The 57592-nt window shown below is 63.5% G+C and carries 53 protein-coding genes; 27 read left to right on the forward strand and 26 right to left on the reverse strand.

The features are described from left to right. Positions 1-3: 3 nt before the first annotated feature. The 3 genes from VIG32_06150 to VIG32_06160 are packed head-to-tail and all read right to left on the reverse strand — an operon-like array spanning position 4 to position 2929. A complete protein-coding gene (locus tag VIG32_06150) occupies positions 4-1377 on the reverse strand; it encodes a KamA family radical SAM protein (protein HEY8297587.1) in 1374 nt (457 codons plus the stop codon). A 20-nt stretch (positions 1378-1397) separates the two neighbouring features. Further along, a complete protein-coding gene (locus VIG32_06155) occupies positions 1398-2465 on the reverse strand; it encodes an L-erythro-3,5-diaminohexanoate dehydrogenase (GenBank protein HEY8297588.1) in 1068 nt (355 codons plus the stop codon). Then, positions 2462-2929, reverse strand: a complete 468-nt coding sequence (locus tag VIG32_06160) for an Lrp/AsnC family transcriptional regulator (protein HEY8297589.1) — start codon at positions 2927-2929, stop codon at positions 2462-2464. The genes VIG32_06155 and VIG32_06160 overlap by 4 nt, the downstream gene beginning before the upstream one ends. Before the next feature lie 121 nt (positions 2930-3050). Between VIG32_06160 and VIG32_06165 the strand changes: the two genes are divergently transcribed. Beyond that, positions 3051-4661: a peptide ABC transporter substrate-binding protein gene (locus tag VIG32_06165; GenBank protein HEY8297590.1), complete on the forward strand. Its 1611-nt coding sequence runs from the start codon at positions 3051-3053 to the stop codon at positions 4659-4661. A gap of 22 nt (positions 4662-4683) precedes the next feature. Continuing rightward, positions 4684-5154 carry a DUF6790 family protein gene (locus tag VIG32_06170; protein ID HEY8297591.1) on the forward strand — a complete coding sequence of 157 codons (471 nt, stop codon included), beginning with the start codon at positions 4684-4686 and terminating at the stop codon, positions 5152-5154. Positions 5155-5157: 3 nt separating this feature from the next. Here VIG32_06170 and VIG32_06175 read toward each other — a convergent pair whose 3' ends face one another. Genes VIG32_06175 through VIG32_06200 form a run of 6 tightly spaced genes read right to left on the reverse strand, consistent with a single transcriptional unit; the run spans position 5158 to position 9867 of the window. After that, positions 5158-6585, reverse strand: a complete 1428-nt coding sequence (locus tag VIG32_06175) for an NAD(P)(+) transhydrogenase (Re/Si-specific) subunit beta (protein HEY8297592.1) — start codon at positions 6583-6585, stop codon at positions 5158-5160. After that, a complete protein-coding gene (locus VIG32_06180; GenBank protein HEY8297593.1) occupies positions 6582-6890 on the reverse strand; it encodes an NAD(P) transhydrogenase subunit alpha in 309 nt (102 codons plus the stop codon). The genes VIG32_06175 and VIG32_06180 overlap by 4 nt, the downstream gene beginning before the upstream one ends. A 16-nt stretch (positions 6891-6906) precedes the next feature. Next, the gene (locus tag VIG32_06185; GenBank protein HEY8297594.1) at positions 6907-8040 is read right to left on the reverse strand and encodes a Re/Si-specific NAD(P)(+) transhydrogenase subunit alpha; all 1134 of its coding nucleotides are present in this window, start codon (positions 8038-8040) and stop codon (positions 6907-6909) included. A 38-nt stretch (positions 8041-8078) separates the two neighbouring features. Then, positions 8079-8459 (reverse strand): DUF4267 domain-containing protein, encoded by a 381-nt coding sequence (locus tag VIG32_06190; protein HEY8297595.1) that lies wholly within the window; start codon positions 8457-8459, stop codon positions 8079-8081. An 11-nt stretch (positions 8460-8470) separates the two neighbouring features. Then, the gene (locus tag VIG32_06195) at positions 8471-9313 is read right to left on the reverse strand and encodes a fumarylacetoacetate hydrolase family protein (protein ID HEY8297596.1); all 843 of its coding nucleotides are present in this window, start codon (positions 9311-9313) and stop codon (positions 8471-8473) included. A 5-nt stretch (positions 9314-9318) separates the two neighbouring features. Next, a complete protein-coding gene (locus VIG32_06200; protein ID HEY8297597.1) occupies positions 9319-9867 on the reverse strand; it encodes a hypothetical protein in 549 nt (182 codons plus the stop codon). Positions 9868-10261: 394 nt separating this feature from the next. On the opposite strand from VIG32_06200, the gene VIG32_06205 reads away from it, so the two are divergent. From VIG32_06205 to coaE, 7 genes are read left to right on the forward strand one after another with little or no spacing between them, the layout of a single operon-like run. Continuing rightward, positions 10262-12469: a hypothetical protein gene (locus VIG32_06205; protein HEY8297598.1), complete on the forward strand. Its 2208-nt coding sequence runs from the start codon at positions 10262-10264 to the stop codon at positions 12467-12469. Between the two features lie 4 nt (positions 12470-12473). After that, entirely contained in the window at positions 12474-15122 is a 2649-nt protein-coding gene (gene polA / locus VIG32_06210; GenBank protein HEY8297599.1) for a DNA polymerase I, read from the forward strand. Further along, positions 15115-15552 (forward strand): DUF192 domain-containing protein, encoded by a 438-nt coding sequence (locus tag VIG32_06215; protein HEY8297600.1) that lies wholly within the window; start codon positions 15115-15117, stop codon positions 15550-15552. Before polA ends, VIG32_06215 begins: the two co-directional genes overlap by 8 nt. Continuing rightward, a complete protein-coding gene (locus VIG32_06220) occupies positions 15549-15920 on the forward strand; it encodes a hypothetical protein (protein HEY8297601.1) in 372 nt (123 codons plus the stop codon). Before VIG32_06215 ends, VIG32_06220 begins: the two co-directional genes overlap by 4 nt. Continuing rightward, positions 15921-16733, forward strand: a complete 813-nt coding sequence (mutM, locus tag VIG32_06225) for a bifunctional DNA-formamidopyrimidine glycosylase/DNA-(apurinic or apyrimidinic site) lyase (GenBank protein HEY8297602.1) — start codon at positions 15921-15923, stop codon at positions 16731-16733. Continuing rightward, complete coding sequence (locus tag VIG32_06230) at positions 16699-18000, forward strand: S1 RNA-binding domain-containing protein (GenBank protein HEY8297603.1); 1302 nt, start codon at positions 16699-16701, stop codon at positions 17998-18000. The genes mutM and VIG32_06230 overlap by 35 nt, the downstream gene beginning before the upstream one ends. Before the next feature lie 13 nt (positions 18001-18013). Then, positions 18014-18589 (forward strand): dephospho-CoA kinase, encoded by a 576-nt coding sequence (gene coaE / locus VIG32_06235; GenBank protein ID HEY8297604.1) that lies wholly within the window; start codon positions 18014-18016, stop codon positions 18587-18589. Between the two features lie 7 nt (positions 18590-18596). Here the strand turns inward: coaE and VIG32_06240 are convergent, their stop codons facing one another. The 3 genes from VIG32_06240 to VIG32_06250 form a co-directional block, all read right to left on the reverse strand. Beyond that, a complete protein-coding gene (locus tag VIG32_06240; GenBank protein HEY8297605.1) occupies positions 18597-19052 on the reverse strand; it encodes a GNAT family N-acetyltransferase in 456 nt (151 codons plus the stop codon). A gap of 116 nt (positions 19053-19168) precedes the next feature. After that, complete coding sequence (locus VIG32_06245; protein HEY8297606.1) at positions 19169-19876, reverse strand: hypothetical protein; 708 nt, start codon at positions 19874-19876, stop codon at positions 19169-19171. Between the two features lie 95 nt (positions 19877-19971). Continuing rightward, positions 19972-21549, reverse strand: a complete 1578-nt coding sequence (locus VIG32_06250; GenBank protein HEY8297607.1) for a D-aminoacylase — start codon at positions 21547-21549, stop codon at positions 19972-19974. Positions 21550-21641: 92 nt separating this feature from the next. Here VIG32_06250 and VIG32_06255 point away from each other — a divergent pair, with 92 nt between their 5' ends. Beyond that, complete coding sequence (locus VIG32_06255) at positions 21642-21863, forward strand: hypothetical protein (GenBank protein HEY8297608.1); 222 nt, start codon at positions 21642-21644, stop codon at positions 21861-21863. A gap of 31 nt (positions 21864-21894) precedes the next feature. Continuing rightward, positions 21895-22224 carry a hypothetical protein gene (locus VIG32_06260; GenBank protein ID HEY8297609.1) on the forward strand — a complete coding sequence of 110 codons (330 nt, stop codon included), beginning with the start codon at positions 21895-21897 and terminating at the stop codon, positions 22222-22224. Positions 22225-22227: 3 nt separating this feature from the next. On the opposite strand, the gene VIG32_06265 is transcribed toward VIG32_06260, so the two are convergent. The 3 genes from VIG32_06265 to lnt are packed head-to-tail and all read right to left on the reverse strand — an operon-like array spanning position 22228 to position 24780. Continuing rightward, positions 22228-22719, reverse strand: a complete 492-nt coding sequence (locus tag VIG32_06265; protein ID HEY8297610.1) for a hypothetical protein — start codon at positions 22717-22719, stop codon at positions 22228-22230. A gap of 8 nt (positions 22720-22727) precedes the next feature. Further along, the gene (locus VIG32_06270; GenBank protein HEY8297611.1) at positions 22728-23285 is read right to left on the reverse strand and encodes a hypothetical protein; all 558 of its coding nucleotides are present in this window, start codon (positions 23283-23285) and stop codon (positions 22728-22730) included. Further along, complete coding sequence (lnt, locus tag VIG32_06275; protein ID HEY8297612.1) at positions 23278-24780, reverse strand: apolipoprotein N-acyltransferase; 1503 nt, start codon at positions 24778-24780, stop codon at positions 23278-23280. Before lnt ends, VIG32_06270 begins: the two co-directional genes overlap by 8 nt. On the opposite strand from lnt, the gene VIG32_06280 reads away from it, so the two are divergent. Both VIG32_06280 and VIG32_06285 read left to right on the forward strand, forming a co-directional pair. After that, positions 24770-25549, forward strand: coding sequence for a hypothetical protein (locus tag VIG32_06280; GenBank protein HEY8297613.1), 780 nt, complete (start codon positions 24770-24772; stop codon positions 25547-25549). The genes lnt and VIG32_06280 overlap by 11 nt on opposite strands. Positions 25550-25567: 18 nt before the next feature. Beyond that, positions 25568-25726, forward strand: a complete 159-nt coding sequence (locus VIG32_06285; protein HEY8297614.1) for a hypothetical protein — start codon at positions 25568-25570, stop codon at positions 25724-25726. Between the two features lie 364 nt (positions 25727-26090). Here the strand turns inward: VIG32_06285 and VIG32_06290 are convergent, their stop codons facing one another. The 11 genes from VIG32_06290 to VIG32_06340 form a co-directional block, all read right to left on the reverse strand. Further along, on the reverse strand, positions 26091-28586 hold the full coding sequence (locus tag VIG32_06290; GenBank protein HEY8297615.1) for a hypothetical protein: 2496 nt from the start codon (positions 28584-28586) through the stop codon (positions 26091-26093). A 4-nt stretch (positions 28587-28590) separates the two neighbouring features. Further along, positions 28591-29694, reverse strand: coding sequence for an LptF/LptG family permease (locus VIG32_06295; protein ID HEY8297616.1), 1104 nt, complete (start codon positions 29692-29694; stop codon positions 28591-28593). 65 nt (positions 29695-29759) lie between these two features. Then, the gene (locus VIG32_06300) at positions 29760-30233 is read right to left on the reverse strand and encodes a lytic transglycosylase domain-containing protein (GenBank protein HEY8297617.1); all 474 of its coding nucleotides are present in this window, start codon (positions 30231-30233) and stop codon (positions 29760-29762) included. Positions 30234-30329: 96 nt separating this feature from the next. After that, positions 30330-30635, reverse strand: a complete 306-nt coding sequence (locus VIG32_06305; GenBank protein ID HEY8297618.1) for an STAS domain-containing protein — start codon at positions 30633-30635, stop codon at positions 30330-30332. Between the two features lie 6 nt (positions 30636-30641). Beyond that, a complete protein-coding gene (locus VIG32_06310; protein ID HEY8297619.1) occupies positions 30642-31127 on the reverse strand; it encodes a hypothetical protein in 486 nt (161 codons plus the stop codon). Between the two features lie 13 nt (positions 31128-31140). Further along, a complete protein-coding gene (locus VIG32_06315) occupies positions 31141-32451 on the reverse strand; it encodes a transporter (protein HEY8297620.1) in 1311 nt (436 codons plus the stop codon). An 11-nt stretch (positions 32452-32462) separates the two neighbouring features. Continuing rightward, positions 32463-33311, reverse strand: coding sequence for a hypothetical protein (locus tag VIG32_06320; protein ID HEY8297621.1), 849 nt, complete (start codon positions 33309-33311; stop codon positions 32463-32465). 59 nt (positions 33312-33370) lie between these two features. After that, a complete protein-coding gene (locus tag VIG32_06325) occupies positions 33371-34075 on the reverse strand; it encodes a C39 family peptidase (GenBank protein HEY8297622.1) in 705 nt (234 codons plus the stop codon). 83 nt (positions 34076-34158) lie between these two features. Beyond that, positions 34159-36807: a hypothetical protein gene (locus VIG32_06330; protein HEY8297623.1), complete on the reverse strand. Its 2649-nt coding sequence runs from the start codon at positions 36805-36807 to the stop codon at positions 34159-34161. A 40-nt stretch (positions 36808-36847) separates the two neighbouring features. Beyond that, the gene (locus VIG32_06335; GenBank protein ID HEY8297624.1) at positions 36848-37447 is read right to left on the reverse strand and encodes a hypothetical protein; all 600 of its coding nucleotides are present in this window, start codon (positions 37445-37447) and stop codon (positions 36848-36850) included. 142 nt (positions 37448-37589) lie between these two features. After that, entirely contained in the window at positions 37590-41072 is a 3483-nt protein-coding gene (locus VIG32_06340; protein ID HEY8297625.1) for an AAA family ATPase, read from the reverse strand. Between the two features lie 391 nt (positions 41073-41463). Here VIG32_06340 and VIG32_06345 point away from each other — a divergent pair, with 391 nt between their 5' ends. The 14 genes from VIG32_06345 to VIG32_06410 form a co-directional block, all read left to right on the forward strand. Continuing rightward, positions 41464-42843, forward strand: coding sequence for an exopolysaccharide biosynthesis polyprenyl glycosylphosphotransferase (locus VIG32_06345; GenBank protein ID HEY8297626.1), 1380 nt, complete (start codon positions 41464-41466; stop codon positions 42841-42843). Further along, positions 42840-44003, forward strand: coding sequence for a glycosyltransferase family 4 protein (locus VIG32_06350; protein ID HEY8297627.1), 1164 nt, complete (start codon positions 42840-42842; stop codon positions 44001-44003). Before VIG32_06345 ends, VIG32_06350 begins: the two co-directional genes overlap by 4 nt. Continuing rightward, entirely contained in the window at positions 44000-45295 is a 1296-nt protein-coding gene (locus VIG32_06355) for a nucleotide sugar dehydrogenase (GenBank protein HEY8297628.1), read from the forward strand. Before VIG32_06350 ends, VIG32_06355 begins: the two co-directional genes overlap by 4 nt. Positions 45296-45310: 15 nt before the next feature. Beyond that, positions 45311-46822 (forward strand): hypothetical protein, encoded by a 1512-nt coding sequence (locus VIG32_06360; protein ID HEY8297629.1) that lies wholly within the window; start codon positions 45311-45313, stop codon positions 46820-46822. A gap of 7 nt (positions 46823-46829) precedes the next feature. Next, on the forward strand, positions 46830-48203 hold the full coding sequence (locus VIG32_06365; protein ID HEY8297630.1) for an O-antigen ligase family protein: 1374 nt from the start codon (positions 46830-46832) through the stop codon (positions 48201-48203). A 257-nt stretch (positions 48204-48460) separates the two neighbouring features. Then, complete coding sequence (locus tag VIG32_06370; protein ID HEY8297631.1) at positions 48461-49909, forward strand: hypothetical protein; 1449 nt, start codon at positions 48461-48463, stop codon at positions 49907-49909. Between the two features lie 89 nt (positions 49910-49998). Continuing rightward, entirely contained in the window at positions 49999-51060 is a 1062-nt protein-coding gene (locus VIG32_06375) for a GNAT family N-acetyltransferase (protein ID HEY8297632.1), read from the forward strand. Further along, complete coding sequence (locus VIG32_06380) at positions 51057-52274, forward strand: glycosyltransferase family 4 protein (GenBank protein ID HEY8297633.1); 1218 nt, start codon at positions 51057-51059, stop codon at positions 52272-52274. Before VIG32_06375 ends, VIG32_06380 begins: the two co-directional genes overlap by 4 nt. Continuing rightward, positions 52267-53322, forward strand: coding sequence for a glycosyltransferase family 4 protein (locus VIG32_06385; GenBank protein ID HEY8297634.1), 1056 nt, complete (start codon positions 52267-52269; stop codon positions 53320-53322). Before VIG32_06380 ends, VIG32_06385 begins: the two co-directional genes overlap by 8 nt. Before the next feature lie 22 nt (positions 53323-53344). Beyond that, entirely contained in the window at positions 53345-54466 is a 1122-nt protein-coding gene (locus tag VIG32_06390; protein ID HEY8297635.1) for a glycosyltransferase family 4 protein, read from the forward strand. Beyond that, on the forward strand, positions 54456-55463 hold the full coding sequence (locus tag VIG32_06395) for an ABC transporter ATP-binding protein (GenBank protein HEY8297636.1): 1008 nt from the start codon (positions 54456-54458) through the stop codon (positions 55461-55463). The genes VIG32_06390 and VIG32_06395 overlap by 11 nt, the downstream gene beginning before the upstream one ends. After that, the gene (locus tag VIG32_06400; protein HEY8297637.1) at positions 55453-56301 is read left to right on the forward strand and encodes an ABC transporter permease; all 849 of its coding nucleotides are present in this window, start codon (positions 55453-55455) and stop codon (positions 56299-56301) included. The genes VIG32_06395 and VIG32_06400 overlap by 11 nt, the downstream gene beginning before the upstream one ends. 137 nt (positions 56302-56438) lie before the next feature. Then, positions 56439-57131, forward strand: a complete 693-nt coding sequence (locus VIG32_06405) for a hypothetical protein (GenBank protein HEY8297638.1) — start codon at positions 56439-56441, stop codon at positions 57129-57131. 2 nt (positions 57132-57133) lie between these two features. Continuing rightward, the coding region (locus VIG32_06410; protein HEY8297639.1) for a polysaccharide biosynthesis/export family protein at positions 57134-57592 on the forward strand (459 nt) is incomplete at its 3' end.

The raw sequence follows: 57592 nt of genomic DNA on the forward strand, positions 1-57592 counted from the left end.
TCGCTATGCGATGACGAGTTGTTCGTCGCCGACGCCGGCGTTGCGGACGGCTTCGTGGATCATCGCTTCGGCGATCTCCGGTACGGCCCAACGCGCCTGTACGTCGGCGGGCAGCTTGTCGATGGGATCGAAGTAGAGAAACGCCTTGCCGGGTTTGACGCTCGGCGCGGCGTAGACGGCGATTCCGTTGTGGCGATCGTAGTACTCGAACGAATGGACGTCGCGCTTTCCGCCACCGCCGGGAGCGTCGCAGACGAAGGTCGGCGTGTTGAATCCGGCGGTGCTGCCGCGCACGAACTTCTCGATATCGATCGCGCTCTGAACCGTGGTGCGCAGCTCCTCGACGCCCTTCACCATGTCGTGCATGTAAACGTAGTACGGATGCACGTTGACGTAGCCGAGGCGCTTGACGAGCAGCGCCATGCGTTCTTTGGTATCGTTGACGCCGCGGATGAGCACGGACTGGTTGCGCGTGAAGATGCCGCGCGAAAAAAGTTCGTGCATGGCCTTCTGCGTGATCCACGTGATCTCGTTGGCGCTATTGAAATGCGTGTGCAGCACGACTTCTTTGCCGAGCTTGCGCCCGCGATCGACGACGGCGGTCAACGCGTCGAGCCATTCGGGATGGGTGAGGATCTTCATCGGCATTACCGCGGGCCCCTTAGTCGCGAAGCGCATGCGGCGCACGTGCGGAATGTCGAGCAGCGCGTTGCCGATCAACTCGACATTTTTTGGCGGCAGCTGATACGTGTCGCCGCCGGAGATCACGATATCTTCGAGTTCGGGACGCTCGGCGATGTATTGGAACGCCTGCTGCCATTGCGCCGGCGTCTTCGCGAGCGAGATCTTGCTCACGTCTTCGGTGTCCGGGCCGATGGCGTAGCTGCGCGTGCAGAAGCGGCAATACACCGGACAGACGTTGAGCGGCAGGAAGAGTGCCTTGTCGACGTAGCGGTGGACGAGCCCCGGAACCGGCGAGTCGTCTTGTTCGTGAAGCGAGTCGAGTACCAGCCGCGGGTGGTCGGGCAGCATGCGCGACTTGACCGGAATGAACTGCGTGCGGATCGGATCGTTGTACGGGTCCGTCCAATCGATCAGCGAGATTGCGTACGGTGAAACGCGCACGGCCATCGGCGCGTGTTTGAACCCGGCTTCGGCATCTTTGATAAACGCGGGGTCGGCCGCTCCCTCGATCGCGGCCAGCAGTTCTTCGGGCGTTTTCACCGAGTGTTTCTGTTGCCAGAGGTGATCGAGGAACGTTTTCTCGTCGACGTCTTTATACGCCGGCAGCGCGCGCCAGAACTCGCCTTGTTCGAGGTGCTTGTAGTCGAGCGACTCGGCGTCGACGGGCGGTTTGATGTGAACGATCTCGCTCATGGTGTCCTTATCCTCGGGCGTTATAAAAGTGTGGTCGCGTACTTCTTGTTGAAATACGCCAAGATGGCTGGGTGATCGCGCAGGGTTTGCAGCGCCGTATCGGCGTGGCCGCGCGCATAACCGTTGCCGACGATCATCGCCACGTCCTTACCGACGCCTTCGGCGCCGAGCGCCGCGGCCGTGAACGACGTCGACATCGAAAAGAAGTAGACGGTGCCGTCTTCTTTCGTACAGAGAATCGAACTCAACTCGGTTCCCGGCACGTTGACGCAGTTGACCACCAAGTCCGCGAGGCCGGGCGCGATCTGCGCGACGCGTTCGCTCAACGCGATGGCGTCGCGCGCGTCGATCTCGACGAACGCATCGACGAGATCCGATGCTTGAAGCATGCGGGCGGAGTCGGTCTGGGCGCTCGGCGCGACGCCGATGACTTTTCCGGTTTTTCCTACAATGCTCTTGGCCTGCGCGCAGGAGAGCATGCCCGATTTTCCGTCGGCGCCGATAATCACGACGGTCATTCCGGGCTTACACATGCGGCGAACTTGGGCGGGCGCGCCCGCAACGTCGAGCACGGCCAGGGCGACATCTTGGTCGATGTCGGCGGGCAGTTTCGCCCACAGACCGCTTTCGAAAAGAATCGCCTTGCCGCGAATCCAGATCCGGCCCGTCGCCGCATCGACGCGGCAAACCGATTCGATGTAGAGCGGCGTAAGCGTCAGCGAGACGAGCGACGCGATACGGTCGCCCGGCTTGAGATCGATTTTCGCGCGCAGACGTTCGCCGATCTTGAGCACGCGCCCGATAAACATGCCGCCGCTCCCGGTGACGGGATTGTGCTGCTTGCCGCGATCTTTGACGTTCGCCACGACGTGCGAGCCGATGCGATCGGGGTCTCCCGCGCAAACGTCGCTGATCTGTTTGAACGAGGCCGAGTCGATATTGAGCGTCTCGACGTCGCAGAGAATCTCGTTCTCGAACGCGATCGGCGTGTTATCGATCCGCCAAGCGTTCTGCGGCATCGCCCCTGCCGGCTCGATCACGCGATGGGTGCCTAGTGCGTGCACCTCTTTGCCGAATGCAACGCTCATTTAACGCTGACGCCTCCGCGCTCGAAGGGTGTGGAGAGCACGATCGTGGTTTTGGTGCGCGCCATCCCCGGCACGAGTTTGAGTTTCGAGAGCAGCAAATCCAAATGAGCGGTATCGCGGGTCGCCACTTTGAGCACGAAGGACTCCTCGCCGGCGACGCTGTGCACTTCGCAGACTTCGGGAAGGCCGCCGAGTGCGGCGACGAAGGCATCGTACGCGCAGTCCGGCGAGGTGTAACAACTCACGAGCGCCGTCAATTCGAGCCCGAGCAGCTTGTTGTCGAGTTGCGCGGCGTAACCGCGAACGAATCCGCGGCCCTCGAGGCGTTTGACGCGGTCGTGGACGGCCGGCGGTTTGAGCCCGACGACGGCGCCGAGTTCGGCAAAGGTGGAGCGCGCGTTGCGCTGCAGCGCATCGAGTAATTGGATGTCCAGCTCGTCGAGCTCGACGCTCGCTCCTACCATGTTCGGCTGCCTCGAGGATTTGCCGAACAAATCATCGGCATACTTAGTCTAACATGCCTAATTTATTCGGCGCAACCCCTCGAGACGAAGAACGCACCGGCTTGCGGGCGAAGCGGCCGGTATGAGACGTCTTGCGGCCCTGCTCGCTTCGCTCGCGCTCTTGGGCGGCTGCACGCACTCCGGGCAGAGCCTGGCTCCTCGGGCGCCCGGGTCGGTGCGTTTCGATCTGGCTGCGGACCCCTCGAACCTCAATCCGCTCTTCCTCCACCAGGATGCCAGCTCGGTCGAGCAGCAGGTCGCTCGCCTGTCGTTCGAACCCTTTATCGATCTCGACGCTCGCGGGAAACCCATTCCGGCGCTGCTGGCGGCGATCCCGACCGCGGCCAACGGCGGAATCTCGGCCGACGGCCGAACGATCACCTATCACCTGCGCTCGACGGTGCGCTGGAGCGACGGCGTTCCGGTCACCGCCGCCGACGTGCTTTTCACGCTGCACGCGATCCTCGATCCCCACAATCCGGTACGCTCGCACGAGGGGTACGATCTGATCGATCGAGCCTTCGCGAAGAACGCGCACACGGTCGTCTTCCATCTTAAACGCGCGTGGGCGCCGGCCGTGCAGACGTATTTTTCCTACGGCTTCTCGCCGCAATTCGTCCTGCCGTCGCACGTGTTAGCAAAGGAAGCCCCGCTCGCGCAAGCGCCGTTTAACGCGGCGCCGACCGTCGGCGACGGGCCCTTCGTTTTCGTGAGCTGGCATCGCGGCGAGTCGCTGCTCTACCGCGCGAATCCGGCGTATTGGCGCGGCGAGCCGCGCGTGAAACGGCTGGACATACGAATCATTCCCGATCCGCAGACCAATCTCGTCATGCTCGGGTCGGGAGCGCTGGATTGGAATCTGATCGCGCCCGTGCAGCGCGCGAACCTTGCGGGCAAACCCGGGCTCGCGTTTCGCACCGTGCCGACGGCCGTGGTGGCTGGGCTGGCGCTCAACACGACGCATCCGCCGCTAAACGACGTGCGCGTGCGCCGCGCGATTGCGATGTCGATCGATCGCGCCGGGATCAGCAAGAAGATCACGCTCGGCCGTTACCCGGTGACGAACATGTTAGCGCCGCAGTTCTCGTGGGCATACGATCCGAATGTCAAGGAGCCCGGTTACGACCCGCACGCCGCCGACGCGCTCTTCGATGCGGCCGGCTGGCGGCGCGGACCCGACGGCGTGCGGCAACGCAACGGCAAGCGTTTTGCGCTCGTTTACGTGCAGTTTCCCGAATCGACGACGGGCGTGCGCGTTGCCACGACCGTTCAGCAAGAGCTGCGCGAACGCGGCGTGGATGTCGCGATCAAATCGGTCAGTAACGCGCAACTCTTTCTGCCCGAAGCGCGCGGCGGGACGCTCGCGAGCGGAAATTTCGATCTCGCCTACGTTCCGTGGACGATGGGCGCCGATCCGGACGACTCGTCGATCTTGACGTGCCGCGCACCCTCGAACTACATGCACTATTGCAACGCGACGGTCGATCGGCTCGAATCCCGCGCGCTCGCATCGACGTCGCAGCGCGAGCGCAAGCGCCTCTACGCGCAGATCGGCGCGCTTGTGGCTCGCGACGTGCCGATCGTCTATCTATTTAACGCCGATTACATCTACGCATATCGAACGGCGCTCGGCGGGTTCTCGCCGAACGCGTTTCTCCCGACGTGGAATGCGGCCGCGTGGACGATTCACTAAACGCTAGCGTGGGGACTCGATCATGATTGCAACCGCCGGCGGCGCGATGCTGGGAAACTTGGGCCCGATACTGTTTGCAGTTGCGATCGTGGTCGCGCTGCTCAAATTGCGCCGCGCGCGCGTAGGGCGCCGGGTTGCGAGCTGGCCCTACGTGCTCTGGGGCGAGATCGTGTTTTACGCAGTCGGTCTGTATGACGTTTACGCCGGCATCTCGCACGCATTTCTCGGGATCCCGGTCGCGTTCGCGGAGCTCGGCATCGCGCTCGTGGCGCTGCTCTCGTTGTGGCGGGGGTTCGAGATGCGGCTCGCGGCGACGCTCGTCTTTGCGGTCTTCTCGCTCGGTACCGTGCTCGGCCATCCGAACCAGATCCACAATCACGCGGCCGGCGCTGCCGGTCCCGCTTGGTGGTTCGGCGACGTCGTCGTACCGCTGGTCGTGCTCGCGCTCGCGTTTCTCTCTCGCGACGCGTACGAACGCCGCGCGCCCTGGTAGCGCCTAGAGCGCTTTGACCGCGGCGACGAGCCCGTCGACCGAAGCTTTTGCATCGCCGAAGAGCATCGTGCAGTTGGGCGCTTCGTACAGCGGATTTTCGATTCCCGCGAAACCCGACCGCATCGAGCGTTTGAGCACGACGACGTTCGACGCCTTGTCGACATCGAGAATCGGCATGCCGTAGATCGGCGAACTCGCGACGCTGCGCGCGGCGGGGTTGGTCACGTCGTTGGCTCCGATAACGAGCGCTACGTCGCTGCGCGGAAACTCCGGGTTAATATCGTCCATATCGTAAAGTGCGTTGTACGGCACGTTCGCCTCGGCAAGCAGGACGTTCATATGTCCCGGCATGCGCCCCGCAACGGGGTGGATCGCGTACTTCACGGCGACGCCGCGTTTTTCCAATTGATCCGCAAGCTCGCGCACGCTATGCTGCGCCTGCGCAACGGCCATGCCGTATCCGGGCACGATCACGACTTGGTGCGCGTACGCGAGCATGACGGCGACGTCGTCGGTCGTGGTCGCGCGAACGTTCTGCACGGCTCCCGATGACGAGGCAACCTCCATGCCGCCGCCCGCTCCGAACGCGCCGAAGAGCACGTTGGTGAGCGGCCGATTCATCGCCTTGCCCATAAGCAGCGTGAGCAGCGTGCCGCTCGCGCCAACCAGCGCGCCCGCGATGATGAGCATGTTGTAGCCGAGTTCGAAGCCCGTAATCGCAACGGCGAGGCCGGTAAACGAATTGAGCAGCGAAATTACGACCGGCATGTCGGCGCCGCCGATGGGTAAGACAAAGAGCACGCCGAGTGCGAGCGCCGCGATCAACATGGCCACATAAGCGCCCGGCGGCAATAGGCCTTGCGTCGCGACGATCCAAATCCCGAGCGCGACGATCGCGAGTGCGACGAGAGCGTTGACGACTTGTTGCCCGACGTAGGTGATCGGCCGCCCCGTCATCAGCTCTTGCAGCTTGAGAAACGCGACGATCGATCCGGCCGCCGAGACCGCTCCGATAATCGCACTCAAGACGAGCGAGACGGAGATGACCGCACCCATCGCGACCGGAACGCCGTAGGCTTGGCCGCCGCTTTGAAAGACGAAGAACTCGATGGTCGAGATCAGCGCGGCCGCGCCGCCGCCCGCGCCGTTGAAGAGGGCGACCATCTGCGGCATGGCGGTCATCTTCACGCGCAGAGCCGCGAATCCGCCGATGACGCCGCCGACGACGATACCGATCGCGATCGCCCACCAGCCGAGCGTGCCGTTGGCGATGAAGACGGCGACGAGCGCCAGCAGCATGCCGACCGCGGCGATCCGATTGCCGAAACGTGCCGTCGCGGGCGAACTCAGATAGCGCAAACCGAGGATGAAGAGGACGATCGCCGCGAGTTCGGCGATGCGCTCGAGCGCGGTAGCTGCAGTCGCGCTCATTTCTTGGCCGGTTCCCGTTTGCGGAACATTTGCAGCATTCGTTCGGTCACCGCGAAGCCGCCGACGACGTTGATCGTGCCGAGTGCGACCGCAACGATTCCGAGCAGCGTGAGCGTCGCGCCGTTCAATCGGCCGGCGAAGACGTTCCCCATCGCGACGATCGCGCCCACGAGCACCACGCCGTGAATCGCATTAGTCGCCGACATCAGCGGCGTATGCAGCGTGGTCGGAACCTTCGATATCACTTCGAAGCCGACGAAAATTGCGAGTATGAAGACCGTCAGCAGGACGAATAACTCGTTCACTTCACATCCCTTATCGTTATGGCGCCGCGAGCGCTTCGAGAGTGGGTTGATGCACGATCGTTCCGTCGTGCACGATCGTGGTACCGCGAACGATCTCGTCGTTCATGTCGAGCGCGAGCGCGCCGTCTTTGACGAGCACGCCGAGTAGCGCGTTAACGTTGCGCGAGTAGAGCTGGCTCGCGTGATTGGGCATCGTGGCCGCGAGGTTCGTCTCGCCGATAATCGTCACTCCATTGGGCGTAACGACGGTTTGACCGGCTTGCGTGAGCGCGCAGTTTCCGCCCGCTTCGGCCGCGAGATCCACGATGACCGAGCCCGGACTCATTGCCGCTACCGCCTCTTGCGAGATCAGAACGGGCGCGCGCCGTCCGGGGACGAGCGCCGTCGTGATCGCTACGTCGCTCGCGCCGATCGCTTCGATCATGAAGCGCCGCTGCCGGTCTATCTGCTCGGGCGTTAGCTCTTTGGCATATCCGCCCGCACCTTCGGCGTCGGCGCCGAGATCGAACTCCAAAAACGTCGCGCCTAAACTCTGCACTTGCTCTTTGACCGCGGAGCGCACGTCGTAGCCGCTCACGACCGCGCCGAGCCGGCGCGCCGTGGCGATCGCCTGCAATCCGGCGACGCCCGCGCCGAGCACCAAAACCTTGGCGGGCCGAACGGTGCCGGCCGCCGTCGTGAGCATTGGAAAGAACTTGGGCAGGGTGGAGGCCGCGAGCAGCACGGCTTTGTACCCGGCGATGTTGCTCTGCGAGCTGAGTGCGTCCATCGCTTGCGCGCGCGTGATGCGCGGAATCGCGTCCATCGAGAGCGCGGTTACGCCGGCATCGGCGAGCTTCCGCACGTAGGGCGCGTCGCCGAGCGGGGCGAGCAAACCGAGAACGGTCGCGCCCTTGCGTAATGCGCCGAGCGCTCGATCCGACGGGCGGCCGACGGTTACGAGCAGATCGGCGTTTGAAAGCACCGCGGCCGGATCGTCTGCGATCGACGCTCCGGCTGCGGTGTAGAGGTTGTCGGGAAAGGCGGCTCGCGTGCCGGCGTCGCGTTCGAGCGCGACGGACACGCCCGATTGGACCAGTTTTGCGACGGTCTCCGGAACGAGCGCGACGCGCGCTTCATCGGCGGCCTCGCGAGCAACGACGACGTTCATGCGTCGAGCGTTCAGCGCGATTTGCGCGAACCCTGCGACTATCGTCTGAGCGTTGCGAGCAAGAGTGCGAGTATGACGGCGAACGCGATCGCACCGCCGATATGCGTGACGTGCGCTCGATGGATGCCGCCGCCGCCGACGAACGCGATGGTAAAATCGGCGAGCGAAAGCGCCAGTCCCGCCGCGATAACCACCGCGAGCGCGAGCGGGTCGTGAAGGTATGCGACGGCGATGAGGATCGCACCCAAGACCACATCGCGCGCGCCCGTCGCTCGCACGAAGTTCAAGCCGTTCGGCTCTTCGACCGGCAGCCCGTAGCTCTGTGCGAGCCCGTGCGGTCGCGCGAGCGCTCCGGCGCCGACTGCGAGCAACGCGATACCCGCAAGATAGGCGAGCAAGATCGGCAGCGAGCCCGTCAACACGTATGCGCCTAGACGATTCGTATCGCGTTGCGCAAGATGCCGATCTTCTCGATCTCGATTTCGACGACGTCGCCATCGTTGAAAAATTCGGGCGGCGTGCGGGCGAACCCGACGCCGTCGGGCGTGCCGGTCGCGATGACGTCGCCCGGTTCGAGCGTCATGCCGCGGCTCAATTCGGCGATCAAACGCGGAAGCTTGAAAATCATCTGATCGGTATTCGCAGACTGTTTTCGAACGCCGTTGATTCGCAGGGCGATATCGAGGTGCTGCGGATCGCCGAGCTCGTCGGGCGTGACGATCCACGGCCCGATCGGACAGCTCGAATCGATGCTTTTTCCCTTGAGCCACTGCACGTGTGCGCGCTGCAGATCGCGCGCCGAGATATCGTTAAGCGCGGTGTAACCGAAGACCGCATCGAGCGCGCGATCCTCGGTCGCGTCTTTGATGCGCGTTCCGATCACGACGGCGAGTTCCGCTTCCCAATCGAAGCTCGGCGAAACGCGCCGCGAGAATTCCAGCGTCGCCGCGGGATCGGCAATCGCCGTCGGCGCTTTGCTGAAGAACGTCGGGACGTCGGGAAGCTTCAGCTCGCGGCCCAGCGCGCGCGCGCCCTCCTTCGCGTGCTCCAGATAGTTGCGTCCCACGCAAAAAACGTTCTTGTGCGGACGTACGGGCGCCGCCAGCGCGATCTGCGCGAGATCGAAGGATTCGTCCGTATGCGTCCGCGTGCGTTGCTCCGGCGAGAGACCGATGTACTCGAACAACGACGAGCAGGCGATCGCTTTAACGCGATCGCCTTCAATAAACCCCGGCCGAACCTGCCCGTCGTGATGGAAGCTCAGATACCGCACGGCCGTTACGGTTTAGGCGTCGGTTTGACCACGGATTTTTTAACGATGGCCTTGATGTCCGGCAGATTCTTGACGGCGTCGTTCTGCTTTTTCGCCTGCGCCGCGGCCTCGGCCGCCGCTTTGGCGTTGCCGCGTTTCGCGATGTCGACCATGTTGTTGGCCGCGCCCTGTTCGTTGCCCCAATTGCCGCCGGCCTTGACCAGCGAGATGTGCCGTACGAGGTTGTGGTTCTTGGGATTGTAGTCGTACGTAACGTGATACATGCCGACGAGCGCCGTACCGTTGGGACGGCGGATCCACATCTGCAAGACGTTTCCGTAGGTCTTCGCGTTAAAGTTGAGATCTTTGCACGATTTACCGGATTTTACGCGCACGACCTGACCTTGCTTGTTCACTTCGACGTTGAAGTCGGTGTGCAGGGCTTGCGTGGGCATCCGCGGCGTGGGCAGCGCGCGGGGCGTTGCCGTTTTGGCGGCGTTCGCCGCGCCGGCGAAGGCCGGTGCGAGCGCAAAGAGAGCTGCGAGGGCAATCGCCCGCGTTGTGATCAGTTTCATTCCGTTCTTAATTCCGCGAGAGCGCTGCGAAGGCGTGGCCGCACGAGGCGCACGCGACCACCACCTGGTAGTGCGCGCCCGTTCGTTCGGCGAGCGAGTCGTCTTGTTGCTCGTCACTTCCACAATAACGGCAGTGAGTCGCGGCGAAGTTCCCCAGTCCCTGCCGGGACACGTCGCCGGCGATTCCAGGCATGTCGTCATCAGCGCGTCGAATGACGGGCTCTCCATGCCCCGCTGGTCTCGTCTTTTTGCTCTCGGGCTGCTCTTGCCGTTCGTCGCTAGCCTCGTGCCAGCGCGAGCCGCCCGCCCCATCGTCGATCTTCATAAGTTGGACGCGTACTTTGCCCTTTTCGCTCGGGACTCAAACGTTCCGTGGGAGCCGAGCACGGTTCGGTTGGACACGTACTCAAGCGCGCCCGTCGAGTTTGCGGCCTACGCGGTAGACCCGTCCGACGTCCTCGTTGCCGGTTCAAATACGCGTCCCCGGGCGATCGACACGCACGCTCGCAGGCCCGTCGCTCGCTGGGAGTTCCGGCCCCCGGGCGGCTATCAATTCCAATCCAGCGAGGTGAACGTCCCGCTGGGGAGTCGCGAGGGCTTTTTCGTGATCGAGGCGCGCCGCGGCAACGTGGGCGAACAAGTTTGGATCAATCGGACCCGAATCGGCCTGCTTACAAAGGAAACGCCCGCCGGTATTCTGCTCTACGGTGCGGACCTGGGTACGGGGCGGGCGGACGCGCGGATGGAGGTTTCGCTGTTGATAAACGGGCGCTTCGATCAACGGCGGACCGACGCGCGCGGATTACTGCGCTGGAGCGGCGGCTCGCGCCCGATCTTCGCACTCGCACGATCCGGTGCGAGCATCGCGTTCGTTTCCTTCTTACCGCAGGCGCCGCTGCCGTCGACGGTGGTCGGCCTGCGAGTGGGTTCGGCGGTCGTTCACGCCGGCGATGACTTGCGCGCGGTCGGATACGTACGGCGGCGAGCCGGGGCGATCTTGCGCGCGGCGCGCGGACGGGTTGCGATCGGCCTGCGCCTGCGCGGCGTTGCCGTTGCGACGACGGACGTCGAACTCGACGCCGCGGGCGCGTTTTCGGCGACGCTGCACGTGCCGCGCAACGCGCGCGCCGGAGAGTATGCCGTACTCGCGACCTCCGGCGCCGGGACCGCCGGCACGTCCGTGCACGTCGACGCCGACGCCGCGGGGCTCGCACTTTCACTCGCCGCGCAGTGCGACGGGCGCTGTTCGTCCGGCGCCGACGTGCCGATCGTCGTCCGGGCGGCGCGCGACGGAGTTCCCGCCGCCGGCGTGGCCGTGCACGTCGCCGTCGTGCGCTCGCCGCATGCCGGCAACGATGCCGCAAGCGCGGCGCCGTGGGGCATCACCACTTGGCTAAACGCGACCGCGTACACGGGCGCACAAGGCACGGCGCTCGTGCAGATTCCGCATCCCACCGACGGACTCGCCTCCACGTACGGCGTGCGCGCGGAAGCCGGCGGCGCGACCGCCGCAACGCGCGTCGTGGTACCGACGGCCCCCATCGTGTTGAGACTGCGGCTCGATCGCAACGAACAAAGCGTCGGATCGCCGGTGGCCTTCGATCTTTTTGCCACCGACGCGTCGACCGGCGAGCCGGTCGCCGGCGTACGCGCGAGCGTTCGGCTCGAGCACGGAGCGTCGGTGCAAGAACAAACGCTGGCGCTCGACGAGCGCGGTCACGCCCGCGGCAGTTTTTCATCGCCGGCCGTGGGATCGAATTTGGTGGTGGCGAGTGCCGAGGCGGGCGGCAGCGTCGCGATGGACGCGCAAGCGGTCGCGGTCGTGCCGCAAGCGCTCGACGAAGCGCAGCAGACCAACACCGGCGACGTTGCGATCCAACTGGATCGAGAGCGTTACGCGCTTGGCGAGACCGTGCGTGCGAACGCGCGGCTTGCCGGCGCGCGCGGCGACGCGCTTTTAACGTACGAAAGTGCGCTCGGAACGCAAGCGGCGGTCGTGCCCGCAGGTGAGGGCCGCGCGAGCGCGGCGTTCGGCGCGGCCGACGCGCCCGGCGGTTTGTCGCTCGGCGCGGCATTCGTTCGCGACGGATCGCTGCGGTGGAGCACGATCCCGCTCGCGCTCGATGCGCCGGGTCGTCCGGTACTGCCGGTGCTGCAGCTCGACAAATCCGCCTACGCGCCGGATGCGACGGCGACGGCCGATCTCAGTGCGATGCGCCCGGGCGAGGGTACGCTCGTCGTGCGTCTGACGGCCGGCGCGCCGAGCGGCTCCGCGCTCTTCGATACCGCGCCCGATCTGCTCGGCGTCACGACGACGACATCGCAGGATACGGCGCCGGCGGAGCCGGCCTATCACCCGTGGGTCGATTCGACCGGCAAGCACGCGCAGATCATCACCTTCGAACGCCGGGGGACGCCGCCGCAAGATCTTACCGTCGCCGATGCGGACGCGCGCGACGTCTACTGGAAGGTGGATCGCAGCGCGGGCGATCGCATCGTGATTCCCGTTCCCGCCGCGCGCGGGCGTTACACGCTTTCGATTTTGAAGATCGGCGACGACGGTCGCGTGAGCGCGGCATCGGCCGATTTGGTGGTACAGTAAAGCGATGAGCGAATCGACGCCCGCGACCACGACGGTCATGCTGCTCGACACCTACGGTTTGGTGTACCGCGCGTTCTTCGCGCTTCCGCCGTTGACGACCGTGCGGGGTATGCCGATCAACGCCGCCTACGGCTTCACGATGATGCTCAACAAACTGATCGCGGATGAGAAACCGACGCACGTTATCGCCGCGTTCGATAAGGGGCTGCCGGCGCAGCGCGTTGCGATGTATCGCGAATACAAAGCGCACCGCGAGAAAATGCCCGACGATCTGCGTCCGCAGTTCGCCCTCGTACGCAAGGTCCTCGACGTCTACGGCATTCCGATCGTCGAAGTCGAAGGCGAAGAGGCCGACGACGTTATCGCGACGCTCGCGCGACAGGCCGCCGCGATCGGCGAGCGGGCCGTCGTCATCACGGGCGACCTCGATCTGCTGCAGATCGTTACCGATACGACGACGGTGCTCACGACGCGGCGCGGCATCACGGACCTCGGCCGTTACGATCCAGCGGCCGTACGCGAACGGTTCGAACTCGATCCGTCGCAATTGCCCGATTACCGCGGCCTCAAAGGCGATCCATCCGACAACCTCCCGGGCGTTCCCGGCGTGGGTGAAAAGACGGCCATCAAACTCATCAAAGCGGCCGGCACGCTCGATGCGCTCGTCGCGGATCCGTCGCTCGCGGGTACGCCTAAGCTGTGCAAGCTCCTCGAGGAGTACGGCGCGGCGGCGCAGCTCTATCGCGACGTGTCGACGATCAAAAACGATCTCGATCTCACGCTCGACTGGGACGCCGCGCGCTACGCGCCGCCCGCGAACGAGCAACTCTATCGGCTCTACAGCGAACTCGAGTTCAAGACGCTGCTCAACAAACTCGACATGCCGGCCGAGATGCCGCTCTTCACCACCGAGCGTACGCTCGAAGGACGGTATCGCACCTACGTTGCGGCGACCGATCCGCCGGAGTTCGCCGACCTCGCACGCGAGATCGAGCGGCTCGCCGATAGCCCACGTTTGGCGATTGCCGTGCGCCCGGGCGGCGAGATCGGTCTCGCCGCCGAGCGCGCAACGGGTCTGGCCTTTTCGGCCGGCGCCCTCGCGCACGATGCGATTCGCCAAGCATTTTCGGCGCTGTGGCTTGGTTCGGCACGATTCGCCGCGTACGACGGCAAGAGCGTGTTCGCGCTGCTGCACGCGCACGGCTACGAACCGCGCGCGCTCGATGACGACGCGATGATCGCCGCGCATCTGCTCAATCCGTCGCGAACCTTCGCGCATGCGGGCGATGCGGCGCTCGAGTTGCTCGAGTCCAACGTCGCCGACGATGCGGCCGCGCACGCCGACGCCACCCTCCAAGTAGTCGAGGTCGCGCGCGCGGAATTGGCGGCGCGCGAGCAGCTCGCGCTCTACGAAGAGATCGAGGTCCCGCTGGCGGCGATTCTCGCGAAGATGGAATGGACGGGCATCGCGATCGACCCGACCGAGCTGCACGTGCTGGCCGGCGAGATCGACGCCTCGATCGCGCGCCTCCAGAAACAGATCTACGATTTTGCAGGCGAAGAATTCAACATCGGCTCGCCGCAGCAACTCGGCAACGTGCTCTTCGGCAAGCTGCAGATTCGCGGCGGCAAGAAGAATAAGACCGGCTGGGCGACCGGCGTCGAAGTGCTGCAGGGACTCGCCCGCGAGTATCCGATCTGCGGCTTGGTGCTGGAGTACCGCGAAGTCACCAAGCTCAAAAATACCTACGTCGACGTTATTCCGCAGTTGATGGACAAACGCGATCGGCGGTTGCGTACGGTCTTCAATCAAACGGCAACGGCCACCGGCCGTTTGAGTTCGACCAATCCGAATTTGCAGAACATCCCCGTGCGCGGCGATCTCGGCCGGCGAATCCGCAAGGCCTTCGTCGCACCGAGCGACGACTACGTGCTGCTCGCCGCCGATTACAGCCAGATCGAGCTACGGCTCATGGCTCACCTTTCGGGCGACGAGTCGATGCGCCAAGCGTTTCACGAGGGCCGCGACATTCACGATTTTACCGCCCGCCAAATCTTCGCGCTCGGATCCGAGGCGGTGGTGGACGGCAATCAGCGGCGCATGGCTAAATCCGTGAATTTCGGATTGCTGTACGGAATGTCCGATTTCGGGCTCGCGCAGCGTTTGGAAATCGGCCGCACCGAAGCGCGCGAGATCACGACGGCCTATTTTGCGCGCTTCCCGCGCGTTCGCGACTATATCGAGAGCGTCGTCGCGGCGGGCCGGCGCGACGGCTTCGTGACCACGCTGCTCGGGCGGCGGCGGTACATGCCCGCGCTCGCTTCGTCCAACTACATGCTCCGAGCGGCGGCGGAACGCGAAGCGACCAACGCACCGTTACAAGGAAGCGCGGCCGACCTTATGAAGCTCGCGATGGTCCGGATCGACAAGCGTTTGGGCAACGGTCACGCCGCCCGCATGCTCTTGCAGATTCACGACGAGCTGATCTTCGAAGTCGAACGCGCGCAGCTCAAGACCGTCGCGCGGCTCATTCGCGAGGAGATGGAAGGGGCGATCGAGTTGAGCGTCCCGCTCGAAGTGACCGTAAAAACGGCCGGCAATTGGTACGATGTAGAAGCGTACGGTGAGGATCGGATCGTCGAGAATGTTTAGTCTATTGGCCTTCGCGCTCGCGCTGCAGACCGCGACGCCCGCACCCGCTGCGCCGATCGTGCTGCGCGCTCCGGCAGCGGCGTTGCGTCTCGAGGTAGCCGATACGGAACCGGCGCGCGAACGCGGGTTGATGAATCGGACGTTCCTGGCCGCACACACCGGCATGCTCTTCGTGTTCGATCGGGATCGCCCGGTGGAGTTCTGGATGAAAAACACGCTCGTTCCGCTCGATATGGTTTTCGTTGGAAGCGACGGCGTCGTGCGATCGGTTGCGGCGCGGGTCCCGGCGACGAGCCTCTCGACGCCCGACGCTCGGATCCCCCGCCGCGACGGCAGCGGAAAGTACGTCATCGAGTTACCGGCCGGCGAAGCGATGCTCGATGGAATTCGTCCCGGCGCGATCATCCACGGCATAACGGCGATCGAATGAAGGTGTCGTCCAACGTGCGCGCCGCGCAGTTCGTCTTTATTGCTAACGTGGTGCTGCTCTTCGTCGCGAGCGAAATCTCGCTGCACGTGCAGCGAGCGCACGCGAGTTCGCTGGTGGTGTTTTTCGCGCTCATCGCCGCCGCCGCGGCTTTCGCCGGAAGCCTCTATATTCGCCGGATCGGGACGGGCGACGCGATCGCCTTACGCCGCTATTGGGTGCCTTTCGCGATCGTCGCGATCGCCTTTTTCGGGGCGCTGTCGCTCGCGCTGGCGGTCGTATTCGTATTCCTCGCCCACCGGCTGCTTGACGTACCGGCCGTGCGGGAGGCCTGCTGCGATAGCGCCCCCGTTCCCTGGCTCGGCTGGTAAATGCCCGAACTCCCCGAGGTTGAGACGATCGTCCGAGGTCTCGGACGCAAGATCGCCGGGATGACGATTTCGAGCGTGAAGGTCGCGATGCCAAAAATCGCGGTCGCTCCGCCTGGCGTGGATTTCGCCGCCGCCATCACCGGACAGCGCGTAACCGGGGTAACCCGACGAGGAAAATACGCCGTTATCGAGCTCGCCACGGGGTTTGCGCTCGTGACCAGCTTGCGAATGACCGGGCGCCTGGTGGTGGGGGACGCCGGCGATCCGCCCTACCCCTATAGCCACGTGACGATCGGTTTCGGCGGCGGCTCGCGTCTGAGCTTTGCCGACGTGCGTCAGTTCGGGCGAATGCGCCTGGTGGGACCCGGCGAGCCCTGGGCGCAAGCCCTCGGCGTCGAGCCGCTCTCCGGGGACTTTACTCTTGAGCGCTTTATCGGTATGCTGTCGGGGCGGATAACGCCGGTCAAGGCTTTCCTCCTTGATCAGCGGCGCATCGCGGGCATCGGCAACATCTACGCCTGCGAAGCGCTCTGGGAAGCCGGGATCCGTCCCGGCAAGCCCGCGAAGGCGCTGACCAAACCAGCGATTCGCCGACTGCACCACAGCATCGTGGACGTACTCGCACGCGCGATCGATATGCGCGGGACGAGCGTTGACGACTACGTGGATGCCGATGGACTACGGGGCGGGTTTCAAAACGTGCTCTCGGTCTACGGTAGAAAAGGCGAGTTGTGTTCGCGTTGCGGCCACTCAATCGTTCGAACGGTCTTAGGACAACGTGGAACGTGGTGGTGCCGCGGTTGCCAAAAATAAAAAATATAACGAAGGTAGGAAACTCAACATCTCTACGACTGAAATCGCGCCAGCTCATCACGAAGAAGAGGATCAACTCGCGCTCGAACAGCGCCTCTACGAAGAATCGCTAAAGGTTCTGGACGAAGGCCAAGTACTAACCGGCCTCATCGTTCAGAAAGACAAGGACGAACTGCTCGTCGACATCGGCGGCAAGTCCGAAGGCATTCTACCCTTCCGCGAGCTCTCGCTCGCGATCGAACCCAAGGATCTCAAAGTCGGCGATACCCTCGAGGTCATGATTCATCGAATCGACGACCAGGACGGTTCGCTGTTTCTTTCCGAGCGGCGCGCGCGCGCGCTCAAGACCTGGGAGAAGGTCATCGAGGCGCACGATCACGACGAAGTGATCGAAGCCACCGTCACGCAAGTCGTTAAAGGCGGCGTGCTCGTGGATCTCGGTATGCGCGGATTCGTTCCGGCGTCGCAGATTCGCCGTCAACCCGTCGGCAATCTCGACGAACTCGTCGGTAAGAAGCTGCGTCTCAAAGTGATCGATCTCGATCACAAACGTCATCGCGTGGTGCTCTCGCAGCGCCTCGTGCTCGAAGAAGAGCTTAACGCCAAGAAGCAAGAGCTTCTCGGCACGCTCGAAGTCGGGCAGATTCGCGAAGGCGTCGTCGTGCGTTTGGCGGAGTTCGGCGCGTTCGTCGACCTCGGCGGCATCGACGGTCTCATCCACAACAGCGAATTGAGCTACGCTCGCATCAAGCATCCGTCGGAAGTCGTAAAGATCGGCGACGTCGTCAACGTCGAGATCATGAAGTTCGATCCGGAAGCGAAGAAAGTCAGCCTCTCGCTCAAACACGCGTTGCCCGATCCGTGGGACGAACACGCGGACAAACTCTCAGAAGCCAACAAACTGACGGCGCAAGTCGTCAAGGTCACGCCGAACTATCTCTTGGTAGAGATCGTGCCGGGCGTGCTCGCGATGGTTCCGAAGGGCGAGTTCGACGCGAGCGTCCAGTACAGCCCGGGTCAGGAAGTTGAAGTGACGCTGCTCACGATCAACCACGCGACGCGCCGCATCACCGCATCGATCCAGCACGTGGCGGACGTTCCGCCCGAAGAGATCGAGAAACTCGCCATCGACGAGGAACCGCAAGGCCTCGGCACGATCGGCGACGCGCTCGGAGCCTCGGAGGCGCCGGCCGCTCCCGATGCACCCGGCGAAGCCGCGGTGACCGAGAACGTCGAAACCGCGCCGGAACTTCCGGTAGCGGAGTAAAACCACTACCCTAATGCGGGTAGGATTAACTGGCGGAATCGGATCGGGGAAGAGCGAGGTATCGCGCTTCCTCGATTCATTTGGCGCCTACGTTATCGATACGGATCTTCTGGCACGCGAGGCCGTGGCTCCCGAGAGCGACGGCCTGCGTGCTATCGGGCGGAAATGGCCGCAAGTCGTACGGCGCGGCGCGCTCGACCGCGCGGCGCTGGCCGAAATCGTCTTCACCGATCCGTCGGCGCGCGCGGCGCTCAACGCCATCGTGCACCCTCACGTTCGGCGGCTCGCAATCGAGCGCGAACGGTTTGCCAAACCGGGACAGGCGATCGTTCACATGGTCCCGCTGCTCTTCGAAACCACCTACGCCGATCGCATGGATCGTACGATCCTCGTGGTCGCCCCCGACGATCAGCGCATCGCACGCGTCGTCACCCGCGATCGCATCGGCGAAACACAGGTGCGCGCGCGCATGGCGGCCCAGATCGCGCCCGACGAGGCGCGCGCGCGCGCGACCTACGTTATCGAGAACGACGGCGACCTCTCACACTTGCGCGAGCGAACCCGCGCCGTCTTCGATCGTCTGGTGTAGAGAAGCTTTACGCCGTCGCGACCTTGAGACGATAGAGTTCGAAAATGTCGTCTTTCGCGAAACCGAACGAGCTATAGAATCGCTGGAGATGCGGTTCCGAGAATGGAAGCTCGACCATGACGCTGCTGGCTTCGGTTTCTTCGGCGTACTCGACGACGCGCCGTACGAGCGCGCGGCCGATCGAGCGTTTGCGGGCTTCTTCCGCAACGTACAGATCGCTCAGAAACCAGATGCGCCGCGCGTACCATGAGGAAAACAGCGGATAAAGCTGGATGAACCCGACCGCCTCGCCGTCTTCGAACGCAAGAAAGATGACGGAGTCGCCGACGGCCAGACGCGCGCCGATAAACGATTCCGAGACGGCCGTATCGTCCTTGTGCGTGAAGAATCGGCGGTACGCATCGAAGAGCGGCGTAACCGCATCGAGATGTTCGCTCGTCGCCCGATCGATCGTAATGCCCATACCGCGCTCTTCTTCAAACAAAAATGGCCGCCCCTTTCGGGACGGCCATTTCAATCACACCATGCGGCTTGGCCCCGCAGGGCCAAACGCCACAGATTCGGCGAAGCCGAATCCCGTTAGTGGAACGACGCGAGCTTCACGCTGGTGTCGCCGAGAGCTTGACCTAAGTCGTAGAACGCTTGATTCGAAATCTTGTGGTAATCGGCATCGGCTTTGGCACCGTACTTCTTATCGATGTCGTCCATCACTTGATTGTGAATCTTATTCGAGACCGCGTGATCGAGCAGCCAGCCGGTCCAGAACGTTCCGTCGGTCGTGGTGCCGGTCTTCACTAGTGCCGCCGCGAGAGCTTTCCCTTTGAGCGGCGCCGGTGCGGGGATCTTTACGCCGGCCGCAGTTGCAATTTTGAGCGAATCGCCCACGGCAAAGTCGAACGTCTTCAAAAATTGCGCGACTTCGGCTTTGCTATACTGCTTGTCGAGTTTGCCGACTTCTTTGGTGACGAGGGCGGAGCCGACCATCGACGTCAGCGCCGTCGCGGTCGAGAAGTTTGCCGCGCCGCCGCCCGCCTGCACGAGCGCTGCAGTAGCGGCTAGATTCGGAGCGCCTTTATACGATGGACCGCCGAAGCGATCGCCGCCGCTCATGCCGCCCTTCATCGAGCCGGCCATGCCGGCGGAGGTCGCCATAGCGCTTGGGCTCGACCCGTCGGTCGTGGTGGTCGATGAGGTCGATGAAGTGCTGCCGCCGCCGCAGGCCGCAAGCGAGGCAACGAGAGCCGCTGCAGCGCCGAGGGTCAAGAGCGTTCGGGTCGGATTGGTCATGCGTATACTCCTTGCGCAATAGGAAACAAAATGTACTTTAGCAACGGAGCTATACCCGACTCGGATGGGTTTCTCTCACGGCAACGGGCAAACGATCAACTGCTGCGTAAAATTCGTCCGGGTCGAGCGAGCGTTGGCTCGCCTGCGATCATCACGGCTTGGCCGTTGACGTAGACGCGCTCGATTCCGGCCGGCAGCCGGTACGGCCGCTCGTAGGTCGCGGTGTCGACGATTCGATTCGGATCGAAGAGGACGAGGTCGGCAAAGTTACCGGCGACGAGGCTGCCGCGCTCGGTGAGGCCGAAGATCCGGGCCGGCAGCGAGGTCATGCGGCGAACCGCGTCGATCAACTCGAGCGTACCGCGCTGACGTACGAAGCGCCCGAAGACGCGCGGAAACGTGCCGAACGTGCGCGGATGCGGTACGCCGCGTGCGGTTGGACCGCTCAAGGCGCGCACGGACGCATCGCTTCCGATGCAACAAAATTCCGCCGAGAGAACGCTCGCAACGTCGTCTTCATCCATGCGAAAAAAAATCGCGCCGACGTCGAGCCGCTCTTCGCTCAACAAACGGATCGCGGCGCGTGCCGGCGGGAGTTGCCACGCACGTGCGATTTCGTCGACGCGCATGCCGGCCAGCTCCGCGTTGCGTTCGGATGCGACCTCCGTGATCATGATCTCGTTCCAGCGATCGCCATGCGAGAGATTGAGGTTCAGCGCGAGCGCCGCAGCGGATCGCGGATCGGCCAATCGCGCGAGCGTTGCATCGCGGCCGCCGAAGCGGCTTTCGGCCGGCAAGATCGTTGCGAGTTCGGTCCAGCTCGCGGTATACGGGTAGACGTCGCAGTACGCATCGATACCGCGCCGGCGCGCGCGATCGATCGCGCCGAGCGTCGCATGCACCTTGCCCCAGTTGCGCCGGTCTTGCGCTTTGTGATGCGAACACTGCACCGCGACGCCGGCACCTTCGCCAACCGCGAGCGCTTCGTCGATCGCCGCAACCAGATCGTCGCTCTCGCTGCGAACGTGCGATGCGTAGCGGGGCGCGCCGGCCTCGCGGGCCGCGCTCGCCATGGCGGTGAGCTCGGCGAGATCCGCGTAGCGCGAGGGCGGATAGATCAAGCCGCTGCTCACGCCCAGCGCGCCCTGCTCGCAGGCCTCGCGCACGACGCGGGCCTGCGCGCGCAGTTCCGCGTCATCGAGGCGTCGCTCGGAATCGCCGGCGATCGTTTGGCGCGTCGTTCCCAAACCCACGAGCGTGGCGACGTTGAGCGCGACGCCGTTGTGCTCCACTAACGCGAAGAATTCGTCGAGCGATCGCCACTCGACCTCGAGTCCCACCGTCGCTGCGCTGCGTTCCACGCGTTCGAGCGCCGGACCGTGCAGCGGCGCGACCGACGTGCCGCAATTGCCGCCGATCTCGGTCGTAACGCCCTGCGCGATTTTACCGTCGCATCCCGGGAGTGCGAGCCACATTTCGTCGCTGTGCGAGTGCACGTCGATGAATCCCGGCGCAAGCACTTTGCCGGTGCAGTCGATGCGTTCGCGTGCGTGGCGCTCGCGCAGATCGCCGATGAGCGCGATGCGTTCGCCGACGACGCCCAAATCGGTCGTAAATGCGGGCCGCCCGGTACCATCGACGATGCGCGCGTTTTCAAAAACCGTCGAGATCACAAATTGATAGTCCTGTGGGCGATATCGTTTAGGGGGCGGTCGAGTGGGTATTTAGTGCGTGAGACATTTCTCATTCGAGGTACGAGACTATAATGGCAATTGAAGATCAGTCCGAGAACCCCAATGGCGGCGGCATGACTGTCCGTGAGGCAGGCAAGCGTGGCGGCGAGCGGGTTAAAGCCAAGTACGGCACGGAGTTCTACGAGGCGATCGGCCGTAAAGGTGGCGAGGCTACCAAAGAAAAGTACGGTCCGTCCTTCTACGAGGTAATCGGCCAAAAAGGCGGCCAGAAATTGAAACGCAAGACGTCCTAGTTCTCAACAGCTAGAGACCCGGGGACCACCAATGTCAAAACCCAAGGACGAGCCCAAGAAACCACCGGGGGGCGAAATGTCCGTCCGCGAGGCCGGGAAGAAGGGTGGCAACACGGTTCGCGATCGATACGGCTCGACGTTCTACGAAGAGATCGGCCGCAAGGGCGGCCAAGCGACCCGCGAACGGCATGGAGTTGAGTTCTACGAGGCGATCGGGCAAAAAGGCGGCCAGGTCGTAAAGGAAAAATATGGGGCCGATTTCTACGAGGAGATCGGTCACAAGGGCGGTCAGAAAGTCAAAAAGCTGATCGCCGAAGCCAAAAAAAAGTTGGCTGAGAGCGGCGAGGAGCCGCCCTCTTAACTACTAACGACACGCACCGCCTGCGATCAGGCGGCGTGCCTCCGTTGCTACGCGCTGCGGCGCGAGCTTCCCATCGGGTTGGAGCGTCATTACCACCGCTGCGCGCGTGGTCCACATCAGGCCACCGGCCATGAAGGGGACGGGCGAGCACGTAGTCCGGTTGAGGTCGGCGCCGCCGACTGCGATCGCGAAGCCTTGACGCGGCCATTGCGAAAGCAGCAACTCGGAACCGTTCGATACATACTCCATCGCGATGCCGCGATGATCGCGCGTGTCCTCACCGCCCAGCGGCGGGATAACGGCTACCGCAGCGAGCTGCGCCGCCGGAACAAACGGACGAAAAGCGATCTTGCGGACCGCGTCTTGTAACGGCATCGTCACGCCCCGGCTCTCGATGAGCAGCGGCGCGGCCGTCGCCGTTGCCGCGGGCCGTTGCTGCGCGCACGCGGCGAGCGATACGCTTGTGAGTAGGAGTGCGAGCCGGGCGATACGCATGCGGGGCATCAATTCGGTACGTGAACTCCACCGGAGATCTTGCCGAGACGAATCTGTCCCTTGGCAAAGTCCACCGCGATCGTTTGCACTTTGAGGGTTTGTTCGCCCGAGCGGACGATGCTCGGATGGGGCAACGTAAGCAGTTTGGTCACGTTCGTCCATTGCACGAGATCCGTGTCGAACGAGCGCCGGTCGCCGGCCGTCTGGCCGATCTGAACCACGTGCACGTCTCCCGTGGCCGTAAAGTCGAGGGTCGTCGTATTGATTTGAACGCGCTTGGCAGAGAGCCGCAGATACGGTTTCCCTTTCTTGAAAAGTACGCCGTCGGTGATGTTTTCGATGGTCGCGACCGAACCGTCGGGCGTCACTTCCGCGCGCGCGCACGTAAACCGCCACGATTCCGAGTTGAGATGATGGGCGATCTCCTGACAATTTTTCAAGACGATCGGCTGCGAGCCCGGCAACGGTATGTTTTCGCGCCCGGCCAACATCACTTGAACGGCAACGAAGATACCGAGCGCGAGTGCGGCTAGCCAGCCGATCGCTCTCCACGAAACCTTACGCATGGCGCGCTCTCCGGCGTAGCGCGAGCGCACCGGCGAGGAGCGCGAGATAGAGCGCGAACAGCGTCGCGACCACGGGCGTAGGTCCGATATGCGCGAAGAGCGATCCGCTCGGCACGCCGACCAATCCCATCACCACGGCCTCGCGATCGAGATCGCTGCGCTCGACGTATCGCCCGCTCGGCGAAATGATGCCGCTGATTCCGGTCGACGCGGCGCGAATCACCCACGTGCCGTTTTCGATCGCGCGCATCTGCGCGATCTGCGCGTGCTGATATGGGCCCGAGGTATCGCCGAACCACGCATCGTCGGTCGCGACGAGAAAGAGCTGCGCGCCGTTACGCACCTGCGCGTGTGCGAGGTCGGCGAAGGCCGACTCCCAGCAAATAAGCGGCGCGAAGGCGAGCGGGCCGCTGATGACCGCGTCTGCGTGCCCGTGCGACCAGCGGCCGATCAGCGATACGTCGGGCAGCCACGCGAGCAGACCGCGACCCGGAAACGATTCCGCAAACGGCACGAGCTGGCGCTTATCGTAGATGCCGGCGCGTTGCCCCTGCGGTCCGAAGACGTAGAGCGCGTTGTAAGCTTTCGCATCGTGCTCGTCCCACGCGCCGATGACGAGCGTCGCGTGGAGATCGCGCGCGAGAGCTGCGAAGCGCGCGCTCGAACCCGGATCCGCAATGAGAAATTCGTTGACCACCGTTTCGGGCCAGAGCACCAGACGCGGTGAGAAACCGCGCGCGCGGGCGGTCAGCGCGAGGTATCGCGCGATCGCCGTCTTCGTCGACCCCGGTTCCATCTTCAGCGACTGCGCGATGTTGCCTTGAATCGCCGCGACGCGCACGTTGGGCGGCGCCGCGTAACGCGCGGGCCAAGCGGCCCAAGCCGCGATCCAAGCCAGTACGATGGCGAGCACCGTCACCAACAGGGCGCGATTACGCCCCGTCGCGACGGCGCGAGCGAGATAGGCACCGAAAACACAGAGTACGAACGTGACGCCGAACGTGCCCGCGTAGGCCGCGAAGATCGCGAGCGGGCTATCGGCTTGCGAATATCCGAGCTGCTCGAACGGCACGCCGAGTTCGCCGACCGACCGTGCCCATTCGAAGACGACGAACGCGCACGCCGCTGCCAGCGGCGCGAACGACGGGTGAACGTAACGATACGCGAGCGCCGCGGCGGACCCGGCCAGTGCGAAAAAAATCCCCTCGACGAGCGCGACGATCGCGACGACCGCGAAGGAGAGGTTTCCCAGCGCGCTCCCGATGGTATAGACGATCCACGAAAACGTGATAGCCATAAAGATCGTGCCCGCGAACCATCCGGTCCAGAACGCACGTTTCAAGGAAACGCGTTGCCACACCCAGAACAGGCCCGCCGCTCCGAACGGCGCGAGCCACGCCTGACCGGCTTTGGGAAACGCCAACGCAAGCGCGATCGCGCTGATGGCCGCGACGCCGAACTCTAGACCGCGCGCTGAGGTTTTGATGATACGCAAACTACTCGTACTGCTCGGTGCTGCGGCGTTCGCGCTGGCTGCTTGCGGTCGTCAAGTTACTCCCGATCGGGCGGGCACCAACGGCTCGGGCTTGGCGCCGGGGTTCATGCAAATGAAGTTCAACACGCTGCAGCCGCTCGATTTTACGAACCATCGCTACATTATCGCCTTTAATACGAGCGGAAGCGGCGCGGAACCTTATCTCAAGTACGCCAACCAGCAAGCGAACTATCGCGATCTCTCGTTCGAGATCATCGTCGGAGGCACCGGTGGGGCCGCGCAGGCGAAGATTGCCGAGATCTATCGGCAGCAATCGCCCGGCGGCGTCCAGGTTGGAACGCAATACTTCTATCCGCCGGTCGATCCGTCGCTGCTGACATTTTCCACCAACGGCAACACTCAATTCGTTATCACCCTCAACCGGGCGCTTTTCTACGGTCTCGCCGGCGTGACGCCCGCGCCGTCGGTTGCGCCCAGCGTGGCGCCGAGCGCCTCGCCCGCGGCCTCGCCGTCGGCCTCGGCCTCACCGAACGCCCCGCCCACCACCGCGCCGCAGGCCACCTGGTTCATCAACTTCTGGACGACCGATCCCCTCGGCAATCCGCAGGATGCGCCGGGAATCGGCGGCGCCGGCGATACGACCTTCAGTTTCAGCGCGAACACGTCGGTTGCGAACGACCAGCAATTCACGGTCCCAACCGCCGGCGTAACCCAGGCAAGCGATCCGAGCGCCCAAATCACCGGCGGCGAGGTCTCGAACAACCCGTAAGACGGGTACAAGGCCCGCATGTTCGAAACAATCGCCTGCGCCCACGATCTCTGCAACTGCGTGGTAACCGAAAGCATCGAAGGTGTGGCCTACTGCAGCGACGCCTGCCGCGCCGCAGCCACCGCGATCGAGTCCGATACGTGCCCTTGCGGCCACCCACCCTGCGACACGCCCTAATCCAGCATTCGTCATGCTGAGCTCGTCGAAGCATGAGCCTGTCGCGAGGTCATGAGCTTGAGGGTGCGTGCGGTGTGTTGCCGTCGTTCAAGCTGCGTCCTTCGACAAGCTCAGGATGACAACCGGTCCTTTTTTCTTGTCATGCTGAGCTTGTCGAAGCATGAGCGTGTCGAAGTGCGAGCATGTCGGTGCGTGAGCTTGAGGATGCGTGCGGCTTGCGGAGTGTTGCCGTCGTTCAAGCTGCGTCCTTCGACAAGCTCAGGATGACAAAAAAAAGGGGTCGTCTCTCCCCTTGTCATGCTGAGCTTGTCGAAGCACGAGTTCGTCGAAGCGCGAGCCCGTCCAAGCGTGGGTGTGCTGCGAATTAGAAGCTGTTGAGGCCGTTTTGGAAGATGGGGCCGCCCTGGGTTGAGATGCCGAGGTTGGCGCTGTGCGACGGGAACGCGAGGATGTTTACCGTTAGGTTGATCTGTTTGAGCGATTGGTTGTAGCTGACGGCGAGTTCGTAGCAGTCGCCGATGATGCGGCTGTAGTAGAGCTGTTTGTTCTCGATGCGCGCGCGGTTCTTCCAGTCGACGTCGCCGAGGAATTGCAGCGTACCGCCGCGGCCGAACGGCGTGGCGATTTGGAAGTTCGTCGAGTAGAAGCCGTTGCCGGATCCGGGGACGAACGAGCCGGCGATCGAGGCGTAGGAGCGCGACGATGGCCGGGTTGTCAACTGGTAGGAGACCGGCTGCGCCATGCGATCGAAGTTGGTGCCGAAGCCCAGCGAGAGATTATAGTAGTCGCTATTGAAAAAGCGCATGACGTCCTGCGCGGTGTGGTAATTGTTCAACGGCTGCTGGTCGATGTTTTGGAACGGCACGAACGCGGGGCCGTTGTAGTTGGATTCGGTGTAGGTCAGCGAGTTGACGATATGCCGGCCGGCGACGGTCGAGAGTGAGGCTTGCTGCGTGATCTTTGCTTTGAGGTCGCCGGTGCCGTACGCATATTGGTCGACGTTCACCGTAGCGGAGAAGTCGCTGTTGTAAAAGTGATAGAGCGCGGGACCGAGGTTCAGGCTGAGATCCGCGCGCGAGGTAGCAAAAGAATTTTGCGGCTCGCTGTATTTTCCGATCGTGAAGAGCGCGCCCAGCGGGAAGGCGAAGTGTTGGAAGAAGCTGTTGGGCCGAATCTGCAGCTCGGGGAGCTTGTCCTCGATTCCGAACGGCGACTTGGCGAACGACTTATCGATGGTGAGCTGATAATCGGCGCCGCGCGAAGCCCAGTGAGCGAGATCCGTGAAGTGGCTCGACGAGTTGGAACTGAAGAATCCGCCGTACGACGATTGCGAGCTCGTCAGCGTGAAATTGACGCTGTTGCTCAGCGTCGGCGTGATCGTGTGGGTGTCGGTAAACCCGAACCCGTCACTCTTGGACTGCGAACCGATCTCGGAACGCGAAAACGAATACGTCTGCGAGTTGCGCGGCGCCGTGTGATACACGGTGCCGTTGATCCGCGTATTCGGCGGCACGTTGGTGAGCGGTCCGTAGTTGCTGTTGTAGGCAAGACCGAACTGACCGCGGAGCGTTTTCGAAAAGTTCTCGGTATCCAGCGTGTCGAGATTGTAGTTCGAGCTGCCCACGCGACGGTCGTGGATTCCATAGTAGTTAATGCTGGTCTGGCGCTTGCCGTCCTTGCGCTGCAGGAAGCCGACGTAGCCTAAACCGAGCCCGACCTTGCTGAAGAATTCGACCCGATAGTAGCCATAATAGTATTGGTCGTGCCCGAAACTCAAACGCGCCTTCACGTAATACCCTTGGTACGAATCGTAGCCGATCTCGGGAAAGAACTGCGGTTTCTGGCGCTCGTCGCTTACGCTGCGCAGCGGTATGACGACCTTCGGTAAGTAGAAGACGGCGGCGGCGCCCAGCCAAAGCACGGCCTTGGTGATCGTGATGCGGTCGCCGGGTTTGACGTCGACGGTACGGCCGGTGATGTGATAGCCCGACCGCGGGCGCGCGCAGGTCGTGACGTACGGGCGATCGCCGTGCGAAACGCCGTCGGCTTCGGTCTTGAGGTCCGGCGAACTAAAGTAGACCAGACCTTGTTCGACGCCTTGCGAGCTTTCGCCGCGGCCGTTGATGAGTTCGGCTTTCTGATCGATCGTATCGAAAGCGATCGTATCGGCGTAGTAGATCGAGTTCTGTTCGTTGTTGATGATATAGGGATTACCGGAGACGGTAATCGTGCGCACTCCGTCGTAATGCGCGCGCTCGCCGACGAGCACGGCATTCTGGTAAAAGATGTGCACGTTGCCGGTCGCGTCGCCGGGTTTCCCGGGTTTTCCGCTTCCGGCTACCTTGTCGGCGAGCACGGCGATGTAGCCGGGCCGCAGCGTCGGTACGCCGGTCGGCGTTGGGGAGGGCCCGGGGGTCGCGACGCCGGCCGGTGCGACGGTAGGCGGAGCGCTCGCGTTCGTGCGTTGAAGAAAAACGGGACCGTGCGTCGCGCTCGGGTTCGGGCTCGCCGTCGGAACCGGCGGCGGTCCCACGGGCGAACTCGTGGGAAACGGGGTCGCGTAGAGCGTCTGTTGGCCCGTCGGCGCCTGCGGCAGCGGCGGCAGGCTCGGCGTCGCGGAGGGTGCGGGCGAAGCGGGTGGCGTCGCCGAGGGCGCGATCGTCGGTCCCGATGTGGGCTGCGCGAGCGCGACGGCGCACGATTGATGGTTTAAAAGCGCGAGTGCGCGCTGCGACTGCAGATCGTCGAAGCTCGGCGTCGCGAACGCGGCAAACGCCTGTACGGGAACGATGCCGCATGCAAACGCAAGTAGGCATGCGATCGCAACGGTAGTGCGGCGATGGTGGAGATAGCGATGCACGTCGTCAGTGCTCTTCGAACCAGAGCATCCCAAGCCCCGCGAGTCCGAAAACCAGATTCGGAAACCACGAGGCGAGATAGGGGTTGACGCGCCCGGTCGTGCCGAGTACGGCGAACGCCTGATAGCAGAGATAGTAGACGAAGAACGCGAGAATTGCGACCGCGATTCCCATCGTTCGGCCCTTCTTGCCGAAGCGGATCGCCAGCGGCAATGCGATGATTACGCCGACGAAGGAAGCGAACGGAAACGCACTCTTGCTCGCAAGGCTCACTTCGAGATTTCCGAGCGCTTCGCCGCCAGCACCCTGCGCTTTTAGAGCGTTGACCTGACGGCGCAGCGCCTTACTGTTCATCGTGTACGCGTCGCTGTTGACGCTGCTCATGAATTGCTCGGCGCTCTCGGCGAGCGGCAGCCCGATCGAGAAATTCTTGATGCGATTCTGCGAGGTCATGTACCCGTCGTTCCCGTAGCGCGTCTCGATCACGTCGGTCATGACGAGCGTGGCGCCGTCGACGTGCGCCGTTTTGGCTTGAAACGTCTCGTTCCAATACCCGTCGCGCCCCGGTTTGAAGACTTGAACGCCCGCCATCGTCTTGCCGTCGGCGAGCACTTGGCTCACGAAAAACTCGTTGTTGGTATCGGGATCTTTGCGGAAAAATTGCGGCTCGATCGGCAGAGACGCGGTGTGATAGATGATCTGATAAAACGTTCGCGTCGAGAGATCGACCGACTTGGGGGCGATATACTCGTTTGCGAGGTAGGACAGCGCGAAGGCGGCGAGCCCGAAGAGCATCGGCGTCAGGCAGAGACGCCAGAGCGAGACGCCGGCCGTGCGGATGGCGTTGATCTCGTTGTCGGCGACCAGACGGCCCATGCCGAGCAGCGTTGCGAAGAGTGCGGCGAACGGAAAGGCGAGCGGAATCGACTGCGGGATTCGAAAGATGATGAACCGCATCACGAGGAAGAACGGCGCGTGATTCTCGATCAGATACTTCGCCGCCAAAAAGAAAATGTTGAACGCCCAGAACAGGAAGAACGCGCCGAACGCAAACACGAACGGCCCGATAAACTCGCGCAGAACGTACGAGTCGAGAATCGGGAGCCGCAAGGGTAAGCGGGAGAAGAACGAAGCGGAACGTGCTCCGGGAAGCGAAGCCATCCGAGTCTAGTTGCCTAGTAGTTGTGGTAGGCTGCCAGCACGCGCGCGACGTACGTGCGCGTCTCGGCGTACGGCGGAACGCCGTGGTACTGATCCACCGCTCCCGGGCCTGCATTGTAGGCGGCGACGGCGAGCTGCACGTTGTTGCCGTAGCGCGCGAGCAGTTCGCGCAGATAGCGCGTGCCGCACTCGACGTTTGCCTGCGGTTCGAACGGATTGCCGATGCCGCAGGCCTGTGCGGTGCCGGGCATCAGCTGCATGAGGCCTTGCGCTCCGACCGGGCTGATCGCATGCGGGTCGCCCGAGGACTCGGCCATGACGATCGCGTTGACGAGGCCTTCCGGCACGTTATTGCGCGCGGCCGCATCGGCAACGAGTTGATGAATCGCCTGAGGCGTAAGCGCGTCGGGGGCATAGGGTAAATAGCCCGCGCCGCCGCAGCCGTAAAGTAAGGTCAGGAGGGCGAGAGCCCCGAGCACCTTCTTCATCTAAGAGGCCCCTCTTCTGCGCGGCTTCCACCCGGCCTGCGAACTCCTCCCGCCTTTAACCCAAATCCGCCCTTCGAAGGACGGAAGGGCGGGCTGTTATTGAATATCGAAGGCGCGCGCCAACCCGCGCAGATGCAGCAACCGTCCGATAGCCGGATTGACGTTGACGATCTGCATGCGCGATCGCCCGCTGCGAAGCCGTTTTTGGTTGACTCGGATCAAGACGTCCACGTCCGTGGTTTCCATCGTCGTGAGTTCGGCGAGGTCGGCGATCGCCGGGTCGCCCGACTCGAGCGCTTCCATCTTGATGCGAAGTTCGTCAGCGTCGATCGAGTCGAACGTCCCGGCGAGGCGCACGACGACGGCTTTATCCAAATCGTCGTCGTGTCGAAGTTTTTGCACGGCTCCTCACGCCGGCTTGCACTGTCCGGGCTGGACCGTGAAGTCGATCGTGCGGCTATTCGGGCCGACGATGACGAGTAGTCGATGCGCCCCGGGTACCGCGCCCAGATTCTCTTTCGTCGCTTTGATGTAGATCGGAATTGCCGTCGGCTGGTTCTTTTTCAGCGCCTTCACCGTGGTCGCGCCGACGAACTGTTTCTTGTCGTCCATCGCGTAAGCGACGCCCAACGGCTGCGGATCGGCGCCCGTCGATGTGTTCTCCACGATAGCGCGTACCCGGAATATCGGCGCCCCGACGGTGCAGGCCTTGGCGATGCCGACGGTCGGGTCGAGGTTCTCGAGCATGAGTGGCGCCGGGACGATGACGCCGGGTGCGGCGGGAGTCGTCGCCGCCGATTTTGCCGACGGCGGAACGGAGACTTGCGACAGGCCGGGCGCCGTCGACGCCATGACGCCGAGCAGTGCGAGGGTGCCGATGTAAAACGGTTTCACGAAATCGTGCTCCTTACGGGAAGCTATGCGGCAGCCGCAAGCTGAATTGGAAACTGGGGGCGTCGTGGGTGACCCCGATGCCGAGCATCGTCTGCACCGAGACTTTCTTGTTCACGGCATAGGTCGCGCCGATGTTCAGCATACCGGCGTTCACGCTGCTGCCCGGCACGCCGATCCAGGGACCTTTTACGCGCTCGCGAGTCGACGCAACGAGCGTGTCCTGGAAAGAAAACGACGTGCTGATCCGATCGTTGAGGGCAAACGCCGTACCGATCGATACGCTAATGGCGTTGCCGGGCGCTACGAATCCGGGCTGCAGGGTGCCGTCGGTGGGGCTGATATCGGTGAAATGTCCGGGAATGTTGTAATAGTATCCGACACTCCCGAAAACGATCGCGGGATCGAGTTGTTTGATGATCGTCGCGCCCGCCGAAACGCTGTAGACGCCCGAACCGGTCGGTAAATTGCGCGCATAGGAAAGGTTGTTGTTCGCGCGATCCTGCGCGATCTTGATCCCGTAAGGGTTTTGACCCGTGGGAATGGTCAGGTGCGCGTTTACGATAACGTTCGGTGCGCTTAGCGAGCGTTGACGCAGTTGATAATACGCCCCGACCGTAATATCTCCAAGGCCCGAGTTGGCAATGGTCTTTTCACTCGCTTGCGACGACGAACTATCGGCGCCTGCCGACGTATACGTCGAACTGCGCGCGAGGTATGGAATCGTCACGTCGTATTGCAGCCGTTTAGTCGCGCCATACGTAACGTTGAGACTAGGTGAGAAGACGTTATTCTGCTGTCGGCTAACGTTGATGTTGCCGAGGAAGATCGCGCCGAGCGCGAGGAATCCGTTGAGCGTAAAGAACCGATTGTCCGCGTAGGTATACGTGAGCTGAGGCGTTATGGTGAAGCCCTTTTGAAAGAGCGCGTTTTGCTCTTGGAGCGTGGCCTTCACGCTGTTCTGCTCGGGCGCCGGCGCTCCGAACGTCGGCTTGCCGTTCGAGTCGCCCGCGGGCGGGGTCACGAGGCGTGCGCCGGTCGGCGATCCCGCGCCGCCGTCGCTCGAGGCAAAGCGCATGGGCCCCATGACGAGCGTTTTCGGCTGCAACTGCGAATGCTTCTTCCGGTTCGCCGCCGCCAAAGCGGGCAGACGGTGCTCGAGCCGGTCGATCTTTACTTGCTGTTCGGCGTTGCGTTTCTCAAGCTGCTGCAGTTCGCGCTGCATCGCCTGGAGTTGCTGGGCTACCGTGCTCTTCGGCGCCGCGCCGGCGGGGCCGGCGCCGAGTGAAAGAATGGAGAGAACGAGGATCCATGCTAGACACTTCATGATGTTGCCCTTTAGTGAATGCCGATGACGTTTTGGATCGTCGGCAGGAGGCTGCCGGCGCTAAATTGCGAGGGATTTGCCAGCTGCACGTTCACGCCGAGTTGATTGCTGATTTGATTGAAATCGCTCGTCAGCGCGACGCTTTGCGTGATGCCGTTTTGGCCGACCGCTTGCGAGACGACCCCTTGAGGGGTAGCGATCGAAACGTGCAGTCCCGTGCCGTCGAACGACACGCTGCAGGCGGCCCCACACGGGGGCGCGTTGGACGGCGGTCCGGGGCTTAGCACCGGAACGATCTGCCCGACCTGCACGGTCGCCTGATTGCTCACGCTATTGCCGTTTCCGGCCACCTGAACGCTTTGACCCACGCCGTTCACGACGCTCGTCGCCGGCGGCGTCCCGTCGATACTGCCGCCGGTAGACGGCGTGGACGGCAGCCCGTTATTGGTCGAGGTGGTCCACGTCGAAATCGACGGCGTCCCGGTTCGCAGGTCGACGCCGATCGTCGCGCCGGCCGACACACCCGCCGGTCCGGTAGCCGTTGCAACTTGCCAGCTCGAGACGACCTGCAGGCCGAAGTACACAACCTGGCCGCCGCCGCTCGAAACGTTCGCGAGGCCCGCACCCAGCGTGCCGCGTCCGGCCGACGCAACTGCCGCGGCCGGAGACTGACTCAGCAGCGGATCGAGCCGCGCGCCGACCGTCGCAGCCGCGGCGGTCGCACCGCGAACGGGCGCAACGATGAATTCTCCGCGCATGTTTTGCAGCGTCGCATCGGAGATCGGCCGCAAGCCGGCGAGCGCATCGAAGGTGCCGGCGGCCGCCGACCCGGCGGACGCACCGCTCAGTGAAACGGCCAACGCGCCCATCAGAAGTCTGCGAGCAAAGGGTGTCATTACAATCCTCGATTTCGCCGTCATTACAGTCGGCTCGGACCCGGAATAAGAATGGTCATAAGCAACGAGTTTGAGAGCATGTCGGAGGGCGAGAGAATATTATCGGCGAGCGCATTGGTCGAGCTTCCGCGCTCCGATTCGAGCGGGTTTCGCGGATCGTACAGCGGCGCGCGAATGACGAAAATGATGTTTCCCGTCCAGGCCGCCGAGAATTCGCTCGTAGGAATTGCGCGATTTCCCAAGGCCGGATCGGCCACATACGTATACTGCGGCGTGGCTTTTTTAAGCACGACGAAGTGTTCGTATCCGTCGACGGTCAGCAGCACGATGCTGGGGACGTTTAACGCATAGAGCTTTTCGAGGGAGATTTGATAACCGGCTCCCGACATGCCCAGGTTCTGTACGTAATTCTTGATGTCCAGCAGGGAAAAACCGCGTTCGCGCACGCTCTTGGCATCGCTGACCTGGAGCATGCCGCGCACCACGCCGTCTTCGTCCGTCTGGATAAAGTAGGCGTACCTGAGGATGGTCGCCACCGCGGCCGCGCCGCAGCTATAGTCCACCCGTTGACGCACGACGTTTGTAAAGCGCTCGTCGGAGAGCGTCTTCACGTGAACTAACGCATCGCCCGCGCCCGGCATAAACCCGATCGAGCCGTCTGCCCGAGCGGGAGTAGCGAGCCCGGTGAGCAGCGCGAGTCCCACAATCGCCGACGCTATCAATCGCATGGGTGGTAAGCCATCCTTCTGGTCGTCTGTAAAAAAGAGCGGCAAGCGGATCCGCATACGGATCCGCTTGCCTTTGCCGTAGGTTACGGTTTCGTGTTGATGATGGTCTGGTTGGCTTGCTGATTCAGATCGCCGGCAGCGTTATTCGCGCTGACGTTACCCGCGGCGTTTTGGAAGGCGTTCCCCTGGAAGAGCGCCGAGTTTCCAACGTCGCTTGAGATCGAATTAGAGAGGTTCTGTTGTCCGATGTGGGCGCTGAGGCTCGACAACGTACCGTTGGTGATAAGAACCATCGCATTGCTTTGCTGGTTCATGTTTCCAGCGGCGTTGTTCGCGCCGATATTGCCCTTGGCATTTTGGAAAGCGTTGTCCTCAAACGTGGCCTGGTTGTTGCCTTCGGCCTCGTCGCGGAATTGGCTGATGCCATCGTACTTGTTGTTTTCGGAGACTTGGGTGAGATCGACCATATCGCCGGTGACCTGGGGTCCGTTGCCGCAAGTCGGATCCGCGCACACGTTGGCCAGAATAGTCGTGCTATTCTGCTGTTGATTTGCGTTGCCGCCGGCGTTATTGACACCGATGTTACCGGAAGCGTTCGAGAACACGGAGTCCTCGTAGGTCGCCTCTTGATTGCCGTTCGCATCGCCCTTGGTCATGCTCACGCCGGCCTCTTCCTGGGCATTCGTGGAACCGAGTGAGAGGCTTTCCGCAAGCTGATCGATGTAGAGCGCGTTGGACTGTTGATTGTTGGTGCCGCCGGCGTTGTTCGCACCGATGTTACCGGTGGCATGCGAGAACGCGTTTCCTTCGAATTCGCCCTCTTGATTGCCCGCATCGACGATCGTCGTCCCGAGCTGAGCTTGGAACGAGGTGTTCGTCTGCGATGTCGTGGCGTCGGATCCTTCGTTTACTTTGGGCGTCGTCGTTTTTGCCGCAACGTTCATGACCGCGAGGTTCTGCTGCTGATTCATGTCGCCCGCGGCGTTATTCGCGCCGACGTTTCCGCTAGCATTCGCAAAGGCGTTCCCGTCGAAATTCGCTACGTTCCCGGTGTCGTGGTAGATGCTGTTCTCGACGGAGACCTGCTCCACGGCCGTGAAGGCGCCGTCAACTTCGCCGTTGGTTATGAGAGCAAGCATGTTGGCTTGCTGGTTCATGTTACCGCTGGCGTTGTTGGCGCCGATGTTGCCGCTGGCCGCCTGGAAGGCGTTGTCGAGGTACGTGGCCGTGTTGTGGCCGTCGGCCGGTTCGCTGTTGCGATCCGCCTTGCCGGTATACGAGTTTCCGGCGGAGACCTGAACGCTGCCGATCTCCGCGTTATTGATCTCCGGCCCGCCGCCGCACGAAGAGACGCAGGTGTTGGAGAAGATTGCCGCGCTGTTCTGCTGCTGGTTGCCGTTGCCGGCTGCATTGTTAACGCCGATGTTGCCGCTGGCGGTTCGGAAGGCGTTATCTTCAAAGGTGGCTTCGTTGTTGCCGGCCGATGCAAACGTCTTATCGCCGAACGTACCGTTGTGGTCGATTCTGAAACCGGATTGTACCTGGGTGTCGATTGCAGAGAGGCTCATATCTTCAGCGAGGACGTCGAGATAGAGCTGGTTCTGCTGCTGATTGAGGGTTCCGGCCGCGTTGTTGGCGCCGATGTTTCCGCTCGCGTTCGAGAACGCGTTGCCTTGGAACTCGGCCTCTTGGTTACCGGCGTTGGTGACGTAGCCGGTCGATGTTTGAGAGAGCGAGAGCGTGAGCGGCTCGATCGTATCGCCGCTCTCGGGGACTTGAGTGGCCGTCGGAGCGGGCTTGGCAGCCACGTTCAAGACGGCTTGATTCGACTGCTGATTCATGTCGCCGGCGGCGTTGTTGACGCCGATGTTGCCCGACGCGCCGGAGAAGGAGCCGTCGAAGCTCGCGATGTTATTCGAATCATCGATGGCGTTGCTAGGGGCGCCGCCCTTCTTGCCTGCGTTGGCTTGCGTCCCAGCGACGTTGAGATTTTCGATCTCGCCGTTGGTGAGCAGCGCCAGCTGGTTGCCCTGCTGGTTCAAGTTCCCGGCTGCGTTGTTGGCGCCGATGTTGCCCGAGGCACCTGCGAACGCGTTGTCTGAATAGGAGGCGTTGTTGGAGCCGAAGCTGCCGGTAAAGCCGGCGTCAAACGTTCCGGTATCGCCGAATAGAAGCAGACCGCCCGCGGTTTGAGTCAGGCTGATCTGCCCCGCCTTGCCCGAGGTCGTCAGTTCGGGTCCGCTGCCGCACGTATTGTTGCAGCTGGAGAGAATGATCGCCGTGTTCTGTTGTTGGTTCGCGTTGCCGGCTGCGTTGTTGGCGCCGATGTTGCCGGACGCTTTTTGGAATACGTTATCTTCGTACGTCGCTTCGTTGTTTCCGCTCGCGTGAAAAACGCGGTTTACATCGGAACTATTATCGATTTGAGTGTTCGAAAGATCTTGCGTATTCTTGTCGTTTAGGGCCAGCTCCGTGGCCGTCTGATTGATGTACAACTGGTTGGCTTGTTCGTTCAACGAGCCGGACGCGTTGTTCATGCCGATGGAGCCGCTTGCATTTTGGAAGGCATTGTCTTGGAGTTCGGCTTCTTGGAAGCCGCCGTTGATTACGACTGCCGACGTGGTGGTTTGGTTGACGGCATTGTTAACGGAGCTGGCAGCCGCCGCGGGGATAACCCACGTTACGAGCATCGCCAGCGTCGTTACCGCCGAGAGAAGTTTTTTCGATCGCATTGTATGGTTCGTCCTTTTCAGAAGACTTGAAGTTCGGACTTTAAGGACCGATGGAACCCTGTTGGACTTGCAACAGGAAGCTGTTGGTCGCGGTGTTGGCCGAGCCGGCGGTCTGATTCACTTGCACGATGCCGGAGCTTCCCGCAAATGTCGTGGGGCCGACGCGAACGCGATCGCCGAGACCGGTGGAAGGCGTTGTTTTGGATATAACGTGTTGCGTGGGAACCACGCCCTGCAGCGATGTGTCCGTCATCTGGGCGGCGCTGAGGTCATACTCCAAGATCGTCACATTGGCGTGCGCGTTTCCGTTGCCGGCTGCCTGATTGATTTGCAGAATACCCGCGGTGTTTGAAAACGCGAAACCGATGATCTCAACGTCGCCCGACGCTCCGCTCGTGTCGGTCACCTGCGTGACGTTTACGTGGAGCGGTGAATGGGAGACGATCGCGAGGTTTGCCTGAACGTTGCCGGCACCGGCTGCTTGATTGACTTTGACGATGCCCAGAACGTCGGTAAAGCTCGAATCCTGAATGATGGCGGTGTCGGGTGGCACGCTTTGCGCGTACGCAATCGCCGGAGTGCCGAAAAAGCACGCCAGCGCACCGGCCAGAAGTGGGATAAACCGGGGCCTCAAATACATTCGAGGCTCCTTTTGCATACAGTAAGTGGATTCAGACACATTGGAAACCTTCCGTGTCAGCGTTTCCAAAGTGTAGGCGCAGCCAGGGAGCGCAACGAGTGTGGGATGGACTAGGGGCGGTAGGACCTAAGGAGCCGCCTTGCTAGGCGGCGCAGAAGGGCGGCCACTCTTTGCGATCGTGTGCCGCAATGAGTTGACGGTGAAACGGCAGCGCGCTATAGAGTTCGCGAGATCGATCGTCGGGCAGCGCCGTCAGCCGCGCCGCGAAGCGCTCGTGCGCGCGGGTGAGCCAGATGGCCGCCGCGTTCTCGCGCCCGAGCCGATACCATTGCGCCAACGCCCAGGCCGCTCGCGGATAATGCGGATGGTCGGGGGCGTTCGCGAGGGCCACGGCGAGAGCGGCCGCCAGCGGTTGCGCCGCTACGGGCTCCGAACGTTCGATCCGAACTAGCAGCAGCGTCGCCAGACAAAGCGTTTCGCCGTCGCGATCGGCGCATCGCCGGCTTGCATCGAGCGCGGCCAGCAGATGCTCGAGGGCGTCGTCGAGATTACCGGTGCCGCGCTCGGCGGATCCGAGTTGCTGCAGCGCGGTCGCTTCGAAGCGTGCGTGGCCGAGTCCGCGGTAGAGCTCGAGCGCCTGACGGGCGCGCGCCGCTGCCGCCGCCGCGTTCCCGCAATATTCTTCGGTCAGCCCCTCGTTGAGTTGGCAGAGGCCGAGAATATACGCATTATCCTCGCGCTGCGCGATCGATCGTGCGATTCCGATATGCGTGCGAGAGCGTTCGACGTCGCCAACGTCGACGAGCAGATAGCTGAGATTGACGTTTGCCTGCATCAACCCGTAGGCCGTCGCCGTCTCTTCAAAAATTGCGATGGCGTCGTTGAAGTAGCGCAGCGACTCGCCGACCTTCCACTCGTTGTGCGCGGCGTTGGCCAGATTGACGAGGGCGCTCGCCTCCCCTTCGCGATCGCCCATCGAGCGCGAAAGGTCGACGGCGCGCTGGCCGACGTTGCGCAACGCGACCGTATCTTCGGCAACCTGCGCGACGATGAGCGCGCCGCGAAGCGCGGCGCGCAGCATCGGCGTCTGTGCGGCGGCGGTCGCGATGGCGACGGCGCGTTCCGTTAAGGCGCCCGCGCGATCCATATCGCCCAGGTAGGAACTCGCCCAGGCGCACGTCGAGAGCGCGTCGACGCGGCCGCGATCGTCGTCGAGCGCGTCGAAGGCCAAGAACGCATCCCACGCCGCTTCGTCGGCCGCCTTATAGCGCCCCAACGCATGGAGGTGCAGCGCGCGCTGTTCGAGCGCGCGCGCCCGCCAGCGTTCGTCGCCGGTTCGGGCGGCTGCATCGGCGAGCAAATCGACGAGTTTACCTTGCGCCTCGCGGTCGCCGAGGCGACGTTTGAGCATGACGGCGCGGATTAGCGCTTCGCATCGAATCGCGGGTTCGGCGATGCCGTCGGCGAGGGAGAGCATGTCGTCGATGTGCCGCTCCTGCGCCTTCCGGTTGCCGCGCAGGTCGTCGACGCGTTCGCAGATTTTCAGCAGATCGAAGAGCAGCCCGGCGTCGTCGAGCGCTAGCTCCAAGCCTCGCTGGGCTACTTCGAAAGCGGTCTCGTTGGCGAAGACGCCGAGCGCCGCTTCGGCCGCGATCGCATAGTAGCGCGCGGCGCGCAGCTGATCGCCGGCGCGGTCGTAGTGAAAGGCGATCTCGCGCGCCAATTCCTCCAAACGTTCGGGATAGAGCGTCTCCATGATGCGGGCGACGCGATGGTGGCGGCGCCGGCGCGCCGGCGGATCGATAACGGCATAGAGCGCGGCCTGGATTAATTGATGCGTAAAAACGTAATCGAACCGATTGAGCGACGAGCTTTCGCGCACGATCCGCGCGTCGAGCAGATCGCCCAGGGCATCGAGAACCTCCGCTTCCGTCCAACCCGAAACCTCGCGCACCACGTCGAGATTGAACGCTTGTCCGATGGTTGCGGCGATCTCACCGAACGCGCGAGCGGCCGGCGCCAATTCGAGAACGCGCGCGTCGATAATGCCGTGCGCGCCGGCAGACGCGGTTGCGTCCGGCGCGTGACTGCGGGCGATCGCCGACTCGAGAAAGAGCGGATTGCCTTCGCTTATCGCGTAGAGTCGAGGCGCTTCGTTGGGATCGATAGCCAACCGCGTGACGAGTTCGTTCACCGCTTCGCTGCCTAGCCGCCCGAGCGAGAGCTGTTCCAAACGCGCTTCTTGCGAGAGCGTGCGGCGCAAGATTCGAACGGGCGAAGCCGGCGACGCTTCTTCGCGATACGTCACCACGAGCAGCACCGGTTTGCCGGTGACGCGGCGCGCCAGATACTCGACGGCGCGCGTCGTGGCGGAGCCCGCCCAATGCAGATCTTCAAGTACGAGCAGCACGGGGCGCGGTTGCGCCATCGCCTCGAGACATACCGCGAACGCGTCGAACAGACGCGGCTGGTCCGACGCCGAGTCGAGAGCCGCAACCGGCGGCAGTTCGCGCGCCGAACGCAGATCCGGCACGAGATGCGCGAGTATCCCGAGCCAGAGCGGATTCACGTCGATCGTCGCCAGAAATGGAACGGCGGCTCGATAGGCCTCGGCGAGTGCCTGATACGGGCGGCTCTCGGGAAACGCCGTGGTCCCTAAAAAGACGCGCGCGCCCTGCGCCAACGCGAGCGTCGCGACTTCGGAGACCAATCGCGACTTGCCGATACCGGCTTCGCCGCCGACCAGCAGCGTCGCGCCGTAACCGCGTGCGGCGCGGCTCCACAACTGCATGGCCGCCGCGAGTTCCGGCGCGCGGCCCACGAACGGAAGCGGCGCCCGTTCGCTCTGCGCGACCGGATCGGCGGCGCCGGCCGGAGTGTCGGGCAGCGGCGCGTTGCGCAGGATCGCGTCGCGCACCGCAATCGTTTCGGGCATCACCTCGATACGCATCTCCGATTGCAGGCGCTGCGCGAAACGATCGAATATCTCGAGCGCTCCGGATCGATCGCCGCCCGCGTACCGAATCGCCATCAACGCACGCAGCGCGTCTTCGCGCCACGGGTCCGATTCGATCGTGCGCTGCGCGTAGAACTCGGCCCGGTCGAAATCGCGCCGGCTGCGATAACGCAGCGTAAGCTGCGCGAGCGCGTCGAGGTAGCGGGCACGATAGCGCTCGCGCCGCGTTTCGATCCAGTCGTCGTAGACGGTGTCGACGAGATCGCCGCGATAGAGCGCCGCGGCGTCTTCGAGCGTTTCGGGATTTTCGATCAGCCGCTCGAACTCGATCGCGTCGCACCAGAGCGGCGCGTCCGGGTTCCAGCGGACCGTCGGGCCTTCGGCGAGTATCCAGGGTACGTCGGAACGCGGGAGCGCTTGCTGCAGGCGGTAGAGATGGCGGCGCAGATTGGCGCGCGCGTCTTCTTCGGAGTCGTCGGGCCAAAACGCAAACGAAAGCGCGTCGCGGCCGATCGGCTGCGATTGGTTGAGCACGAGGTAGGCCAGCAGCGGCAGCGTCTTCGGCGGAGCCGCGAACTTCAGGACCTCACCGTCACGCTCGATTCGGGGAGATCCGAAGAGTCGCAGTCCCACGCCCGGCCGCGCCGGTACCTTGAAGAGGTCGTTCAATTCCCTCCGATTCGCGAGCCGGAGCGCGAGTTGCTCCTCGTGGACGCTGGGTGGACGGCGCGCTGGTACGATCGTGGCAGTCCAAGAGGCTCGACTCGGAAATCGCTGCGGCGAACCCCGAGATCACTCTTGATCGGCGTAAGGCCGAGAAGACACCTTTCGTCGATCGCATTGCCGCTGGGTGAGTCCGGTTCTCGGGCTCACCCAGCGGTTTTTCTACGCGCCGGTGCAGTGCGTGAAATCCTAGGGGCGATGAGTCTAAGGCGCTACCGGAGATCCTCTTGTATCCAGGCCTTCCTGGTGCGAGCGACACTACGCCGCTTCGACAGCGGCCGCTACAATTCTAGATATGAGCGCCCTCGTATCGGCACGGCTTTCAAAAGCCGCTCCTATGAGCTTTACCGCAACGGCCGCGCCGGTGCGGTACCCCGCGCGTTTGGTCTACCGGCTCGTCGCCACCGATTTCGTCATGTTCTTGAGCGCGTTCTTCCTCGCGAGCGGCGTCGTCCACGCGATCGGTCGCGGCGCCTCGGAGCCGCGGCTCATCGCTTCGATGGTCGTAAGCAGCTTGCTCTGGCTTGCGATCTTCGAGCGCGCCGGATCGTACCGCGAATCGCTCGACCTGCGCTGGTGGGATGAATTCTATTGGGTCGCCGCGACCGTGATTCTCGGAATCGTGCCGCAGCTCGCGCTCTTCGCGTTCCTGCCGCAGATGCCGTCGTCGCGATTGCTGCTCGTGGTGGCGGCGCTCGTTGCGATCGTCACCGTGAGCCTGGCTCGAATCTTCGTGAAAGCCGGGTGGCAAACCGATGGCCGGTTGGATTGCCGGATCGCCGTCGTCGGCGATCCGCAACGCGTTGCGTCGACGGAGACGCTGTTGCGGCAGGCGGAGCACGTTGCCGTGCTGCCGTTGCCGCTCAAGCGTTGGAACGACGACGTTGGGAGCATCGGCTTGGCGGATTGGTTCGGCGCCGCTCGCGCCTGGCAAGCCGACCGCATTCTCTTCACCGAAGTGCCGAATCCCGCGGCCATGCCGGGTATCGCGCTGACCGCGATGGAGCATCGCATCGCCGTCTCGTTCGCCGCACCGCGTATCCTCGGCGACATCTACAAACACTTCGATTTCGATAACGTCGGCCGGCAAGGCGTCATCGTACCGATCGTGCCGCGGGCCTGCCGTCGTCCGGGCGCAACGGCCAAACGCGTCTTCGATATCGTTTTTGCGCTGGCGGGGCTCGTGCTCTTTTGCATTCCGATGCTCGTAGCCGCGGTTGCGATCTTCGTGGAATCCGGCGCGCCCGTGCTGCTGCGGCAGCAACGCGTCGGCAAGGACGGCAAGCCGTTCGATATGTTCAAGTTCCGTTCGATGCGCCGCAACGCCGAAGAGACGACCGGCGCCGTCTGGGCGATCGCCGGCGATCGCCGGATCACGACGGTTGGGCGGATCCTTCGGCGAACCAGTCTCGACGAGTTGCCGCAGATTTTCAACGTTTTGAACGGGCAAATGTCGATCGTGGGGCCGCGCCCCGAGCGTCCGGTATTCGCCGAGCGCTTTCGCCGCCAGCTCCCGAACTACGACGGCCGGAACGCCGTGCTCCCGGGAATCACCGGGTGGTCGCACGTCTACATGGACCGCAATATCGATACCTCTGCGATCGAACAGCGCCTCGGACACGATCTCTTCTATATCGAACATTGGTCGGTGCTCATGGATCTCGCGATCGTCTGTAAGACGGCCTGCGAGTTCCTGTTTCATAGCGTTGCGGCATGACGCTCGCGATCGTTTCGTCGCGCTATCCATATAGCGGAGCCGAATCGTTTTTGGCCGCCGAAACGCGCGGGCTCCAAAAACACTTCGCTCGCGTGATCGTGATCCCGGCCCGTCACGGAATGTTTTCCATCGAAACGTTCGCGGCGGCCCTCGGCGTTTTGCGAGCGCGCCCATTGCACGTCGCGCGCGTCTTCACCTCGCTGCTCTTCGCGCCGAGCTCCCTGCGCATCAAGCTGAAGAACGTGCTGCTGTTTCCGCGCGGTCTTTGTGTCGCCGCGATCGTGCGCCGCGAAAATGTGGAGCATCTCCATGCCTATTGGCTCTCGGCGCCGGCGACGGTAGCCTTGATCGCGTCGCGGCTAACGGGCGTCGGTTGGAGCGCTAGCGCGCACGCGTGGGATATTTACGAGCGCAACCTTACCGCCGAAAAGCTCGCGAGTGCGGCCTTCGTGCGCACGATTTCGAAACAGGGCCTAGAACATCTCGCCGTGATTGCGGGCGAGCGTTTTCGCGACAAGCTGCGCTGCGTGCGCTTGGGCGTCGATATTCCTCGCCAAACCGCCGCGCCGGCGCATGCCGAGATCGCGCTCGTATGCGCCGCCAATCTCGTCCCGAAGAAAGGGCACTCCACCCTCTTGCGCGCGCTCAAACTCGTCGACGACGCCGGCATTGCGTTCCGCTGCGACATCGTGGGGAAAGGGCCGCTTCAACCCCGGCTGCGTCGGCAAATCGAGGCGCTGAATCTACGAAACAAGGCGCTGCTGCTGGGATATCGAGCGCACGGCCGTTTGCTCGCCGGTCTTCGTCGCGGCGACTACGACGTCGCCATCCTCGCGAGCCGCCAGGACGGATGCCGTATGGAAGGCATTCCGGTCGCGCTGATCGAGGCCATGGCCGCCGGACTTTCGTGTATCGGTACGAGCTCGGGTGCGGTCGGCGAATTGTTGGACGAAACGTGCGGCGTCGTGGTTCGCGTTCACGACGAACGCGCGCTCGCCGATGCGGTCGTGCGGCTCGCGACGAACGCGCGGCTGCGCCACGCTTTGGGCGCGAGCGCGAGGGCGCGGGTAACGGCCGAGTTTAACGCCGCCCTTACGACGGCCGAACTCGCCGCGCTCATTCGAGCGGCATGCGAGCATCCATTGGAGGTTAGCGCGTGAACGTCTGCGTGATCGGCCTCGGATACGTCGGCCTTCCCACGGCCGCCCTGGCGGCCGCAGCCGGACACGCCGTCGCCGGCTACGACGCACAGGAGCGTCTGCGCGCGGATTTAACTCGCCGAATCGTTCGCGGCGTCGAGCGCGAGGTGCGCGACTTGGCAACGCACGAGATCGCCGCCGGTCGTCTGCGGATCTGCGACGAGGTCGAGCCGGCGGATGCCTATATCGTTTGCGTGCCTACGCCGGCGCTCGGCGACCGGCCCGATCTGCGGCATTTCGAAGATGCGGCCGAGCGCGTGTGCCGCGTGATCGGCCGCGGTGAGTTGCTGATCGTGGAATCGACCGTTCCGCCCGGCACGACCGAACGAGTCGTGTCGCGCGCGCTGCACCGGCATGGAAAAAGCTTGAAGGACATCCGGCTCGCGCACGCTCCGGAGCGCGTCTTGCCGGGTTCGATCGTGCGCGAGCTTCGCGAGAACGAACGCATCATCGGCGGCCGCGTTGCGGCCGATGCGGCCGCGGCCAAAGCGCTCTATGCCTCGTTCGTCAACGCCGCCATACACACGACGGATCTGCGGACTGCGGAATTCGTAAAAGTTATCGAGAACGCGTATCGCGACGTCAACATCGCCTTCGCTAACGAGCTGGCGCTATTCTGCGAGGGGTTAGGCATCGATGTCTGGGAGGCGATCGGACTTGCCAACAATCACCCGCGCGTCAACATCCTGCAGCCGGGACCGGGTGTCGGGGGGCACTGCATTCCGATCGATCCGCGGTTTTTAGCCGATGCCAATCCGTTTGCGACCGAACTCATCCAAGCGTCGCGACGCGTAAACGACCGGATGCCGTTTCTCATCGCGCGGCGCATCCTCAGGTACGTCGACGTGTGCGGCCCGCAGCGTCGAATCGCCCTTTTCGGTGCGACGTACAAAGCAAACGTCAACGACGTTCGCGGAAGCCCGGCTCGAAAAATCTGCGAGTTCCTGAACGAGCAGGGATGCGAAACCACTATTTTCGATCCGCACGCTCGGCTCGCCGATCTGTGCGCGAGCGCTCGCGAGGCCCTGGCCGGCGCCGACGCACTCGTGCTGGTCGTCGATCACGACGCCTTTCGAGCGATAACGCCGGCGCTCGCTCGAGAAGTCATGCGAACGCCGATCCTCATCGACTGCCGGAATTATTTCAAGACGCCGGAGTGGCAGGCGGCGGGCTTTACCGTCTACACGCTGGGCAAATCCAGCGATCTCCCGCGCACGGCTGCCCTCGGAATCTCCGGCCGGCTCGGCGCGTAAACGATGCGGTGCGTCGTGCTGGTCGATCGAGCGCTCGTTCCGAGCTGGCAGCACCGGTGCGTCGACCTCCTGCGAACCGAACACGACGTCGCGGTGCTCGAGCGTCCCGCCGTTGCCGCGCGCGAGGGCGTTCTCGCGCGAGTGCTGCGCGCGCTCGGAGGCTCCGCACTGCGAACGGCGCCGATCGTTTGCGGCGGTACCGTTTCGCCCGGGGTCGACGTGGTCGTCGATCTGCGCGAATCGGCAGGTCCCCGCGAACCGGCGCTCGCGAGTCGTTTCGGTGAGTGGTATTTTTCCGATCAATTCGGACGCCCGTTGACGCAATTTCCCGCGGCCGCGGATATCGCGCGCGGCTCGGCCACGTTCACCATACTGCTTTGCCGCCGGCAGGGCGGCGGCAAGGCGGCGGTCATCCGGCGCGGCCGATTCAAAACGCTCTACACCTACGCGCGCACGTTGGAGATCGCGCTCGGTGAATGCGCGCGTTGGCCGCTGGAGCGTTTGAAAGGCGGCGCAGCCGCCGGCGCGGCGGCGCCGCTGCTGCGCGAGACGAGCGCGCGGCGCGTTACGTTTTCGATCCTCGGATTTGCTTACCAGCAATGCAAGACGCTCGCCATCCACGTCTTCAACTATTTTCTTACCGACGCCGTTTGGCGAGTCGGCGTGGTGCACGCGCCCCCGGCCGCGTTCCTCAATCCCGATTTTGCGCCGCCGATCCGGTGGATCGAACGCGAGGCGGCGGAGTTTCTCGCCGACCCGTTCGTACTCGCGGCGGGCGGCCATGCGTGGCTTCTAACGGAATCGCTCGACCGTAAGTCCAGGAACGGCTACATCAGCTGTACGGAGATCCTTCCGGATTGGCAAACGCGCGAGCGCACGACGGTCTTGCGCTCGGCGACGCATCTCTCGTATCCGTATGCGTTTGCGCATCGCGGGGAGTGGTACGTCGTACCGGAGAGCGCGGCCGAGAATCGCGTCTCGCTCTACAAAATCGTCGACATGCCGCACGGCTGGGAGCGAGTCGCAACGCTGCTCGACGGCGTCCCGGCCTGCGATAGCACGATTTTCCAGTACGGCGGCCGGTGGTGGCTGTTCTGCACGCTACGTTCGCGGGATGCGAATCTCAATCTCTTCGCGTATCACGCGGAGCACTTGTTCGGTCCGTGGTGCGAACACGCGGCGAATCCGATCAAGACGGATATCGGCTCGGCGCGGCCGGCCGGAGCCCCGTTTACATTCAAGGGGCAGCTCTATCGGCCGGCCCAGGATAGCTCGATTGCCTACGGCGACCGGATCGTGATTTGCCGCATCGTGACGCTCTCGCCGACCGAGTTTGCCGAAGAAACGGTGGCGTCGTATGGCGGCAGCCGCGGCCGCATTTTCCGCACCGGCAATCACACGCTTTCTCACACCGGAAGCACGAGCGTCATCGACGCGAAGCAGACGGTCTTCGCTTCTCCGCGCGTAGTGATGGATCGGGCCGTGCAATCGTACCGGCGTTTGAGGCTCCGATTCCATGGTGGCTAGAGCGTGGTTGGGGACGCACCGGGAGCGCTTCGCGCCGATCGCGCTCGCGTGTCTCTTTGCGGGGCTCTTCTTGCTTGCGCTGCGCCAGAGTCTCGGTTCGAATGCGGCGGCGCCGCTGCTGGCGATTCTCATCGCGGCGCTTCCGGCGCTGGCCATCGCCGCGTGGCGCAATCCGTTCGTTTTCCCCTACGGAGCGTACGCGATTTTCGTGCCGCTCAATCTCTTGCTCGTGGTGCCGGCGTTCGGTACGGTCGCCCGGCTGCTCGGCATCTTCGCCGGCGCCGCGTTTCTTGTATGGTCGTTGCGCGCGCGGAGGATCGTGACGCCGTCGCCGGCGCTTTTCGGCTGGGGACTCTTCGTTGCGTTGATGGGCGCGTCGTTGATTTGGACGATGAACCCGGAGAACGGCTGGCGCGAGCTGGGCGTGCTCGCGCAAGTGTTCCTGCTCTACGCGATCGTGTCGATCGCTCCCGTCCGGGCCCCAGATCTGCGGTTGGTCTTCGCGCTGATCGTTGCGGGCGGCATTGCGGCCGCGCTGCTGGGCATTCACCAGTTCCAACATCCGAGTTCCGCGCAACTCTTGCTCGCCCAAAAGACCGACCGAGTGCCGCTCTTCTTAGCGGATCAGACGTTGGATATCAACGAGTTTGCAGCCGCATTCCTGTTGCCCGTCGCGCTGCTGGCCGTAACCGCACTGCGAGCGCGGAACTGGCTCTTGAAAGGTCTGGCTGGTTGCGGAATCGCCGTCATGCTTGCTGCGATGGCGTTTGCCGCTTCGCGCGGCGCGTTTTTGGCCCTCGGCGTGATGCTCGCGTACTTGATCGTTGCGATGCCGCGCGAACGGATTCAGGTCTTTGCGATGCTCGGCTTCACGGGCGCTCTCGTCGCAGCCGATCCCACGCTCGTGCACCGGTTTCTATCCGCCGCCGCGAGCGGCGGATCGGGGCGGCTCTCGATTTGGTCGGTCGGCTTCAACGCGTTTAAGGAGCACTGGATTTTTGGCGCCGGCAGCGGCGCATTTGCCAACGCGTACGACGAGAGTTTTTTGCGCGTCTATCAAGCCTACGATATGGGATGGTCGCGCGCCGCCCACAATCTGCTCCTGCAGAACGCCGTCGAACTGGGCGCGATCGGGGCGGCAGTATTGCTCGTCGCACTCGTGCTGCAAGTACGGATTTTGCCGAAGGTTGCCGATGGCGACGCCCTGTTCGGCATGCGTACCGCGTTGATGGCTGCAACCGTGGCGTTGCTTGCTGCCTCGGTGTTTATCGACCTGACAACCGCTAAGATGCTTTGGCTGACATTCGGCTTGGCGGCCCAGGTGCGCGGGGTGATTTTGCAAAAGAAAGCGGCGAAAACCATCAACAAACCAATGGTTTAACCGATAACGGTATAGAGCGCCCGGCTCCCTCGCGGAGCTCATTGATCACCTCTGAGCGCCAAACTCAAAACAGGGAGGCCGAAACGTTGACGCGTTTCGACCTCCGATCCTAACGAGGCTCTCTTTCGGGTTGCAGCCCGGAAAGATACACGACGATGTCCCTTGATAGTGCGCAGCCTCGCGGTGCTGTATTATACCCTGCCGCAGCACGCCCGTACCACCTCAATTTCGGGGGTTATTTGTACCTCGCTACCTTCATGGCACTGCTCGGCCTCTGCAATTGCGGCGGCGGCGCGGGGGGAGGCGGAGCGATTCCCAGCGGCCGGGTCAACGTGCCGGCCGGGAATGGCCCCGGCGCCCCGGGCGTTGCCGGTGCGCCGAGCCCGAGTCCGGGCGCCCCTGCTAGCCCCGCACCGGGCGCACCGCCGGGCGCACCGCCGGGCTCTTCGCCGAGCGCCTCACCGAGTGCCACCCCCGCTCCCTTCGTTCCACTCCACGTTCTGACGTTTCTGTACTACGGTCAAACGTTTGCGGGCGTCCAAATCAACGCGAATCTCTCCGCATCGTACATGGCTGCCAACGCCGACTTCGCGGAGACGAGCGGGTACGATAACGCGAGAACGAATAGCTTCAAAGCGGCCGGCGGTAAATACGCCGTGACGTATATCGATCCGACGTTCGTTCCATACTGCGTCCCGCCGTTTACCGAACCGGCGGGCGCGTGTGCCGGGCAGGTTGGAAAGCTCAACCCGCCCGCCGGCGCGTGGTTCCACGATAGTTCCGGCGCGCGCGTGAATCGCGCCGACGCCACGACCGGGCAGTACCAGGAAGCGCTCAATCCGGGATCGGCGGCCGCGCGGAACGCGGTGGTCGCGACGATGTCGCAGTTCACCAACGCCTCGCCGGGTCTCGATCTGTTCTTTTCCGACGATTCCGGCTCGACGTTTATCGGTCCTAACGGCACCGTCGCAAGCGGAATGTTTTACGGCTTCAACGCGAGCGGCGTTGAAATCACCACCGACTCGCAATGGATAAGCGCCGAGAGCGCGCTGCTTGGTGCGGCCGTGCGTCCGGTCATTCTCAACGGCGGCGACCCATCGACGTTGGGACCGGCTTACAACGGCGCGTTTCTGGATTTGGCCAACGTTCGCGGGGCGAATCACGAAGGCTGCTTCACGCGCGGCAGCGGTGCGGTAACCGATCAGAACCAGCATTGGCAACACCAAGCCGACGGCCTTTTAGCCGATCTCGGGCATCATAAATATTCGTTCTGCATGATGACCGGAACGTCGTCGCCGCAAACTCGGCTCTACGGGCTGGCTTCGTGGTGGCTGACCTACGATCCGCAGTGGTCGGTCGCCGCGCCGATCGCTCCGGCTGCCGACGGAAACGCCGTCTATCCAGAGTTCGCGATCGTTCCGCGCTCGCCGCGCACGACGGCATCGGCTGACGTCAACGCGTTAGCGAAGGGCGGAGTCTACGTTCGCGAGTTCGCGCAATGCTACCAAGCGGCGGTGCCGATCGGCGCGTGTGCGGCCGTCGTCAATCCGTCGGCATCGGGTGCGGCGATGCCGGCGTTGAGTATCGCCTATACGTCCGCGTTAACGCTCGACAATCTGAGTTTACCGGCGGGCGGCAGCGCGCGTTGGTCGACCGGCGTGCCGGGGACTTTAGGCCCGGGTCAAGCGATTATTTTGCGCCAGTAATTTAGTCGCCCCGTATCAGGGAATTGGGTTCTGCTCCGCGACCGTGGCCCGTGCAATAATGGGCCATGGTCGTCGAGCGCATTACCACCATGCGAAGTTTTCTCGCGTTGCGCGAACGGTGGGACGAGATTTACGACGCGGACGGTCGCGCCAACGTGTTCTTGTCGTGGGCGTGGATCGACGCGTGCATGCAAACCTCGGGCCGGCCGTGGACGGTCCTCGCGGCGCGGCTTTCGCCGGCCGATCCGTATCTCGCATTTCTTCCGCTCGCCTGCGAGCGCTTTCCGCTTGCCGGTCCGGCGTTAGCGCAAGACCTCTGTTTGGCCGGCATTCCGCGGGCCGACTACACCGGTCTCATCGCCGCGCCGTCGGCCCCCGAAGACGCCGTGCTTGCGGCCTTTGCCGCCGAACTCGAAGCGATGCGATGGGACAACTTTCGCCTGAACGACGCGCTGGACGAACGCGTCGGAAAGTTGGCGCGCTACTTCGCGCCCGAGCGATTCGAAGCGCGGCTCGGCGGCCAAACGCTCTGCCCGTTTATCACCTTGCCCGACCGTTGGGAAACCTACCTCGAGTCCGTAAGCGAGAAGACGCGCGCGAAACTCGTCAAAAAAACGCGACAGCTTGCGGCCCTGCCCGGATATCGCTTCGAGCGGGCCGACGAACGCGGCATCGACGACGCGATCGAAACGCTCCTGCGGCTCAATCGGCGGCGCTGGAGAAAGAATCTCGGTAAAGGCCGCCGGACGTTTGCCGGACTTTTCCGGCACTGCTTCGAGAGCGGAGTCTACGCCGTGTTCAGCATCTTCGACGGAACGGTTCCCGTTGCGTCGCAGGGATTTTTCATCGATCACAAGCGGCGCGCGTTTTGCGCGTATATGGTCGGCTTTAACGGCGACTACGCGTCCTTCTCGCCCGGCACGGTGCTGCACGGGTTGACGATTCGGTACGCGATCGAACACGGGTTTGCGGAATACGATCTGCTGCGCGGCAACGAGCCGTTCAAATCGAGATTTGCCTCGCGCGTTCGTACGACGAACCACCTCACGCTGACGCGGCGCGGAATGCGCTCCAACGTGGTAAACGCCGGCCGCTCCGGCGTTTACGCGGCGAAGGCGCTCGCGCGCCGGATCATCGGTCGCACGGCATGACGATCGAACGTTTCGTTCGCAAGCGGGTCGTGGTAATAACGCAGTTTTATCCGCCCGAACCGTGCGCCGCGAGCAATCGGGTGAGCGCGCTCGTGCGATATCTGGCCGCCACGGGCCACAGCGTGACGGTGCTCACCGGAATGCCGAGTTTTCCCGCCGGCGTCGTTTCGGAACGGTATCGCGGCATGCGATCGCATGCCGAACGCGATGGCGACGCTCGAATCGAACGGTTCCGTGCCTACGTAGCGAGCGGGCGCGGCGCGCGCCTGTTTTCGTGGATAACGCTTGCGATCGCGCTCGCCTGGCGACTACTGACGATGCGCGCGCGGATCGACGCGATCGTCGTGTCGTACCCGCCGATCACCTTGGCGCTGCCCGCACTGGTGGGCGCGCTGCGCCATCGTGCGCGACTCTTTGTAGACGTTCGCGACGTCTTCCCCGATATGGGCGTGAAACTGGGTGTTTGGAAGCCGGCCGGCATCGCGGCCCGTGCGGTGGGCCTCGTGGTGGACGCGCTCTACGCCCGAGCCGAACTCGTCGTCGCCTGCACGCCGAGTGCGCGCGACGAAATCGCGGCCCGCGGTGTCGCGCTCGCGAAGATCGCGCTCGCGCCCAACGGGTTTGAATTTCCTAAAACCGTTCGCACGGCGATCGCGCGCGTTCCGCATGCCGGCTTCGTGACCGTCTATGCCGGAAACATGGGACTCGCGGCGTCGCTCGACGTCGTTTTGGATGCGGCGAAGCTGCTTGCGAACGATTCTGAGTTTCGCTTCGTCTTAGCCGGCGGCGGAGCCGATGCCGCGCGGCTGCTCAAAAGAATCGAAACCGAGGGAATCGATAATCTCACCTACGCCGGGATATTGACGCGCGACGAGAGCTTGGAGTTGTTGCGCGAGGCCGATGCCAGTATCGTTGCGCTGCATCCCGGAATCACCGATGCGGTTCCGTCGAAGCTCTTCGACGCATTGGCCGTGGGGTGTCCGGTCATCGTCAGCGCGAGCGGCGAGTCGGCGAAACTCGTGAGCGAATGCGGCGCCGGACTGCAGGTCTTGCCGCACGATGCGGGCGCGCTCGCTGCGGCGATTCGGCAAGCCCGAGCCGACGCGGACCGGCTGCGTCTGCAGGCCCAGGCCGCGCAAACCTACGTTCGCGAGCACTACGATCGTAATCGCATCATGGAGCGTTTAGCAGAGGCGGTGGTTGCCGGTGTCTAGCACGGCGCAGCGCATCGCCCACGTTGCGAGTTACGGAAACCCGTTGCCGGGCAGTTTCATTCCGGCGCTCGCGGCGCTCGCGCGCGCGCTCCGGGAGCGCGGCGATACGACCGCGTTGGTCGCTGCGGATACGCCGCGGGCGAGCTGGCACGGCCAGGCGGCGCAGGCATTCGCGTCGTTTACGCTCGCGCGTTCGCACGCCGACGTTTATCGAGCGCTGCGGCGTTTCTCGCCGGACATCGTGCACGTTCACTTCGTCGACTACACCCTCGAGGCCAGCGTTGCGGCGTACGTTGGGCGCGCGCGCCTCTACTGGCACGTTCATAGCGCCATGCCCGAAGCGTTCACGCCCTACCGGCGGCTGCGCCAGAAGGTCAAGTACGCCGTGGTGGGTGGGGGCGTGCGCGGCTTCGTAGCAGTTTCGGAGGCGATGCGCGCGGAGCTTCAGCGCTGGGGCGCACCCGGGGAAAAGATCGCCGTCGTCGTCAACGCCGTCGATACCGAGCGGTTCCGCGCACCGTCGCCGTCGGAGCGGGCAATGGCCCGCGAGGCGTTGGGTATCGCGCGGCAGGAGCGCGTTGCGCTCTTCTTCGGACGCGACGCATATCTCAAGGGCGGCGACGTTCTTTGGCGGGCGCTCGATTTCAATCTTCCCATCGTCGTGTTGGCGATCGGCGCAACTGTCGCGACGATCCGGGAGCTTTCCAAACGCGTCCGGGTCATCGACGTTCCGGCCAGCGCCGATACGGTTGCGCTCTATTGGGCCGCCGACGTGCTCGTGGCACCGAGCCGTCGCGAGGGCACGCCGCTCGTCGTGTTGGAAGCCTTGTGCTGCGGGCTTCCCGTGGTCGCGAGCGATATTCCGGCGATGGCGGAGATTGCGAAGGGAACCGACGCGATGCGGCTCGTGCCCAACGTGCCGGAGCAGCTCGCGCGAGCGCTGCGCGAAGAACGCGCCGGCGATCGCGCCGCCATTGCGCGTTCGGCGCGGCGCCGCTACGATTTGGGGCGCTGGGTTGAAGAAATGATGGCCGTCTATGCACGGTGAGGCGCGCGGCTCGGGTCTCGTAATGCAGATCGTTCATCAATTTCCGTGTTACGGCGCCGAGAATTTCGTCACGTCGCTGAGCGCCGAGTTGGCACGCCTTGGCATTCCCGTCGTGGTTCTCACCGTGCGCGAGGGCGCACAGCCGGCCATTGACGGCGTTGCGGTGGTCTCCGCGCGTCGTGGCTCGAGCGCGGATCTCGGATTTTTTTGGCGGATGGTCGCACTGATCCGAGCGCACCGTCCGGCGATCGTTCACACGCACGGGTATCACGGAAAGTTGTGGGGGCGTTGGGCCGCGGCGTTGGCCGGCGTGCCGGCGATCGTTCACACCGAGCACAACAGCGATCTGCGCGCGAACCCGCTCGTACGAACGCTCAACGCCGTCGCCAATTCGCGGACCGCGCAGTTCATTACGTTTTCGGAGCGGCTCGCCGAGCTGTTGGTCGAGTACGATCACGTGTCGCGCGAGCGCATCGCCATCGTTCCCAATGGCGTTCCCGCGCCCCGCGCGGGCGCGCAAACCTCCGCGCGGATCCGGCTCGAATTCGGCGTTCCCACGGGCGCGCGTTTGCTCTTACATGTGGGGCGGCTGACGGCGCTGAAAAATCAGGAACTTGCGATTCGCGCGCTCGAACGTCTGCGCGAGTCCGATGCCGGCGCCGGCTACCGCTTGCTCTTCGCCGGGCTGGGCGAGGACGAAGAGCGGCTTCGCCGCTTGTGCGAGCAATTGCACGTCGCCGCGGCCGTGCAGTTTTTGGGGTATCGCACCGATATCGACGAACTCATGCGCGCATCGCACGCGCTCGTCGTAACCTCAAAACACGAAGCGATGCCGCTGGCCATCATGCAGGCGATGTACGCGAACGTTCCCGTGATCTCCACTCCGTGGAACGGCGTTGGGGAACTGCTCGACGACGGCACGTACGGGTTCGTCGCCGGCGATTTCGGCGTCGATGCATTCGCGCGAGCCATCGTGGAGTGCTTCACCGATCCGCTGGCAACGCGCCGCGTCGCCGCTCGGGCGTTCGCATGCGCACGCGAGCGCTTCGATATCGAGCTTTCGGCGCGGCGGCATGCGGCGCTGTACGGCGCCTTGCTCGCCCATCCGGGATCCTACTCGCGAGGCTGGCGCCGTGCAAGCTGAGGAACCGATGATCGTGGTTCGAGGCGTGGAGAAGCGCTTTGCCGCGTTCCACGGCTTCGGACGGCTTATGCGGCGTCGCGGAACGCCGGCCACGCGGCCGATCCTGCGCGATGTGAATCTCACCATCGGCCGCGGCGAACTCTTCGGCTTACTCGGCCCCAACGGTGCGGGGAAAACCACGCTTCTCAAGACGATGGCGACGCTCTGCATTCCCGACAGCGGGTCGATCCGGATATGCGGCATCGACGTCGCGCGCGATCCGCTCGCGGCCAAACGGAAGATCGGGCTGTGTACGAGCGACGAGCGCAGCTTTTACTACCGGCTCACAGCCCGGCAGAACCTCCGGTTCTTCGGCGCGCTCGGCGGACTGCGCGGCGCCCTGCTCAAGCGAAGAATCGAGGAGGCCGCGATCCAGGTGAACTTAGAACGGTTTTTGGAGTTGCGGTTTGCCGAGTTCTCCTCGGGTATGCGACAGCGATTGACGGTGGCGCGCGCGTTGCTCTGCGATCCGCCCATACTCTTTTTCGACGAACCGACGCGCGCCGTCGATCCCATTCATGCCGACGAATTGCGCAAGCTGATCCGTCACGAGTTGGTGGATCGCGCCGGCAAGTGCGTGATCGTCGCGACCAATTTACTCGAAGAAGCGTGGGCGATCTGCGATCGGGTGGCGGTGATCAATCACGGTGCGGTGCTGGCCTGCGGGCCGCCGCGCAGTCTCGACGCGCAACTCCACCGAACCGCGCAATACCGTCTGCACTTCGCGGGAGAAGAAGCGGCCATCGTCGCCCGCATCCGGGAGCTATCGGGCTGCACGGTTGCATCGAGCTCGAACGGAGACGGAACGGTCCTGCTCGTCGATTGCGATGCGGCCAACGGCGCGCTCGGCGAACTCATGAGCATAGCGGCAACCGCTCGAACGGCTTTGCGCGGCTTCGCGCTGCTCGAGCCGCATCCCATCGACGTCTTCCGGCAGATCACGAACGATGGCCGCTAAGCCCGCGCGCCGGAGTCCGTTCGAGGCGGCCGTTACGGCGGCAACGAGCGTTGCCGCGATTTTCGAACGCGACGCGCGCAACGCGCTCTCGTACAGCGCCTACTTTTACTCGCAGTGGTTCGCCATCGGCGTGGAAGTAACGATCGCCTTTTATCTGTCGCTGCTGATCCTGCCATCGACGAAGTTCGGATTTCACGGACACGTCGGCAGCTATTTTGCGTACCTTGTGGTGAGCTTCGCCTTCGTAACGTTTCAAAATAACGCCATGCTCAGCTTCGCCGAATCCGTCCGCGAAGGTCAAACGACCGGAACGCTCGAGGCGGTGCTGGCCACGCCAACCGCCCTACCGCTCATCATCCTATCGACGGGCGTCTGGTCGTTCGGCCTGACAACGCTGAAGGTCGTGTTTTACTTCGCGCTCGCGATGTGTTTCGGGCTGGATCTGCACCACGTCAACCCCCTTACGGCGATCGTGTTCCTGGTACTGACGGTGGCGGCGGTCTCGCCGATCGGCGTGTTTGCGGCCGGTGCGACGATGCTTTTTAAGAAGACGGGTCCCATCGCGTTCTCGGTCAACAGTGCGACCAATCTTTTCGGCGGCGTCTACATACCGCTTGCCAAGCTGCCGCTGGCGCTGCAATGGATCGGGTGGATGCTGCCGATCACGCACGCGCTCAACGGGTTTCGCGGCGCGCTCTACGGGGCGTCGCTTCGCGACATGCAAACCGAGATTTGGTGGCTCGTGGGTCTGACCGCCGTTCTTATGCCGGCGTCGCTCTATCTCTTTGGCCGCGCGGTGCACCGTGCAAAGGTCGATGGCTCGCTAGGGCTTTATTGAGGAGGTCCCGGTGTCTTTTCACCTACTCGCTCGCGGGTCACTAGCACAAAAGCCTCACCTTTGCAGAGTCGGCTGCACGTGTTCGCGCGCGGCCCGTTGATTTACGATTTCGTTAGAGAGGAAGTCGACTATTTATTATGATCGCGAAGGCGCTCTGCGTCGTAAGTTTCTTACTCGCAGCGACTTTTATGAATGGAGCGGCGGCGACGCGCGTCGTGGCGAACCTGCACGTCGATCGACTGCTGGGGCAGAGTAGCTCGACCGCGCAGATGCGCGCTCGCATGCTCCATCTCGCCTGGCGCACCTCCAGCGCGGCGCGGCAGATGGGCCTCACTCCTCAAGAATTGGCCGAATTTACCGGCGCCGTCGCCGACGGAAGGCTGAGTTACGGGCCGGTACCGCAACGGCTCGACGCCATGAGCGGCTATCGCCGCGGGCGCGTGTACGTTTTACGCAACGTCTCGATTCCCAAGGGCACCATGGGCTGGTCGCTCGCGATTGCCGAAGATCGCCGCGTCGTCGCACTCTACGTACCGGCTTCATGCGGCAATCTTTCGATGGTGGTGAAACCGCGAGTTTTGATCGCTCGCGTGCCGCCACACCGCGCGATGCGGCAGCCGCTCGCAGCGCAAATGGCGCCGACGCCCGCACCCGTCGAGACTGCGGCTCCGCAGCAAGTCGCCGCGGTCAACGAGTTTCCGCCGGTCATCACGCACACCCATCCACTGGGTTGGCTCGCCGGATTCATTCCCTTCCTCTTCGGCGGCGGCGGCGGTGGCGGCGGCAGCACGCCCGCGGCGGGTCCGAAGCCCGTACCGTGCCTCCCGTAACCATGCAACGGTGGATCGCGGCCGCGTTTTGCGCGCTCGCTCTCGCCTTGGGCACGACGGCCGCGAGCGCGACCGACGATCGGAGCTATAAGATTGCGCCGGGCGACCAGCTCGCCGTCGCCGTGTTCGGCGACGCGACGCTGACGCAAACGGTAACGGTCCTGCCCGACGGACGCATCGCTTTGCCGCTCATCGGCGACGTAAGCGTGGGCGGCAGTTCCACGAAGGCGGCAGGCGCGACGATCGCGCGCGCTCTCGCGCGCTACGTGCGCCATCCGATCGTAACCGTCGCGCTGGCGGCGCAGGGCACGATGAACGTGCTCGTGCTGGGCGACGTGAAAACGCCCGGCAAATACGCCGTGAGATCGAACGCGCGCCTCTCCGATGCGATCGCGGCGGCGGGCGGTTTGGGCGATACCAACGGCGATCTTCCGATCGCGCGCATCGCGAGTTCGGCCGGC

Source organism: Candidatus Baltobacteraceae bacterium, assembly GCA_036559195.1.
Taxonomy (GTDB): domain Bacteria; phylum Vulcanimicrobiota; class Vulcanimicrobiia; order Vulcanimicrobiales; family Vulcanimicrobiaceae; genus JALYTZ01.

What these genes read in the sequence shown, in the direction of transcription:
- VIG32_06150 (HEY8297587.1), bottom strand. Translation starts at nt 1,377, where the DNA reads ATGAGCGAGATCGTTCACATCAAACCGCCCGTCGACGCCGAGTCGCTC.
- VIG32_06155 (HEY8297588.1), bottom strand. Translation starts at nt 2,465, where the DNA reads ATGAGCGTTGCATTCGGCAAAGAGGTGCACGCACTAGGCACCCATCGC.
- VIG32_06160 (HEY8297589.1), bottom strand. Translation starts at nt 2,929, where the DNA reads ATGGTAGGAGCGAGCGTCGAGCTCGACGAGCTGGACATCCAATTACTC.
- VIG32_06165 (HEY8297590.1), top strand. Translation starts at nt 3,051, where the DNA reads ATGAGACGTCTTGCGGCCCTGCTCGCTTCGCTCGCGCTCTTGGGCGGC.
- VIG32_06170 (HEY8297591.1), top strand. Translation starts at nt 4,684, where the DNA reads ATGATTGCAACCGCCGGCGGCGCGATGCTGGGAAACTTGGGCCCGATA.
- VIG32_06175 (HEY8297592.1), bottom strand. Translation starts at nt 6,585, where the DNA reads ATGAGCGCGACTGCAGCTACCGCGCTCGAGCGCATCGCCGAACTCGCG.
- VIG32_06185 (HEY8297594.1), bottom strand. Translation starts at nt 8,040, where the DNA reads ATGAACGTCGTCGTTGCTCGCGAGGCCGCCGATGAAGCGCGCGTCGCG.
- VIG32_06200 (HEY8297597.1), bottom strand. Translation starts at nt 9,867, where the DNA reads ATGAAACTGATCACAACGCGGGCGATTGCCCTCGCAGCTCTCTTTGCG.
- polA (HEY8297599.1), top strand. Translation starts at nt 12,474, where the DNA reads ATGAGCGAATCGACGCCCGCGACCACGACGGTCATGCTGCTCGACACC.
- VIG32_06215 (HEY8297600.1), top strand. Translation starts at nt 15,115, where the DNA reads ATGTTTAGTCTATTGGCCTTCGCGCTCGCGCTGCAGACCGCGACGCCC.
- VIG32_06220 (HEY8297601.1), top strand. Translation starts at nt 15,549, where the DNA reads ATGAAGGTGTCGTCCAACGTGCGCGCCGCGCAGTTCGTCTTTATTGCT.
- mutM (HEY8297602.1), top strand. Translation starts at nt 15,921, where the DNA reads ATGCCCGAACTCCCCGAGGTTGAGACGATCGTCCGAGGTCTCGGACGC.
- coaE (HEY8297604.1), top strand. Translation starts at nt 18,014, where the DNA reads ATGCGGGTAGGATTAACTGGCGGAATCGGATCGGGGAAGAGCGAGGTA.
- VIG32_06240 (HEY8297605.1), bottom strand. Translation starts at nt 19,052, where the DNA reads ATGGGCATTACGATCGATCGGGCGACGAGCGAACATCTCGATGCGGTT.
- VIG32_06245 (HEY8297606.1), bottom strand. Translation starts at nt 19,876, where the DNA reads ATGACCAATCCGACCCGAACGCTCTTGACCCTCGGCGCTGCAGCGGCT.
- VIG32_06255 (HEY8297608.1), top strand. Translation starts at nt 21,642, where the DNA reads ATGGCAATTGAAGATCAGTCCGAGAACCCCAATGGCGGCGGCATGACT.
- VIG32_06260 (HEY8297609.1), top strand. Translation starts at nt 21,895, where the DNA reads ATGTCAAAACCCAAGGACGAGCCCAAGAAACCACCGGGGGGCGAAATG.
- VIG32_06265 (HEY8297610.1), bottom strand. Translation starts at nt 22,719, where the DNA reads ATGCGTATCGCCCGGCTCGCACTCCTACTCACAAGCGTATCGCTCGCC.
- VIG32_06270 (HEY8297611.1), bottom strand. Translation starts at nt 23,285, where the DNA reads ATGCGTAAGGTTTCGTGGAGAGCGATCGGCTGGCTAGCCGCACTCGCG.
- VIG32_06280 (HEY8297613.1), top strand. Translation starts at nt 24,770, where the DNA reads ATGATACGCAAACTACTCGTACTGCTCGGTGCTGCGGCGTTCGCGCTG.
- VIG32_06285 (HEY8297614.1), top strand. Translation starts at nt 25,568, where the DNA reads ATGTTCGAAACAATCGCCTGCGCCCACGATCTCTGCAACTGCGTGGTA.
- VIG32_06300 (HEY8297617.1), bottom strand. Translation starts at nt 30,233, where the DNA reads ATGAAGAAGGTGCTCGGGGCTCTCGCCCTCCTGACCTTACTTTACGGC.
- VIG32_06315 (HEY8297620.1), bottom strand. Translation starts at nt 32,451, where the DNA reads ATGAAGTGTCTAGCATGGATCCTCGTTCTCTCCATTCTTTCACTCGGC.
- VIG32_06325 (HEY8297622.1), bottom strand. Translation starts at nt 34,075, where the DNA reads ATGCGATTGATAGCGTCGGCGATTGTGGGACTCGCGCTGCTCACCGGG.
- VIG32_06330 (HEY8297623.1), bottom strand. Translation starts at nt 36,807, where the DNA reads ATGCGATCGAAAAAACTTCTCTCGGCGGTAACGACGCTGGCGATGCTC.
- VIG32_06335 (HEY8297624.1), bottom strand. Translation starts at nt 37,447, where the DNA reads ATGTATTTGAGGCCCCGGTTTATCCCACTTCTGGCCGGTGCGCTGGCG.
- VIG32_06345 (HEY8297626.1), top strand. Translation starts at nt 41,464, where the DNA reads ATGAGCTTTACCGCAACGGCCGCGCCGGTGCGGTACCCCGCGCGTTTG.
- VIG32_06350 (HEY8297627.1), top strand. Translation starts at nt 42,840, where the DNA reads ATGACGCTCGCGATCGTTTCGTCGCGCTATCCATATAGCGGAGCCGAA.
- VIG32_06370 (HEY8297631.1), top strand. Translation starts at nt 48,461, where the DNA reads ATGGCACTGCTCGGCCTCTGCAATTGCGGCGGCGGCGCGGGGGGAGGC.
- VIG32_06375 (HEY8297632.1), top strand. Translation starts at nt 49,999, where the DNA reads ATGCGAAGTTTTCTCGCGTTGCGCGAACGGTGGGACGAGATTTACGAC.
- VIG32_06380 (HEY8297633.1), top strand. Translation starts at nt 51,057, where the DNA reads ATGACGATCGAACGTTTCGTTCGCAAGCGGGTCGTGGTAATAACGCAG.
- VIG32_06390 (HEY8297635.1), top strand. Translation starts at nt 53,345, where the DNA reads ATGCAGATCGTTCATCAATTTCCGTGTTACGGCGCCGAGAATTTCGTC.
- VIG32_06400 (HEY8297637.1), top strand. Translation starts at nt 55,453, where the DNA reads ATGGCCGCTAAGCCCGCGCGCCGGAGTCCGTTCGAGGCGGCCGTTACG.
- VIG32_06405 (HEY8297638.1), top strand. Translation starts at nt 56,439, where the DNA reads ATGATCGCGAAGGCGCTCTGCGTCGTAAGTTTCTTACTCGCAGCGACT.